The organism is Telluria sp. ZB4P34 (assembly GCF_059686055.1).
Map to the genome: position 1 here is coordinate 284758 of NZ_JCASIF010000004.1, position 57671 is coordinate 342428.

Sequence of the window (57671 nt, forward strand, 5' to 3'; positions counted from 1 at the left end):
GGAAGAACACCTGCGGGGCCGCGACTACCGCGTGCTCGTGACCGGCAAGAAGGTGGCGGCCGCCTCATGGCGCCGTCCGCCGCACGTGCTGGGCGACGGCCGCTCGACCATCCGCGAGCTGGTCGAGGTCGAGAACCGCAACCCGGCGCGCGGCGAAGGCCACACCAACATCCTCACCAGAATACCCATGGATGCGCTGGCCGCCGAGACCCTGGCAAGGCAGGGCTACGGTTTCGACACCGTGCTGCCCGCCGGCGTCCCGGCCGAGCTGCGCGGCAACGCCAACCTCTCGACCGGCGGCACCGCCGAGGACGTGACCGACCTGCTGCCGGAAGAGACCCGCGACATCTGCATCCGCGCGGCCCGCACCATCGGCCTGGACGTGGCCGGCATCGACATCGTCTGCCAGGATATCGCGCAGCCGCTGCGCGAGCAGCGCGGCGGCATCATCGAGGTCAACGCGGCGCCCGGCATCCGCATGCACCAGTATCCCAGCCGCGGCACGCCCGTCGACGCCGGGGCGGCGATCGTGGATGCGCTGTTCGGCGAATGCGACGGCCGCATCCCGACCGTGGCCATCACGGGCACCAACGGCAAGACCACCACCGCGCTCCTGGTCGCCCACGCCACCCGCATGGCGGGCCTGCGCACGGGCGTGACGACCACCGAAGGCGTCTTCGTCGACGGCATGCGGACCATGAAGGGCGACTGCACCGGCTACCATTCGGCGCGCAGCGTCCTGTCCGATCCTGGGGTCGACTTCGCCGTGCTGGAAACGGCGCGCGGCGGCATCCTCAAGCGCGGCCTGGCCTACGACCGGGTCGACGTGGCGGTGGTGCTGAACGTCTCCAGCGACCACCTCGGCCTGGACGGGGTCGAGACCCTGGACGACCTGGCCCGCGTGAAGGCCGTGGTGGCCCAGCGCGCCGCGCGCGTGGTGGTGCTTAACGCCGAGGACGACTATTGCGTGGCGATGGCCGACGACTTGCGCGACGGCGTCGAAGTGATCTACTTCTCGCTCGACGCCGACAACCCGACCCTGCTGCGCCACCTCGAGAACGGCGGCCGCGCGGTCTACCTGCAGGACACGCAGCAGAACATGAGCCTGGTGCTGGCCAACGGCGCGCGCCATGAGGCGCTGCTCGATGCACGCGAGATGCCGGTGTCGCTGGGCGGTGCGGCGCGCTACAACATCGCCAACGCGCTGGCGGCGGCGGCCGCCCTCACCGCCCACGGCTTCGGCAAGCTCGAGATCGTCGACGGCCTGCGCAGCTTCGTATCCGACGCCAGGCACAACCCGATGCGCTCGAACCTGTTCGACGTCGACGGCGTGACCGTGATCGTGGACTACGCCCACAATTGCGCCGCCTACGCCGCGCTGGCCGAGAGCGCACGCGCCATGACGGCGGGCCGGCTGGTGGGCGTGGTGGCGGCGCCCGGCGACCGCCGCGACGCCGACCTGGTCGACATCGGCCGCACCTGCGCCGCCGGCTTCGACGACCTGGTGGTGTTCGAGACCGACAAGCGCGGCCGCGCCGACGGCGAGACCGCCGCGCTGCTGGTGCGCGGCGCCAGGCTGGCCAAGGTGGCCGACGACGCGCTGACCGTGGTGCTGGAGTCGCACCAGGCAATCCGCCACGGCCTGTCGCTGTGCCAGCCGGGCGACGTGCTGGTATTCGGTTGCGGCAGCACGCTGTCGCAACTGCTGGATGCGATTCGCCCCGACAAACCGGAACTGGCGCGCCGGATCGAGGCCGAGGCGATCTGATCGACAGGCAGCGCCGCATGCGAAAGCGCGCCGATGGTCGCTTTCGCTTAAGTCTTCCTTAAATGGACGGCGCAGCGGGGGCTGAATCGGCTCATCTTTAGCATTTCGTTACAATTTGGCATTTTCATGCCTGTTCACTACTGTTACCTTGCTCATCCGTAACCCGGCCCGTTCTCCAAGACAGCGGACCGGCCCGAACATCGGAAGGAAGAGGTATGCAGAAAGTCGTCGCCGTTCTCCTCGCAGGCATGCTGGCCGCGGGCGCCGCCCGTGCCGAGCAGGTGCGCAGCGCCCCACAGGCCTATGCCGGCGTCGGCGTCTCCGGGGTCGACTACGTCGGCGCCGCGACCAAGGCCAGCCCCAAGCTGTTCGCCGGCTACCAGGTAAACCGGCAGCTCGCCCTGGAGGGCGGCGCGACCAGGCTGAAGAACGGCTACGGCATGTACATTGCGGTCAAGCCCAGCCTGCCCTTGAGCGAGAAGCTCTCCGTCTACGGCAAGGTCGGGGTCGCGCAGACCCGCCGCCCGGCCCTGCCCCCGCCCGTGCCGGCCGGGATCGGCAAGAAGTCGGCGACCGGCGCCTATGGGGCCTTCGGCCTGCAGTATTCGATCACTCCGAACACCGCCGTGACGGTCGAGTACGAACGCCTGCCGAGGGACAAGCCGGACGTGCTCAAGCCGAACGTCTGGACCCTTGCCCTGCAGTTCCTGTTCTGAAGCGAAAAAAAGCGGCCTACGGGCCGCTTGCTTTTTGCCGGCGCTGCCCTGCCTACACCTGCGCCGCCACCAGGTCCGCGCTCTCGGGATCGTTGACCCGCAAGGCATCCACGAAGACCTGCAGCGAGGAGCCGCAGGCAAACACCAGCACGTCGCCCGGCTGGCACAGGCTCAGTCCGTGGCGGATAGCGTCGCCGACCTCGATCACGCGGTGCAGCGTGTCGCTGACCCCGGTCGCCTCTTCGGCGCCCGACAGGATCAGGTCGACCGCTTCGCCGACCTCGCGGCCCCGGCTCTGCGATTCGTACACGACCAGCTCGTCGAAGCGCTCGCCGCACACGCGGCCGACCTCGACCAGGTCCTGGTCGCGGCGGTCGCCCGGCGCGGTGACGATACCCACCAGTTGGCCCGGCAGCAGTGCGCGCGCCATCTCGGCCATCGCCCTGTAGGCGGCCGGGTTGTGCGCGTAGTCGACGATCACGGTCACGCCGCGGATGTCGAACATGTTGGTGCGCAGCGGATTGGTGCGGCCGTTCGACACAAAGGTCGACAGGCCGGTGGCGATCTGCAGGTTGCTGAAGCCCGAGGCCATCAGGGCGGCCGCGGCCGCCAGGCTGTTGGCGATGTTGAAGCGCGCGCGGCCGCCGAAGGCCACCGGCATGCTCTCCACCCGCAACAGTTCCTGGTGCAGCTGGCCGTCGGCCACCACCACCGCATTGTCCTGCAGGTAGACGCCGCGCCCGCCGTCTTCCAGGTGCTGCAGCAGCACCGGGTTTTCCGGGTCCATCGAGAAGAACACGATTTCCGCCTCCGGCTTGGTGCGGCGCGCCATGGCCACGCACAGCGGGTCCTCGGCATTCAGCACCACGGCGCGCGAAGCGGAGGTCGCCACCACCGCCTTCACCTGGGCCAGGTCTTCCACCGTGTCGACGCCATCCAGGCCGAGGTGGTCGGCGGCGATGTTGAGCACCACGCCGACGTCGCAACGGTCGAAGGCCAGGCCGCGCTTGAGGATGCCGCCACGGGCCGTCTCGAGCACGGCGACTTCGACGTCGGGCGAACCGAGCACGGTGCGCGCCGACCAGTAGCCGGTGCAGTCGCCCCTGGCGATCTGCCTGCCGTCGATGAACACGCCCTCGGTGGTGGTGACCCCTGCCACCTTGCCGGCCAGGCGCACCGTATGCCCGACCAGCAGCGTGGTGGTGGTCTTGCCGTTGGTGCCGGTAATGACGATGGTCGGGATGCGCCCGTCGGATTCGCCCATCAGCCCCTGCACGATGGCGTCGCCGGCGTCAACCGCGGCGCCGCTGCTTGGGTACTGGTGCATGCGAATGCCAGGCGCCGCGTTCACTTCGATGACGGCGCCGCGCTGGGCGTCGAGCGGCAGGGCGATGTCGCGGCAGACGATGTCGATGCCGGCCACGTCGAGGCCGATCTTGGCGGCCGCGCGCACGCACAGCAGGCGCGTCGATTCGGGCAGCAGGTCGGTGACGTCTTCGGCGGTGCCGCCAGTGGACAGGTTGGCATTGCCGCGCAACTCCGCCGTCACGCCCACCGGCAGCACGGTCTCGAAGTCGAAGCCCTGCTTGCGCAGCATGTCGGCCGCGTGGTCGTCCAGCGCGATCCTGGTGAGGATGTTGGTATGGCCGGCGCCGCGCGCCGGGTTCTCGTTCTCGCGCTCGACCAGTTCGCGGATGGTGCCGATGCCATCGCCCACCACGTGGGCCGGACGGCGCATCGACGCCGCCGCCACCTTGCCGCCCGCCACCAGCACGCGAAAGTCGCGGCCCTCGACGAAACGCTCGACGATGATCCTGCGCCCGTACTGGCGCGCGAACTCGAAAGCGCGCGCCACCTGTTCGGGGTCGCGGCAGTCGACCGTGACGCCCTTGCCCTGGTTGCCGTCGAGCGGCTTGAGCGTCACCGGCGCATTCATGCGCGCGGCCACGCGCTGCGCCTCCTCTACCTTGCCGACCACCGAGCCTTCGGGCACCGGCACACCGGCTTCCTTCAGCAGGGTCTTGGTCAGCTGCTTGTCGCTGGCGATCTTCACGGCGATGAAGCTGGTGTCGCCGGTGGTCGTGGCCTGCAAGCGCTTCTGCTTGACGCCCCAGCCCAGCAGGAACAGGTTGGCGTCCTCGGTGATGCGCTGGGTCGGAATACCGCGCTCGTGGGCAGCCGCCAGGACCGCCGCGGTGCTGGTGCCGATCGCATGGCGCGTGGCGATCCGGCCCAGCTCTTCGAGGCGCGGCGCCAGGTCGAAGGACTCTCCGCGCCCCAGTGCGGTGACCAGTTCCACCGCCAGGTCGAACGCCGGCTGCACCAGCTTTTCCGACTGGTAGGCGCAAACGATGCGGAACACGCCCGGCCGCCCCGCGACCGGACGGGTGCGCCCGAAGCTGGCAGGCGAAGGGTGGGCGCCTGCGGCCTGGGTCTGCAGCTCGAGCGTGACCTGTTCGATCACGCGGCCGAGGTAGGTGCCTTCGCGCAGGCGCTGGGCGAAGCCGCCGCGCTGCCCGATCGGCAGCAGCTGGCCCTGCAGGGTCGGCAGCGCCGCCAGCAGGGCGTCGATGAAGCCGGGGATGTCTTTCGACGAGGCGCCGTACAGGTCCTGCAGGTCGATTACGCTCAGCAGGCAGGGGGAATCGGCGTGGACGTTCGGTCCGCGCAGGAAGCGTTGTTCCAGGATTTGCACGAATAGATCCTTGTCGTAGTTATAGGCATGCCGGGCGCCAGCCCGGCATGCGGAAGTCTGATGTGGCCGGCGCCGCGCCTGCGGCGCATGCCCGGCAACTCAAGCGTCGAACAGGCGCGTATACATGCGGGTGGCCATCAGGCCGACAGCCGTATGGTGGACCTCGGGCGACATCAGGCCGCCCAGCAGATCCATCGCCTCCTGCTTGCCGGCTGCGGCCGCGACCTGCTCTTCCAGCAGCCGGAGTTCGTTGTCCGGTGCTTCGAGGCGCGGATGGCGCCGGATCAGGCCGCGCTCCGGAAAGTGGGCGCTGCGCTCGCTATGCTCGCCGAGGTTGTCGAGCGTGCGCTGGCGCGCGCGCCAGGTCAGCGCGCGCGGACCTTCGACGCGCTTGCCGTCCGGCGTGGAGGTGATCCAGTCGCGCAGCACCTGCTGTTCGTAGGCGCTGAAGACGCCGAACATCTCGGCCTTCTCGCCGTGCACGAGGCGCCAGAAGCGGCTGTGCTCGACTTCTTCGCCACGCTTGATCCAGCCGGCCTTTTCCAGCGCGGCCAGGAAGTCCGGGATCTGGGCCGGGTTGCCCAGCCAGTCATTGACCGAGCGCCCGGCAACGCGGCAGTAATCCGAGTGCATGTTCTTGCCCACGCCGCTCTTGGCCGCCAGGATGTCCACCAGCTCGGCCTGCAGGTCGAACTCGGCGATGCACGAGGTGGTGCCGGCGCCGATGTCGTTGAGGCGGTAGCCGTCGAGGACGCGCCGGTAGAAGGCGTCGCGGTCGCCCACGCGCGGCATCAGGTTGGTCAAGGCCTGGACCGCCTTCTGGGCGTGGCCGCTGGCCGCGTTATCGACCGTGACGTGCAGGGTGAAGTAGTAGGGATCGATGCCGAATTCGTTCAGCTCGTACGAGGTGATGAGCAGGTGCAAGGGCAGCTGTTCGTATCCCAGGTTGTAGCCGATGATTTCGGGCAGGAAGTGCTCGCTGTGGTGGCCGAGCGCCAGCTGGATCGCGCCCTGCACGAAATGCTGCTCGCCCAGGCCTTCCCAGCCTTCGCAGCCGTGCGTGGCCAGCAGCTTGCGGTAGATCGTCACGTGGTTCTTGCTTGGCGCGCCCTCGCCCAGCTCTTCGAGGTAAGTCTTGATCAGCCCGTGGTAGGCCGGGTTGTCCCAGTGCTTCAGCAGGCCGTACAGCCAGGCGCCGTCCACCAGCTTGGTCGGTGCGACCGCCTTGATGAAGTACAGCGCGTGCGCGCGGCACGAGAAATAGCGGCGCGGCGCGCCGTTCTTGCGCGCCGCCAGGTAGTCGCGGTATTGCCGGCCGACGGCATCGGTGCGCTCCTCGACCCAGGCCGGCAGTTCGGCGAGCGAGGCCGGCAGGTCGCTGGGCAGGGCCTGCACGGCGGCGATCTGGTCGGCCAGGTAGGCGCGCGCCGCATCGGCCTGCGCGCGCGCGTCGTCGTAGAGCGAGAAGTACAGGTGCTTCGAGCGTTCCCGGGGTGCGGAAAGGCTGGGGGCGGCGGCGCTCGTGGCGTCGGCTAACAGCATCGAATTCATGGTCTCTCGGATCGTATTGTTGGTCTCATGGGACGATAGGTAACATTATCCGGCCTGGGCCACGTACGGAGAATCGGTAGCGGTGCTGTGAGTGTGTAAGAAAGGGATTACAAAATTACAAAGGTGGGACAGGTAGATTCTTACCAAATGGCCAAGAACTCGGACGGGAGCCTTGCGCCGAGCGCCCGTCCGCCACCAGCCGGCCGGCGGACGGGCGCACCGGCGCCGCGCCCTCGGCCAGCATGCGGGCAACGGCGCCCTCGCCGTCCCCGGGCGCCACCTCGACGGCGCGCGTTGCCTCCGCTCCAGCACGCCGGGACGCACGCCTGCGCCGCCAAACAAAACGCCCGGCCACCTTGCGGGGACCGGGCGCTTCGCATGCCGCGCAGGGGCGCGGCCGCAGGGATTACTGCTTGTTCAGCAGCGAACGCTGGCGGGCATACAGGAAGTACACCGCCAGGCCGATCAGCAGCCAGATGATGAAGGCGACCCAGGTGGTCCAGCTCAGGAAGGACATCAGCGTCAGGCAGAAGATCACGGCCAGCGCCGGGATCACCGGCACGGCCGGGCAGCGGAAGGCACGCGGCAGGTCAGGACGCTTCTTGCGCAGGATGATCACGGCCACCGACACCAGCGAGAACGCGGCCAGGGTGCCGATGTTGACCAGTTCGGCAAGCACGCCGAGCGGCACCACGGCGGCGATCAGGCCGAACACGATGCCGACCATCCAGGTGGCGAAGTACGGGGTGCCGTATTTCGGGTGCACTTCCGACAGCTTGGCCGGCAGCAGGCCGTCGCGCGACATCGCGAACAGGATGCGGGTCTGGCCGTAGGCCATCACCAGCATCACCGTGCTCATGCCCAGGATCGCGGCCAGGTCGACGAAACCGGCGACCCAGTTCTGGCCGGCGTACTGCAGGGCCAGCGAGACCGGGTGGTCGACGCCCTTGAAGTTCATGAACGGGACGATGCCGGTCATGATCGCCGCGACGATCACGTACAGCACGGTGCAGACGGCCAGCGAACCGAGGATGCCGATCGGCAGGTCCTTGGACGGATTCTTGACTTCTTCGGCGGCCGAGGTGACGGCGTCGAAACCGATGAAGGCGAAAAACACCAGTGCGGCGGCGCTCATCACGCTGCCGAAGCCGAAGGGCATGAACGGCTGCCAGTTTTCCGGCTTGACGTAGTTGATGCCGACCACGATGAACAGGATCACGACGCTGGTCTTGATGACCACCATGATGTTGTTGATGCGCGCCGATTCGCGCACGCCCATCGACAGGATCCAGGTCAGGAACAGCATGACCAGGAAAGCCGGCAGGTTGAACACGGTGTCCACGCCGGGCTGTGCACCAGGAGCCGCGCGCAGCGCTTCCGGCAGCACGACGCCGAAGCCCGAGAGCAGCGACTGGAAGTAGCCGGACCAGCCTACCGCAACGGTCGAGGTGGCCAGGCCGTATTCGAGCAGCAGGTCCCAGCCGATCATCCAGGCGACGATCTCGCCGAGGGTGAAGTAGCTGTAGGTATAGATCGAGCCGGCCACCGGCACGCTCGAGGCGAATTCCGCATAGCACAAAGCAGCAAAGCCGCAGGCCAGCGCGGCGACGATGAAGGAGAGCGTGAGGGCCGGGCCAGCCGTGACGGCGCCGGTTCCCGTGAGCACGAAGATACCGGTGCCGATGATGGCGCCGATGCCCATCAGGACCAGGTCGAACGGACCCAGCACTTTCTTGAGGCCGCCCGGCTTCTGGGCCGCCGCCACCATGGTGTCAAGATTCTTGGTTCTGAAAAGACTCACTACTTGTTCTCCAATCAAAAAATAGTTTGGTTCCGCGTCTTGGGGCGCGTCTTGTGGCGTCCGCCTGCTGCCGCGGTGGCGCGATCGTCATGCTGGCCGGTAAGCCGCATGCCTGACCCGGGAACCGTTTGTCGCCGTGCCTGTTGCGTGATGCCCGAGCTGTCGCACGTCTTGTTTTGCTGCAGGCATGACATTATCACCAGATTGTTGATTGGAATCAAAGTAAAGTCGCGAAAGTCGATGATTTCGATTATTTCATTCAAAAAACCACGTTCGCGCGGAAGCCACGGCGCAGCGCCAAAGCTTGATTTCCGCAGGACAACAGAACATAATCTGCGGGTTGCCGCATCCAGCGGCCTCGAGCTGCCGGCCTCCCGCCGGGCACAAGCACGCATCGCCCACCACCATGAAGACCCCCCTGCCATCCGGAACCGGGATGCGCACCTGGCGCAAGGCCGTGCCGGCCCTGTTGCTGGCGCTCGCGTCGGCGGCGTCGCCCGGTGCGCCTGCGGAAGGCGGCGCGGTGGCGGCCGAACTGCGCCTGCGCGAGCTGGCCCAGCTCGCCGAACGCAGCAATCCGGAAGCCCGTACCCGCCTGCTGGAGGACGCGGCGGCGTTCACCCGGGGCGTACCCTACCGGGTGCAGGTCGAGTACCTGCGCCTGCTGCGCCGCATCCACAGCGATGCCGGGCAGCTGGGCGAAGCCTACGCAGTCGACGAGCGCATCATCGCGCTGGCAGGCCGCGAGGGCGATGCCCTGCAGGTGGGGCTGGCCAGCCTCGGGCGGGTCCACAAACGCCTGAACGACAACGATCCCGCCGCGGCGATGGCGCTGCTGGAGACCCTGAACACGCAGTACCGCCCGCTTGCCAGCACCGAGTTCGAGGCCAGTGCGGAAGTCGCCTACGGGGCGATCTACAACACCACCGGCCAGCACGACCGCGCGCTCTCCCATTACCTGCGCGCCCTCGAGCTGGTCCAGCGCCATCCCGACCTGTGGAATCCGCGCGAATCGGACCTGCGCATCGCGCTGGCGCGCCTGTACGTGAACAGCGGCAATCCGGCCAAGGCGCTGGAGAGCTCGCGCGCGTACCTCGAGGGGCGCGACGCGATTCCCCCGCGGGTCGAGGCCTTCATGCACTTCCTCGACGGCCGCGCCTATGTCGCGCTGGACCAGCTGGAGCCGGCCCATGCCGCATTCGGCCGCGCACTGGCGCTGGCGCGCAGGAATGAGCTGCGCTGGCTCGAGGCGAACGTCCTGGGCAACGTGGCGGATGCCTGGCTCAAGGCCCACCGCTACCGCGAGGCCGAGCGCGCCGCGCGCGCCGCGGTAACGGTCTCGGAACAGGTGAAGGACCAGAACATCATCCAGATGGCCTATGCCAACCTGGGTTTCGCGCTGTTCGGCCAGGGCCGGATCGCCGAAGGCGTGGTCCATATCGACCGCACCGCGGAAGAGCTGCGCAAGGCCGGCGCCATGCTGGCGGTCTCGAACATCCTGGACGAGAAAAGCGCGGCGCTGGAAAAGGCCGGCCTGCACCGCCAGGCGCTGCAGACGGTGCGCGAACGCGAGAAGATCCAGGAAACACTGGCGGTCGAGCGCCGCAACAAGGCCTTCGCCGCACTGCAGGAACAGTTCAACGCCAAGCAGCGCGCCGCCCAGATCGAACACCTGCGCCAGGAGAATGCGGTCAAGGACGCCGAGCTGCGCAACCGCAACCTGCGCACCGCGCTGGCCACGCTGGGCGCCGTACTGGCCCTGGTGCTGTCTGGATTCGTCTACATGCTGTACCAGAAGTCGCAGGCCAGCGGCCGCCGCCTGGCCGAACTGAACGCCGAGCTGGCGCACCGCTCGGCGCACGATCCGCTCACCGGCCTGTTCAACCGCCGCTCCTTCGTCGAACGCATGCGCGACCGGCAGGAGGCGCCCGGCCTGCCTGCCGCCGCCGCGGCGAGCGGAGGCGACTGCTTCACCCTGCTCGACATCGACCATTTCAAGCGCATCAACGACCAGCACGGCCACGCCGCCGGCGACGCGGTGCTGGTCGAGGTGGGTCGGCGCCTGAACGAGGTGGTACGCGAGTCGGACATGGTGCTGCGCTGGGGCGGCGAGGAATTCCTCGTGTATTCGCAAGGCGTGAGCGAGGCGCAGCGCCCGCTGCTGGTGCGGCGCATCCTGAACGCGATCGCGGCCGCCCCGGTGGTGCTGGACGACGGCACCACGCTGGCCGTCAGCGCCACCGCCGGCGCCGTGTCGCTGCCCGCCGGATCGGGGGCCGCCTTCGGCTGGGAGCAGGCGATCGCGCTGGCGGACCGCGCCCTCTACAAGGGCAAGGAAGCGGGCCGCAACCGCGGCTTCATCGTCGAAAGCGTGGACGGCGCCATGCCGGACCAGGACAGCGACGAACCCGGGCTGCGACTGCACCTGGTGCTGCCGGACACGCAGTTGCAGCCGGCCCAATAGTCGTGAGGACCACCGGATGGCGAGGGCGCCCGCCCTTGCCATCCGGCCAGCTCAGGCACGGTTGACCGCCGCGCGTCCGGCCATCGCCACCACCGTCTGCAGCAGCGCCGCCGGGCGCAGCGGCTTGGCCATGTATTCGTCGAAGCCGGCCTCCAGCGCGCGCTGCTGGTCTTCGCGCCGCGAGAACGCGGTCAGCGCCACGGCAGGCATGCCGGCCAGCGTCTTGTCGGGCAGCGTGCGCACGCGCCGGATCAATTCGAAGCCATCCATCAGCGGCATGCCGATGTCGCTGATTAACAGGTCCGGCCGGTGGCGCTCGATGGCGCGCAGCGCATCGCCCGCGCTGGTGGCGGTGGCGATGCGCGCCCCGGTCTCGCACAGCACCTGCTGCACCAGTTCGAGCGAATCGGGCTCGTCGTCCACCACCAGTATGGTCAGCCCGGCCAGGCTGGCGTCCGGCTGCCCGGCGCCTGCGGCGGCGACGGCCACGGCCACGGCTGGCGCGGCCGCAGGCGCCGGCTCGGACGCGGCGCCGCGGTGGACCGGCAGGTGGATGGTGAAGGTGGCGCCGCGCCCTGCCCCGGCGCTGGCGACCGTGATCGTGCCGCCCTGCAGCTCGACCAGCTGGCGCGCAATGGCCAGGCCGAGCCCGAGGCCGCCGTGGCGCCGCGCGGACGACGAGTCGGCCTGGCGGAAACGGTCGAACACGTAGGGCAGGAATTCGGGGTCGATGCCGACGCCGGAGTCGGCCACGTCGATCGCCACTTCCTCGCCTTCGCAGCGCACGCTGACCGCCACGCGACCGCCAGGCTCGGTGAACTTGATCGCATTCGACACCAGGTTCGACATCACCTGCTGCATGCGCCCGGGGTCGCCCATCACCGGACCGGCGTCGTAGTCGATCGTGGCGGCCAGGTGGATCTGCTTGCCGATCGCCGCCGGACGCGCGGTCTCCAGCGCCGCGTTGACGAATTCCGCCGGCGGCACCAGGCGCGCCTCGACCCTGACCTTGCCGGCGATGAGGCGACTCATGTCGAGCATGTCCTCGATCAGCTGCGACTGGGCGCGTGCGTTGCGTTCGATCGTTTCCAGGCCCCGGCGCAGCATCGCCTCGTCGCGCGCGCCTTGCAGCAGCAGCTGCGACCAGCCCAGCATCGCGTTGAGCGGCGTGCGCAGCTCGTGGGACAGCGTGGCCAGGAACTCGTCCTTCAGCTGGCTCAGGTGCTCGGCCTCGACCCGCGCCTTCTGTTCGCGCAGGTACAGCTCCTGGCGCTCGGCCGCCGTTTCCAGCGATGCTGCGAGCGTGCGGTTGCGCGATTCGAGCCGGGTATCGAAGACGGCGGCCAGCAGCGCGATGCTGAGGATGGCAAAGGTGACCACGGCGACCAGGATCGCCAGGTGGTCCTGGTTCACGCCGTTGTCGGCCGCGCGGCACACGCTGGCCGCGTCGAAGTGGGCCGCGGCCATGCCGGTATAGTGCATGCCGACGATCGCGCCGCCCATGACGACGGCCGCGCCCAGCTGCACCAGGCGCGGGTGCCTGACGCTGTCGTTGAGCTTGAATCCGATCCAGAGCGCGCCGGCCGAGGCGCCGATGGCGATGGCGACCGAGGCCAGGAACAGCCAGGGATCGTAGGTAATGGCCGGGTCCATGCGCATGCCCGCCATGCCCGTGTAGTGCATGGCGTTGATGCCCAGGCCCATCAGGATCGCGCCCCAGGCCAGGTGGCGCCCGCCCAGCTCGCGGTGGCGCAGCTGCCACAGGGCCATGCCGGACACGATCACCGGCAGCAGCCAGGAGACGAAGGTGATCAGGGGATCGTAGGCGAGCGGCATCGGCAGGCGGAAGGCCAGCATGCCGATGAAGTGCATGGCCCAGATGCCGCTGCCCATGGCGAAGGCGCCGCCGGCCATCCAGGCGTGCGGGGCGATGCCCTGCGACTGCTTGACCCGCATGGCCATGCTCAAGGCGGTATAGGACGCGAAGATCGCGGCCAGGATCGAGAGAAGTACCAGCGTTGGTTGGTAATGACCGATCAGCATAGGCGTTTGAGACTCCCTTCGTGTCCGCGCCGGCACGGCGGTCCGGTGGCGATCCCTGCGTTCCGGGTGTACACGACGCACGCCGGGCCCGGCGCTATCGACACCGTGGCGCACCGTGGCGACGCCAGGTGCGCAGTCCACCTGCGCCGCAGCGCGTCGCGTTCCTTCAGAGCAATTCTACCGGAGGCGAGGCCGACTGGCGCACGCCGCCGGCCGGCGCCGCGGTTCACACCGGCGCCTGTGCAGGCACGGCCGGCTCGCCGTCGACCGCTACCCGGTCGCGGCCGCCGCGCTTGGCCGCATACAAGGCCTTGTCGGCGGCCTCGATCAGGCGCGCCGGCTCGTCCAGGCGCTGCGGGTCGAATGCGGCCACGCCGATGCTGAGCGTCACCCAGGGGCGCACGGCCGCGGGTGCATGGGGCAGGTTCAGCGCCGCCACGTGTGCGCGGATCGCGTTCGCGTGCGCGCGCGCCTGCTCGATCGTGGTATCGGGGAGGATCGCGGCGAACTCCTCGCCTCCGTAGCGCGCCGCCACGTCGGCCGGGCGCTTGAGCATGCCGGCCAGCGCCTGCGCGACCGTGCTCAGGCAGGCGTCGCCTTCCTGGTGGCCGAAGTGGTCGTTGTAGGCCTTGAATGAATCGATGTCCATCAGCAGCAGCGCCAGCGCGCCGCCGTTGCGCTGGACGCGGCGCAGCTCGCGCTCCAGGGCAAGGTCGAAGTATCGCCGGTTGGCTATTCCCGTGAGTCCGTCGACATACGAGCGGGCGCGCAGCGATTCGGCGTGGTCGAGCAGGCGCCGTTCGCGGTCGCTGGCGCCGCTGATGTCGCGGATCTCGATCAGGCAGAAGCGCTCGCCGCCCTCCACGAAGGGCGTCACGCTGACCGCCTGCTCGATGCGTGGGCCGTCGAAGCTGCCCGCCTCGCGCAGCGGGAAGGGCGAGCGGCCCGCCGATGCCGGGATGGTGGTCGCGATCTCTTCGGTGAGCGCCGCCAGCACCGCCGATTCGACGCGCGAACCGCGCAGTTCGGGGTACACGTCGAACAGGGAGCGCTCGCGCACCCGGTTGAAGGCGTAGCCCGAGCGCGGCACCATCCAGCCGTTCCACAGGACGATCCCGGCGCCGGCATCGAGCACGACCAGGCCGCAGTTGACGAGGTGAACGGCGCGGGCGCTGTAGGCGCCGGCCGCTTCGGTCTTGAAAGTCATTGCGCAGAATCCGGCACGAGCCAGATGTCAAAAAGAAACAAATCGATCATACCCGAGTTTGCCGCGCGATGGCCCCAGCCGGACAAGTCCACGACAGCAGCCTGTATCAAAAGGACTATTTACAAAATGTTCCCCGGCGTGATTTTTCGTGAGCCTTGGACCATCCCTTTCCGGCTACGATCAGGTCTGTGCTGCGGTCCGACGGACTGCAAGCGACACCTCACATGGCGAACGGAAGGAAGATGCAATGGCTGGAAAGATGATGGACGAGGAAATGGGCATGGAACTGGGCGTTGAAACCCCTCCCCAGAGTGCGCCATGGCCGGCCGCGCCGCACGACCTGCGCCGCCTGCGCATCCGCAAGCGCGAAAGCCAGGAGAAATTCTGGAGCCGCTTCGGCGTCACCCAGTCCAGCGGCAGCCGCTTCGAGACCGGCGTCGTGATTCCGCCCCCGGTCGCCATCCTGCTGCGCCTGTACGCCAACGGCACGCTCAAGGACGAAGACCTGCACGGCTGAGCTTCCCACCGCGGCCCTGGTGCTGGCCGGGCCCTGTTCGGCGCTCTCGCTCTCATTACTTCTGTTTTTATGAAGTAATGTTTCTGATTTCTTCGCTTTTCCCGGGCAAGCCGGGTGCCTTATCCTTATGCATGAGCAGGCGCGCCCAGTGGGCTGTGCCTGCCGCTATCGATCAATGCACACCGGAACCATGAAACGCACCGTCCTCCTCATCGCGACCAATCTCGCCATCATGCTGGTGCTGGGTATCTCGGCCAGCCTGCTGGGCGTCAACCGCTTCCTCACCGCCAACGGCCTGGACCTCGGCGCCCTGCTGGTCTTCGCCGGCCTGATGGGCTTCGGCGGCGCCTTCATCTCGCTCCTGATCAGCAAACCGATGGCCAAGTGGACGACCGGCGCACGCGTCATTGCGCAACCGTCGAACGCCACCGAAGCCTGGCTGCTCGACACCGTGGGCGCCCAGGCCCGCCGCGCCGGCATCGCCATGCCGGAAGTCGCCGTGTATGAAGGCGAGCCCAATGCATTCGCGACCGGCGCGTCGAAGAACGCTTCGCTGGTGGCCGTGTCCACCGGCCTGCTGGCCTCGATGTCGCAGGACGAAGTCGAGGCCGTGCTGGCGCACGAGGTCGCGCACATCGCCAATGGCGACATGGTGACGCTCACCCTGATCCAGGGCGTGGTAAACACCTTCGTGATCTTCCTGGCGCGCGTGGTGGCCTACGCGGTCGACAGCTTCCTGCGCAAGGACGAAGAAAACAGCGGCCCCGGCATCGCGTACACCGTCACTGCGATCGTGTGCGATATCCTGTTCGGCATCCTGGCCAGCGTCATCGTGGCCTGGTTCTCGCGCCAGCGCGAATTCCGTGCCGACCGCGGCGCCGCCGGCATCATGGGTACGCCGCGGCCGATGATCGATGCGCTGGCCCGCCTGGGCGGCCTCGCTCCCGGCGCGCTGCCGAAGACCATGGCGGCCGCGGGCATTGCCGGCGGCGGCGTCATGGCGCTGTTCAGCAGCCACCCGTCGTGCGAGGAGCGCATCGCCGCCCTCCAGCACGCCTGATCACGCAACACACGCTACAAGGGGTCCGGGCCAGGATGCGTTACTCGTCACTCGTGCTGCCGGCGCTGTTCGCCATCGCGCTGGCGCTCCTGCTGCAGCACTTCCTCGGCTCGCTGGCCTGGGCAGGCCTGCTTGCCGTTATCACCTGGCCCCTGCACCAACGCCTGCAAGCGCGCGGGCTGCCGCGCATGGCCAGCGCCAGCATCCTGCTCGGGCTGCTGGTGTTCTGCTTTGTCGGCCCCTCGCTCCTGCTGATCAAGGCGCTCGGCAACGAGCTGGTCGGCATCCAGCGCCTGCTGGCCGAGCTCAACGAAGTCGGTGTGCCGGCGCCGGCCTGGCTGAATGCGATCCCGGTGGTCGCGGAACGCATCCTCGCGTGGTGGAACGAACACCTGGCGGTGCCGGGCGGCCTGAACGCACTGATCCAGACCACGCTGGGGGACGTGATGCCGCACCTCACCGGCGCGGCGCGCTTCTGGGGCTCGGTGATCCTCGCCAACGCGCTCTACCTGTTCCTGACCCTGCTGACCCTGTTCATCCTCTACCTGCACGGCCCGGCGGTGGTGCGCTACGTCGACGGCGCCGGCGAGCGCCTGCTGCCGGAGCACTACCCCAATCTGCGCCGCATCCTGCCGCTGTCCGTGCGCGGCACGGCGCTCGGCCTGTGCTCGATCGCCGTGCTCGAAGGCATCGTGCTGGGCATCGCCTACTACATCGCCGGCGCACCGGCCCCGGCCCTGCTGGGCGTGATCACCGGCTACCTGGCCCTCATCCCGGGCGGCGCCCCGCTCTCCTTCACCATGGTGTCGCTGCTGCTGCTGGGTCAAGGCAATGCCGGCGCCGCGCTGGGCCTGTTCATCTGGGGCGCGGTGGAGCTGTTCATGGTCGACAAATTCATCCGGCCGAAGCTGATCGGCCACCGGGTCAACCTGCCCTTCCTCGCCGTGCTGTTCGGCCTGCTGGGCGGTGTGTCGACCATGGGCGTGATCGGCCTGTTCGTCGGGCCGTTCATGATGGCGGTGCTGTTCAGCTGGCTGCGCGAAGAACAGTCGACGGCCTAGCGATTCTGCATCGGGCGCGCCGCGTCCGATGCGGACCCGACATGCAAAAAGGCCCGCAACGTTTCCGCTGCGGGCCTTTTTCATGTTCTGGTGGGAAGTGCAAGTTTCGAACTTGCGACCCCTGCAGTGTGAATGCAGTGCTCTACCCCTGAGCTAACCTCCCGAGTGCGCGTATTATGCACTATCTATTGAGATTCATCAATATCCAGCCGATACGCCGCGTTCGGCGCTGCCGATACAGCTGTCGATCCGGTAGGCTCGCAACTATCGCCCTAGCCATCAGGAGCCCTCTTCGTGCCCGACCATCGTCCGTCTACGCGTCCCGAGTCCGCAAGCGGACCGGCCTCGCCCTTGCGCCGGCGCCTGGCACATGGTACCGCCGCGCTCGCCGGCCTTTCCATGGCGCCCGCGCTGATCCTGCCATCATCTGCCGCCGCTGTACGGCTACCGGTCGCGCCCTACGTGCCGACGCCGCCCGATGTGGTGCGGCGCATGCTGGCGCTGGGCCGCATCAAGCACGGCGACACGGTCTATGACCTCGGTTGCGGCGACGGCCGCATCGTGATCGAAGCGGCGCGGCGCCATGGGGCGCGCGGCGTCGGCATCGACCTCGACCCGAGACGCATCCGCGAAGCGCGCGACAACGCGCGGCGCGCGGGCGTCGAGCGGCGCGTACACTTTCGGCAGGCAGACCTGTTCGCGACCGATTTCAGTCCGGCCACCGTGGTCATGCTGTATCTGCTGTACGAGGTGAACCTGAAGCTGATGCCGCAGCTATGGCGCCAGCTGCGCCCTGGCAGCCGCGTCGTATCGCACGCCTTCCACATGGGCGGGCAGTGGCCGCCTGAACAAATCGTGCGGATCCGCGACACGACGCTGTACGCCTGGACCATCACGCCCGACCTCCGGGCATATGCTACGGGGCAGGCCTGAGGACAAAAAAAGACGTTGACCGCTCACGCAATCAACGTCTTTCTCGCTTGAATTCCTGGTGGGAAGTGCAAGTTTCGAACTTGCGACCCCTGCAGTGTGAATGCAGTGCTCTACCCCTGAGCTAACCTCCCGAAGCGAGGCGTATTATGCCACAGGATCACCCCGCCGTCACCTCTACGGGCGAATAATTCCGCCAGACGCAGCTGCCCTTCACGTTCTTGTCCAGGCCGGCGAGCACCTCGTCGTGCGCCGCGAGTTCGTCGGCGCTCGCTGCGAGCACGATGATCTCGCCCAGCGGACCCGCATCCACCAGCTCGCCGCCCGCGCTGGCTTCGGCCGCCACATCCATGGTCAGCGAGTTCTGGCCGCGCGTCATCGCCAGGTACACGTCCGCCAGCAGCTCCGAGTCGAGCAGTGCGCCGTGCAGCTTGCGGTGGGCGTTCGAGATTTCGTAGCGGTCGCACAGGGCATCGAGCGAGTTGCGCTTGCCCGGATGGAGTTCCTTGGCCTGCACCAGGGTGTCGATCACGCCGGCGCAATGCTCGGTGAACGACGGCAGTCCGAGACGCTGGAACTCGTGGTTCAGGAAGCCCAGGTCGAAGGGCGCGTTGTGGATGATGACTTCGGCGCCCGTTACGTAAGCCCGCAGGTCTTCCGCGATCTCGTGGAACTTCGGCTTGTCGCTGAGAAATTCGGTGGTGAGGCCATGGACCGCCAGCGCCGCTTCGTCCGAATCGCGCTCCGGGTTGATGTAGCGGTGAAAGTTATTACCGGTCAGCTTGCGGTTGACGATTTCGACGCAGCCGACCTCGATGACGCGGTCGCCCGTGCGGGGATTCAGGCCGGTGGTTTCGGTATCGAGGACTACTATCCTGTTATGCATCTTTTGTAAACGGAGAACCGCTTCCTCATCCAAAATTATCTAATCTTCCCTATGAGAGCATACCATAATCGGTAACCCAGCGGTGAACAGCGCTTGCAGAAAGTGTAAACAGACGATACGCTACTTAACAAGTAGAGGAAAGTGTAAACAGTTTTCCACGAGGCAAGTTATGAAACTACAGATTAAATCATTTATTGCCTCCGATGGCGAGCGCTTTTGTCAGATTTACGACACTGATGAGCCAGGATTTCCGCTTTTCTACCCCACCGCCTATATTTCCAGATCCATTCGTTTGGATGCCACTCACGGAACGCAACTGGTTTATCTCGAAGCCATTAAGCGCGTCATCGAATGGGAAGCTCGGCAGTCCTGCGACCTGGCGGTAAGATTTCTTCAGCGCGATTTTTTAAAGCCACATGAAATCGACAACCTCGCGCAGTACCTTCGCCAGAGACGTCGCGGCAAATCTGGAAATACGGTCAGCACGGAAAAAGGAAATACCTATATCAATTATGCATGCGCATATTTGACCTGGCTGGCGAATGAACTGATCACCGACGCGGACAACGTTGAAGTCGCGCACATGATTGACACTCAAAAACGTCGTTTGGACGATAAATCAAATAAAAAATCTGGCTCCAAAACTGCCGCCATGCAGAAGACTGTGGAGAAGCACCTTTCAACGAAAGCAAGAGATCAACTTGTATCGTTATGGCAATATCCGTTTGCCAAACTTGTCCGCGACACCGATAGAGGATCGCGCCTTCGCAATGTCGTCATGCTTCGCATACTTTATGAAACCGGAATGCGACGCGGCGAACTTCTTTCCTTGAAACTCAAACATCTCAAAGAATCGACGGGCGGTGCGATTGCGTGCCTGACAATAGAACGAAATCATAACGATATCTATGATAATCGCGTGAACCAACCTGTAGCCAAAACCGTTGGCCGAATCGTGCCAATCTCGCCAGAGCTGGAGCGACAACTATTCGATTACATTACCGAGTACCGCGCTACCCTACCCCGCGTTGGCTTTGACGACGAGGACTTCATTTTTGTAAATGATCGCCAAGGTCGAGGACAGGCAAAACCCCTGTCTATTTCGACTTTCGATCAGGCCGTACGGAGCTTCAAATCACTGTTTCCCGCTCTAGGATTGCTGCATCCTCACTTGTTAAGACACGATTGGAATTTCCGCTTCTCGTCACAAGCGGACAAAGCAAAAATGGACAAACTCGACCAGCGACAAGTCAGAGAAGAATTGATGGGGTGGCGGCCTGAATCAGACATGGGGGCGATATATAACAAGCGCTACATTCAAAATATGGCGTTGGAATTTGGTCTGCAAGTTGCGAAAGACACGCAAACGTGAGCTGGCCGTGTCTCCGGAGATACCCACAAGGTAACACCTTCCCGTTGCGCACTTAACACTCGGCAATCAGCGTTGAATCTTCGCAATATCGCGGGATCACGAAGCTCTCTTGCGAGTTTGCCATCCATATTGTACTGTATGTCCATACAGTTGTTTGCTTCTTGCTGCCGCGAAATTGCATTGCCCTAAAGCATAAATACAGTTGCGTACGTACTTGGCAACTTACTATCCTGTTGACAGGCAGCTTTAATTGTAGAGAGTAGACGATGACCGCATCCGTCAAACGCCCAGTAAAAGAAACACCGGAACTCGATCTTGATCTCGATAAGACGAAGCGTCCAGTCGTGCCGCCAAGTGATTTCCGATGGGAAGGAGATTGGTTAGCGCACGTGGGCCACTCAAGAGTTGAGTGTTCATGGTTTACCTACCTGCGTCCAGACCTGGCGCGTTCGCTACGAAAACACTTAATTAAATTCTCGGCTGAGGGTAAATACGCGTCGACCACCTTACTGCGCGGCGTAGACGTCCTGTGTATGTCGATTGCTCGGCATCAAGCTCGAGAATTCGACAAGGCATGGCTGATGCGTTCGCTATCGTCAAGTTCGTTTCAAGCAGTTCAAGGATTTTTGAGGGCGTTCTTTATATACTGGCAAGACCGTTATTCAAGAGCAATTTCGAACGAGGCGCTGCTACTTCTGGCAAAAAGGAGTGCTCACCCAAAATACCCCCGCAATGTCTTGTCCGACGACCCAGACGAGAGTTGGCTTACTGATCTGGAATTTGACGCGCTGCTCCACCAAATTTGGGCAAATTACGATCACGGAATTACTTGTACACAGGTCACTCTGTTGCGACTGCTTTCGATGCAGTACGCACGACGAACCGTACAGCTGGCCAATTTGAAATTCGGAGACTTCCGCGAGGACGATGCGGTTGAGGCCGGTGGGACAGGTCGATGGGTTCACTTCCCTGGTGCGAAAGACCGCCATGCTGAAGACAATTTTCGTGATAGTAAGGAAGAGGTCCATCCGATAGCTGATCATTTATGGGATCTCTACCAACTTCACAAATATGAAGTACAGCAGCTGATTGAGACCGTTTTCGGGTTTCCTGTAAACGAAAAGGAGTTGAACCTGCTGCCCGTATTCGTTGAACAGGCTCAGCTTTGCACAGCGATGCATGAGCTTACGAGCCACTATGGTATTGACTGGCGGGCGAACTTGGGGCATCGCATTTTCCACACGCCGGGACAGGTACTTGGCAAATACTTGACTTGGGCTAAAACCACCCCTGCGCATATCTTCGCTAGAGATGGCCAGAGCTGTTTACCAGTGCCGCCCTACAGTCACCGTACGGGTAGACCCATCCGCGTTACCTCTACTCGCATGCGGCATACAAGGGCGCGACAGCTTGCACGATTGGGAATGCCCAAGGAGGTACTGTCCTACTGGCTCGGTCATTCGGACGCTCGCGCTGTCGAGGCGTATTACAACGATCCTGCTGAAGAATCTCGGAAGATTAACGCCGCCATGAGTGGGGCGCTGTCACCGCTGGCCATGTCATTTACTGGAAAGCTGCTAGACGACAAATCTCAGGCAAGTCGCGCCGACGATCCCGAGAGTGCCATCGAATTCCCCAATGGAGAAAATTTGACCGGCGTCGGAAATTGTGGAAAGCATAGCTTTTGTGCAACTACGTCTGTTCCTGTCCCCTGCTACCGATGCAAGCACTTCGAGCCACTTGTTTTCGCGCCACATGATGAAGTTCTGAATGCGCTCCTCGTGAGGCAAGCGGAAGAGAACGCCATGATCAAAATCGGAGGCAATCGCAAGCTTCTAACTCCCATTGATCTGTCCCCCGATATTCGAGCAGTGCAGGCTTGCATCGCCCGCTGTGATGCTCGCAAGGCTGAACTAGGGGTTGGAGAATGAGTAATGTCATCACATTCATTCCAAAGAAGAGTCGGACCGCGCAGCACAACCTCGAGAAGTTCATTGAAATGGCGCGCGACGTTATTCCAACCTGGTCGGACATACCGGGTTTTAGTTGGGAAGAAATGAAATGGCGGACCACGTTCGCAACAATTCGTTTTATCAATGTGGAAAACGCGGCCTTACACTGGTCGGCGATTCCGAGCCCGGAACAGCTGATGCATCCGGAATTTGTGGAAGCAGCGAAAGCCTACCTTCGATATCGCCATCACACTAAGCCCCATCGCAATATCGGTCGCGAGATGGCGGCGCTGCGTTTGCTGGAGCAGGTGCTGCGCACGGACATGGACGTTCCCGACATAACGAAAGTGACCCAGAGGCACTTCGATGAGGCCGTTGCACTGTGTACGCGCTTCAAAGGTGCTGCGTTTATCGCAGGCGAGCTCCTGAATATTTTGCGACGGCTTGCCGACAACGGCATTGTGTCAAGCGCTGCGCACTTCTGGACCCATCGATATCACGGAGATCTCAGTTACGAGAACCAGAATGGCGCGTTTGCATCAAACGAAGCGAAAGATAAAAAGCTTCCCGATCAGGACGCTTTGCTGGCGATCGGTGCTGTTTTCAGTCGAGGTTACGATCAGTCACTTGAAGATGTTGACGTGATGGTGACAAGTATTACAGCGCTTCTGCTCTGCGCCCCGATGCGCATCAGTGAGATCCGTCGGTTCAGAACGGACTGCCTGGCCCACGATCTGGATAAGGATGGCAAAACCCAGTATTACCTCAAATATTGGGTGCCGAAGACTAAAGAGTTTTGTCGAAAACCTATTCCGGAAACCATGGCAGAGACTGCCATCGAAGCAGTGCGCCGCCTGACAGAACTGACAGAAGAAGCACGTCGCTTGGCACGCTACATGGAGACCAACCCAACCAAATTTTATCGACACAAAAACTGCCCAGATGTCCCTGACGACGTTCCGCTGACACGAGTGCAGACTGCCCAGGCATTGGGCTTCGACTCGTCCAAATCTGTAGAGGATTACATTAAAAGATGGACTGGGTCCAGACGGCTCATCGGTCATACATTGAATTCACTGTGGCAGATTGTGCTGCGCGACCATCAAAATCAGAATCCACACTTTCCATATCAAGAGCCCTTGAGCGGGGCCACGCGCCCTCCACTCAAGATGTCTGAGTCCCTGCTTTGCTCTCTTCGCTTTCAGTTCGCACCCAATCTGTTCACGAGCCCAGTCCTGTTAGCCCCATTCAACCGGGACTATTACGTGAAGCGCCTTGACGCGTCAGAGATGAAAGACCGGAAAAACAGCCGCCCTATATGTTTTTACACCCGCCATGGCTTCGAGCCCAAGAAGTTGAAATCACATGCGCCGCGCCACTTGCTTAACCGTTTGGCTCAGCAGAGTGGGCTCACGCTTGATGTCATCACTGCATGGAGCAGCCGCTCGACCTTTCGGCAGACATTGACCTATCTCGACAACGACCGGGGTGAAGCGGCGGCCACCGCTGCTTCGTTGATGCACATGGAATCCGAGCAGATCTCAAAGGACCCGGTCACGCTCAAAGAAGCTGAGATCTACAAGCAGGGGCCAATCCATCGTAGTCGGTATGGCCTCTGCAGGCGGAGCTGGAGAATCGGCCCTTGTAACAAGTTTGCCGATTGCCTGAACTGTTCCGAACTGTTGATGTGCAAGGGTGACAAGTTTGCAGTTGAGATCATTCGGAGCGAGCGCGCCACGATGGCGAAGACGTTCAACGCAGCGCAAGAAGCTGTTTCGAGAGGTGAGCGATCAGCGACGCGGTGGATCAAGGTGATGGGGCCTCAAATCAAAAAACTCGATGACCTTATTGCGGTACTCAACGACCCGCAAGTGCCAGACGGCAGTCCAGTCGAGATTGCCGGAACAAACTTCGCCCATGAGCAAACATTGATCAACGAGACTGCCCAGGTGATGGGCGTGAAACTTGTCGATCGAAGGGAATTGGCAATCGAATATGGCAATGATCTGTTGGAGTGCCTCGATGAATTGAAGGGACCACGAGGTGGCTAAAGCAATCACGGGTGCCGAGGTGAATCTGATTGTTGAAATGATCCGGCACTGGCCTAAGGGGGAAAAGCTCACGTGGAACAACATTTGCAAGGGTTCGCAAAGCATCATCGGATATTTGCCGACCCGACAGGGGCTGGCCAAGAAGACGGGAATCGCACAAGCCTACGACGTCAAGACGAAGAAAATCCGATTCGACGTCGACAAACTCAGCAATGTGGCTCGACCAAGGAGCATTCAAGATGCGATAGAACGGTTGGCCAAGCTTGAAGCCGAGAACGAGCAGTTAAAGGGTGAGATTCAAAAGATGGCGGAAGTAGCCCAAAGATTTATTCACAATGCGTCGGTAGAAGGTTTTACGCGCGAGCAGATCATGAAGCCGCTTCCTAAAAAGAAGTAGCGAACTTGAAACTGGAGGCAGTATGGGTAGCGGACGGAGCGGGCAGCAGGTTGCACTTGAAAACGTTGAGCGGTTCCGTGCCTGGATCAAGGAGCGCGACCGTACTAACGACTGGGCGGATTACGTACGTGGCGACAAATTAAGCCGTACGGATATTGCACATGAGTGTGGTTTTGCCGTGTCTGTGCTGCGCCAGAACCCTTCTGTAAAAGCCGAATTGGTTAAGCTCGAAGCGCGGTTGCGCACGGCTGGCTTACTCGATCCTGTCGATCCTGACATCGAAATCGGCAGCCGCTTGAAGACCCCCGAAGAGATAAAATCAGAAAAAGCTGCCAACCGGCGTGCGCAAATTGCAAAGGCAGGCGTCGAGCAACGGGTAAAAACGCTGGAAGAACAAAACGCCGCACTCAGGGCGCAAGTTGCTCTGCTCCAAGAGCTATTAAAGAAGTATAAGTTCTTGGCCGACCATCTGTTTAAAACCGGAAGGCTTGTACAATGAAGCGTCCGCTTACCGTTCAGTTGCGGGTAACCGGCATACGCAGTCGTGGCAAGTATGGAGGTGTCATTTTCAGCGGCGTATCAGATGCTCACGAGCGGTACATTGCCGTTTGCAAAAATGATGTCATCAACGACGCGTCCCTGGTCGACAAAGGACAGCGTTGGGTGATCAGCGGTTGCCTCGCCATGTGGAATGATGAGCAGCAGATCGAAGTGACAAATGCGCAACTTGTTCGCCCTTCAGGCAGCAACATTGTGGAATGGATAGCCAACTCAACAATGTGCGCTGGCATCGGGCACGTGAAAGCACAAAAACTCTACGACCGTTTCGGCCCTGCCTTGATCGAGCTCATCGACAGGAGAAACCTCGAGCTTCTCAGTGAAATTGTCAGCTTGGAGGCTGCTGACCTACTATGCCATGCCTTTGAAACCCATAGGGTAGCAGGGACCTTACTGTGGCTCGATCGACTGGGAATACATCGCCGTATTGGGCAAAAGATTGCTGATTTTTATGGAGAACAAGCCCAGGCAAAGCTAGAGGAAAATCCATACCGACTGGTGTCCTTCGCCGAAAAATGGAAAACGGTCGATCAGCTCGCGCAACGCCAGTTCGGCGTTACACAAGACGACCCCCGCCGCCTTAACGCCGCCACCGAGGAAGCCCTGTATAGCGGCTTGTCCGATGGCCATACCTGCCTGCCTTCTGCTGGGCTTAGATCACGACTGTACAAACTGCTTGGTCTTCATCCGCTCGTTACGAAGGCACTTGCGCTCGACAATGACGCGCGGTACCGACGTGTCGGCGACTTCTTTCAGCCTGCCGGTACGTACGTCATTGAGCAGTATGTGGCAACGCGGCTACGTGAGATTGCGTGCGGCGAAGCGACGGGGCAGCATTCCCTGTTAGGGAACACTGAGGTCGATGAAGCACAGGTGGCCCGTTCGATCGCGCATTACGAATCTGAAAATGGGTTCACGCTCACCGCTGAGCAACGCGTGGCCGTCATTGCCAGCGCTGCCAGCAATCTGTGCCTGATACTTGGAGGAGCAGGCACAGGAAAAACGACCGTGTTGAAGGCGTTGTATCGTGCACTCGAAGCGTCGCAACCATGTATCGCCATCCATCAGTTGGCCTTGGCCGGTCGCGCAGCGCAGCGCATGACTGAAGCGACTGGACGAGAGAGCATGACGATCGCTTCGTTCCTGAACAAGGTTGATTCACTGCCTCTCGGGCATGGCTCGGTAGTCGTGATCGACGAGATGAGCATGGTCGATGTCATCCTCATGTATCGCTTTTTGCTGCAGATTCCTCCAGGGACGCGAGTCGTTCTTGTTGGAGATCCTTCGCAGTTGCCGCCCATTGGTCCAGGTCTCGTGCTCCATGCGCTCGTGGGCAATCCATGGATCGTGCAGACTGAATTAAAAGTGACTAAACGGCAGAGTTCTGCGAGCGGCATTCCATCGGTCGCGGCTGCCATACGTAGGCACGAGCCGCCTCAATTTGCCCGCTACCTGGGAAAAGGGTCGGGCGTGTCGTTCGTTTCCTGTAGTGACGCCGAGCTGGATGCGACAGTTCTACGGGTATACGAGGAACTTGGCGGTCACGGCAGCGATTACGCTGTGCAAATTCTCTCCACCACACGCAGCAATGTTGGCGGCGTCCGAGAACTCAATTCCGCATTACACGCGAGGTATCGTCAGGAGCCTGAGCAGATTCAATGCTACGACCCCCAGTTTGGCGTCGTCGGTGCTCTCAGCCCCGAAAAGCTACCTATCTGCGTCGGCGACCTCGTCATTTTCACGGAAAACAACTACGAACTAGGGCTTCGCAACGGCTCACTTGGGATCATTGTTGAGGCACTGAAAGTAACGTATGGTGAAACCGTTTGTTGCAGAGCTCAGTTTGAAGGGATCGAGTACCGTTTTAATTCAACACAGCTTCAGGCACTGGTGCACGCCTACTCGATCACGGTACACAAGAGCCAAGGCAGTCAGTTCGAACGAGTGATCATACCAGTACGGAAATCACGACTGCTCGACCAGGCGCTGATCTATACCGCTGTTACGCGCGGTGTTCAGCAAGTCGTGTTGGTTGGCAATCTCACCGCTGCACAGAATGCCATTGCGGCACCACCCTCCTCCTCACGGCGGCATGTCTTGCTGCCTGCACTGCTAGAGAGTAGCAGGTTGTCGACACCGGGTGACAGGGATCAACTACCCTGCGATGCCGCACATCTGATCCTGGAAGATCTGGGGAGCTACATGTAAACGACTAGCGTTTCGCTACCATCTTAGGTTTCAGGATTGTGATAAACGCCAGGACATTACCTTCAAGGCGAGCGTAAAGCTCCAACGCACCGCTTTGATAAGTAAGCTTGTACAGCGCGTAGGATCCGTCGAAAGCACTTTCGACAAGCTGAGGAGATGCCAGCCGCTCAAGATCCGACCACAGCATCATTTGTTTGACAGTGTCACCGAAGGCACTCGCAAGTGCCTCGTGATGCAGAAACAACGCGTCAAGTTCTTTTTGGAATTCCGGATAGCTAGGATCAATACCGACAAAATACGGCACAACCATGCTTAGCGGCGTTTGAACAGAGAATCAAGCTCCGATTGGGAATGTGCACGAGGAGGATTGGCGTCGAAATAACGGTTCGCCGCCCTCACACGATCGATTGCTTCTGGTGAAACTTTGACCTCTTCACCAGGCAATTTTTTCGGCTCGTTCCGCACATTAAAATTGTTGACTTGAAGTCCACGGAGGCTCATAGCATTCTCCTATCACACCATGTTTGTTCATGTAGTATGAACTGATACCACAAATTATACACTGAGCAGGGAGCGACGGCGACCTAGACCATCATGCAACTCGAGAGTATGTCCAATAGCAGGTAAACGCTACCTATCGTAGTCTTACCGCAACGCTACGCGGTGATTGCAGTGCGCCAGTCGCGAAGAAAGTGACAACGAAGCCAGCACATCGCCCGCGTCCAGCTACATCCTGCGAGCGTAAGGTGTCAACTTCATCTGTCAAAGTCCAGATCAGACCAACACCAAGCCTCATCTACCACGATCACTTCTCGGTCACCCATGGTCCGTCAGTCTGAAGCCATCCAATTTGCTGAGCTACCCTCCGCATGATCCAACGCGCTTCATCCCTCGACGTCCAGCTTGTCTCGACCAGCCTTTCGTAATACTGGTGGAGAATTGCGCTCTCCGTCATATGTGAACGTTTCCCCGCTTTCGACGCCAACGATTTCGCAGCGAGTTGGGCGGCTAGATCCTCGCAAATGCACCATCGATCATACAGCTCAGGGGGCGTGCATCCACTCAAGTAGTAACGCCCTTTGTAGAGCGTAGCAAGATATTTAGGTTGAGCACCAGGTACTGCGCCACTGATGCGCTCACGAGGAAACTCATCGGGCACCATGAATTCCGTCTCTTCTGGATCACGCTTGGATTCGTCGCTGTTAGTCATTTTTCTCACCAGCAGTCGTTAGCCAGACAGGCCTTCCTTGCGTGCACTGCATGCAAGGCTTGATCACTGTACCGAGGATCCAGGCGATTCGCAGCCCAGCACACGCACGACGTTTCGAAAAATCCACTCAACTTCGCCAGGTACGCCACCCCAACCGAACCGTTGCGCAATCTCAAGATGCAGCTCAACAATTTCGATGGTCGGAATAAGTGGGTGTCGGAGCTGCTCTTTTCTTACCTCTTCCACAAGTTGGCGGACAAGATCCAAGCACAGCTCGTAGTTAGACAGCACGTCATCAATCAGGTTTGCCCTTGGGAAATCTGATGGAATTGACACAAACGTTCGCGACGTCCCCTTTGACATGCCGCCTCCCCAAACCAAATACTGTACAGGCATACAGTATCACCGTGTTGCGAAACGCGCAATCCAATCGACCCTGTGTGTGCGGCTAATAGATTTCTGAAGTTGTGTCACGACTGAGAGCTTCACGCACCAACTGCACGCGGTTCTGAGGCACAAGCTTCGCACCACAACTATTGGTGGAATTTGGCTACTACTTGTTCATCGAATTATTCTTTCGTTGCAACATTGCTCAGACTTCTTTACGCTAGTCATAACGGCAAGTAACTAGACAAGTCAGCAGGCACAAATGCAAATAATTCAGAAAATCGTTTCATGGGCCTCTGAGCAGCCAGCATGGATCGATGACGCGATCCGCAGGTTGCTAACCGGTAGCCTGACCCAGGATGATTTACAGGACCTAGCTGCCTTGGCCAAGTTGCATCACGGTCTGCCTGCTCGACAAGGACTAGTTGCTGTCCGCCTTGATCCATCTACCCTGCCCTCAGCTGCGCAAGTAGGCGAAGATGTTAGTCTTATTGCAATGCGTAGCCCAAAGAATCTCAATGCGATCGACAGCACGCAGGCGCTGACATTCCACCGGATGGGGCTTACTGTCGTCTACGGGCACAACGGTGCGGGCAAGTCTGGCTATGCGCGTGCGCTCAAAAAAGCCTGCCGTGCACGCAACGTGGAAACCATCCTTCCAGATGTCTACGCCGCAACGTCCGGATCAGTGACCGCCAGTGCGACATTTGAATGGAACGAGGGCGACGAGCTCCGTTTGCACAACTGGGTCGCAGACACCGTGCCGCCCGCACCGCTGTCGCAAATGTCGGTTTTCGATTCACACTGTGCTCGGGTGTTCGTCGACAGCCAGGCAAGGGTTCTTTTTGTTCCCTGCGGCATGGACGTGATTCACAGTCTCTCAGAGGCGTTAGGCACGGTTCAGCGATTGATTGAGGTCGACAGGAAGGCACACGCATTCGATCATGCCCACCTATTACCGCTGTCAGGCACAACCCTGGTCGGGCAAGCATACTCAAAACTTGGGCCGAAGAGTCATCCAGAAACCTTCACGAAGCTTGCCATTCTCTCGAAGGAAGAAGAAGCAGAGCGGCATGCGATCGCTAAACTCCTTCGGGACGAGGATCCAGTCAAGCTTGCGGCTCGCATACGACGCACTACGACACGGCTTCGCACGTTGCGCAGTGAACTCTCAGCACTTGAGCTCCCTTTAACCGATAGCACCCTCAGCCAGCTAGCGAACGCCTTTGTATCCATGACAGCGGCGGAGAATGCATCAAAGCTGGCAGCAGAAACGCTCCAGGCTGGCGGAGCCTATGTAGTTGGTACCGGCACTGAACCATGGGAGGTTTTGCTGAGGAGCGCCGCAAAATACGCAACAGAGGTAGCGTATCCGGCGCATGCGTTTCCGGGACCGGACGACGCGCACTGCGTCCTTTGCCAGCAACCTCTCACAAGCGACGCTATCGATCGACTGAGGTCCTTCTTCCAATTTATCGAAGCGGATGCACAGAAAAAGGCCACCGAGTCGCGAGAGGCCACGAAGAAATTGTACCGGGCAATCTCAACATTAAGCCTCGAGTCCTTCCCGTCTGATCGTGTGCTGCTGGGTGAGCTCGACGAGAGCGAGCCAGCGCTGGCCACTGCCATCCGGGACTACGTAACTGCGTTAGGTATGCGTCGCGCGAGTGTCCTTTCAACTGCAGCAAACCGCACACTCAATCCGCAGGAAGTGCTGCCCACGTCCCCGCTACCGGCACTCGACGAACTGATCGAAAGAGAGACCGCAGAGGCTGCGCGGCTTGAAGTGTCGTTGACGCCAGAGGAGCGCGAGCACAAGAGCAAAACACTTGTGGAATTGGAAGCCAGAGTACAACTTGCGCAGCTACTGCCGAAGGTGCTGGAAGCGATTGAATGGCACAAACGGGACCATGCATTCAGCGAGGCCATAAAGGGATGCAACACACGCCTTGTCACAACTTTCATTGGCGAATTGTACGAATCCCACGTGACAGAAGAACTGCGCTCTGCGTTCGCACAAGAGCTGGCCAATCTGGGCCTGAGCAAGCTGGACGTCGCCCTGGAGATGACGGGACAAAAAGGAGCCCGCATGCAACAGCTCAAGCTTCGCACCCAGCCACAGTATGCCCGCACCAAGGTGTCGGACGTTCTGAGCGAAGGTGAACAGCGGGTAATCGCAATGGCCCTGTTCCTTGCAGAGGTCGGCATTGAACCAGGTCGATCAGGTCTGATCTTCGACGACCCGGTTTCGTCGTTAGACCATGTGCGCCGCGAGAAGATTGCAAAGCGCCTCGTCCTCGAAGCAAAGAACAGGCAGATCATCGTTTTCACCCATGATCTGGCGTTCGCCTGGTCATTGAAGGATTTTGCAAAGGAACATGGGGTCGCCAACGAAAGTCGCCATATTTTTGCAGCGGGTACCAAAAAGGGAATCTGTAGCGACACCTTGCCGTTCGAGGCCAAGAAGTTGAGCGCACGGGTCAACGAGCTTCGAGAACAGGCCAAGCGCGCAAAGAAGGCCTTGGAGGAAGACAGCGACCACGAGCTCTACAATGATACGGTCCGCAACGGATACAGGCGAATGCGCGACACGTGGGAGCTACTCATCGAGGAACATCTGTTCGCTGGAACGATTAAACGCTTTAGACGATCGATCGAGACCTCGAAACTACGGTACGTTTCCGTCAGTGATCGGGAAGCAAGCGCAGTCTATAACGGCATGACCCGATGCTCGAACTTTACGCATGAGGGTGGTGGCGAAGCGCCGCCTGCCCTCCCCGAACCGGACGACTTCCTGGCTGACGTTGAAGAGCTTGCAGCTGCTCTTCAATTGATAGATGACAACAAAAAATCTACCGAAACGCGCCGCATTGAAGACGGGCTGGCGACGATCGCATGACAACCTGCTGCGAAGCGGCGAATGCGTCGCCAATGGCGGTGTCGATGTGCTACGAAAAGCGGACAAAAGAATTCGTGCGCCAGACGTAGCAACGACCATCATGCCTGCTTGCCCGATGCGCCGTATCGCACAGCCTCCAGCCGTACCGTCTGGTTCCAGCACAGCATCATGGTGCCAAGCAGCTCCTAACCTTATCCGCGTTCCCAGTACCGCCAGGTGTCAATCTTTTCACCTTCGTCATAGCAGCCTTCGGCGGCAAGCTCGCCGTTGTCATGGTAGTTCCGCCACACACCGTCCTCGAATCCATTAACATAGCTCCCTTCCGAAGCTAGCTCCCCGTTGCGGTGATACGAAGCGAACCGCCCGTGACGAATCGACTGAGAGCCATCGCCAGATAGGTAGCACGCGAACCTGCACTGCAGTTCGCCGGTTTGATAGAAGATCTCGGCTACGTTCATCTGCATAGTATCTCCAAGGCTCATGATTCCACAGGTATCCAGGCTAGCCCCAATGTGGACGGCGTAAACTCAGCGCACTACATCGACGACCTGCCCATGAACACCAAGCTTTGATGAGTCGATCGGCGTTTCCGAGCTCAAAGCATGAAGAATCTCGCACGAACCAGCACTGTCGGTTGTAACGCAACGTCTCCTGAGGTCCCTCAGTTGCGACTCCAAGGCTGAGAGTGACGCCAGACGTTCGACTACATGTCCGATATGCTTGTCGAGCAGCTCATTGACGCCGACGCAATCTTTGTCTGGCTGGTCACGAAATTCCAGCAGCACTCGGATCTCATCAAGAGTCATATCGAGCGCACGACAATGGCGAATGAATGACAGTCGTTCACTATGTTGCTCGTTGTATATGCGGTAGTTGTTCGATAACCGCTGTGGCGGCATGAGAATTCCGATGCGCTCATAGTAGCGAATCGTCTCCACCAGACAACCTGAACGCTCGGCCAGCTCGCCAATTTTCATATAAAACCCCAATCTGTACCCGGATGCTTGACCCTGTACCTACTACAGGGTGTTTAATAAGAATATACACAATTCTCGGGGTACCGTCATGTCCGAATGCCAAACCAAGTCATGTTGCGCAAAGTCCGTTCCTGTTGAGCCAACAGGAGCAATGCCGTCTGCCCAAGCAGGCTCGTTGACTGTTCGTATCGATGAGATGGATTGCCCGACTGAAGAAGGACTCTTGCGGCAGGCGCTCGGTCGCGTCGCAGGCGTTGGACAGCTTGAATTCAACCTTGTCCAGCGAAGGCTCAAGGTCGAACACCCCCTTGCAGAACCTGGCGAGATCCTTACCGCAATACGCAGCGTAGGGATGGTGCCAATCATCGAAAACGCAAGTGAGCAATCTGCGCCAGTTCAAGGGACGGTCTTTCGCATCGAGAACATGGATTGCCCTACCGAGGAAGCGCTTATCCGCAGCAAGCTATCCGGCCTTTCCCAGGTTGAGCAGCTTGACTTCAATCTGCTTCAACGTCGCCTGACGGTCAAACACACTGGGCCTGCATCAACAATCGGCGACGCCCTCCTCTCGATTGGCATGCAGGCTGTCCTCGTCAGCGCCCAAGAAGGCGCAGCACCCGTGACAGCTCTCGAACCTAAGCGAAAGTGGCAGCAAGCGAGCTTGGCTCTCGGACTTGCTGCGGCAGTCGGAGCTGAAATCATCGCATGGAACACGGGCAGTGAAAATTCGTGGCCAGTCATCCTGTTAGCTCTGCTAGCTATCGCAACCACGGGACTGGGTGTATACAAAAAAGGCTGGATTGCACTCAAGAACCGCAATCTAAATATCAACGCCTTGATGTCGATTGCCGTGACCGGTGCCGTGTTGATTGGCCAGTGGCCGGAAGCGGCAATGGTGATGGTACTGTTTGCCGTGGCCGAGCTGATCGAGGCACGCTCTCTCGACCGGGCAAGGAATGCCATTCAAGGCCTGATGGCCTTGACGCCTGACCGGATCAGCGTTCGAGCCGAGGACGGCACCTGGAGCGAACAGGAGGCCACCACAGTGGGCATCGGTGTGTTGGCCCGCGTTGGCCCTGGCGAGCGCATTGCCCTCGACGGCGAAGTGACTTCAGGCCAGTCGTCCGTGAATCAAGCTCCGATCACTGGCGAGAGTATGCCAGTAGCCAAAGGTGTCGGCGATAAGGTGTTCGCTGGCACGATCAACGAGACCGGATCGTTTGAGTACCGCGTCACTGCTGGACAGAGCAATTCAACACTGTCGCGTATCATTCGCGCCGTCGAGGAAGCGCAAGGTAGTCGTGCCCCGACACAGCGTTTCGTTGACCGATTCTCCAGCATTTACACGCCCATCATATTTGCCATCGCCCTTGCTGTTGCCATTGTGCCGCCCCTCATGCTGGGCGCTGAATGGATGCCGTGGATTTACAAGGCGCTTGTACTGCTTGTGATCGCCTGTCCTTGCGCCCTTGTGATATCCACCCCTGTCACCGTTGTCAGCGGCCTTGCTGCTGCAGCGCGCTCCGGCATTCTCATCAAAGGCGGTGTCTATCTGGAGCAAGGCGGAAAGCTTCGCTCGCTCGCGCTTGACAAGACCGGCACAATCACTCAGGGCAAGCCCGAAGTGACGGACGTATTGCGTCTACAAGGTGACGCGACGAGTCACCTGCAACTCGCTGCAGCGCTCGCTGACCGGTCGGACCATCCGGTGTCGACAGCCGTCAGCCGTCACTGGAAAAATGCTGACATGGGCCTAGAACTGGCGGCAGTGAGCACGTTCGAAGCGCTGACTGGGCGCGGCACAAAAGGACAAATCAATGGAAAGTGGTACTACCTCGGCAATCATCGTCTGGTCGAGGAGCTCGGCATCTGCAACGCCGATACAGAGAGTTTGCTTTCCAAGTTGGAAGGCGAAGGCAAGACTGCAGTCGTCCTGTGCGATGAGGCGTCGCCATTGTTGGTCATCGGTGTAGCAGACACCATTCGCGAAACCAGCCGTGAAGCTATCGCCCAGCTTCATCAACTGGGGATCCGCACAATCATGCTCACTGGCGACAACGACATCACAGCTGCAGCGATTGCACGACAAGTTGGCATCGACGAAGCGCGCGGTAACATGCTGCCGGAAGATAAACTGGCCGCAATCAATAACGAGATCGACCGGTACGGTACTGTCGGCATGGTCGGTGACGGCATCAATGATGCGCCCGCATTGGCCAAGGCCGATATCGGTTTTGCGATGGGTGCGGCGGGCACGGATACTGCCATCGAAACAGCCGATGTCGCCCTCATGGATGACGACCTCAGAAAAATCCCACAGTTCATCCTGCTGAGCCGGAAGGCAGCAGCAATTCTCGAACAGAACATTATTGCCGCCTTGTTGATCAAGGCAGTGTTCCTGGTCTTGGCGATCGGCGGCTCAGCGACCTTGTGGATGGCTGTGTTCGCCGACATGGGAGCGAGTCTGCTTGTCGTCTTCAACGGGCTCCGGCTACTTAAAATCGGCCAAGCACGCAGCTAGCTTAGAATGCCGCGTGTGAGCCGCGCTCGCGCCAAGGACAAGTCATCTAGGAATCCGATCATTCACTCATGACAGAAACAGATGGGACCCACCTACTCTGCAATAAAAACCGATAGGAAAGCATGATCGAATTTGTAAAACTTGCAGCCCTCTTCGCCGTTACCGCTGTCGCTGAAATTATTGGGTGCTACTTACCCTGGCTCGTGATGAAACAGGGTAAATCGGCCTGGCTCTTGCTGCCAGCAGGAGCGGCTCTGGCACTGTTTGCGTGGCTACTTACCCTTCACCCAACTGCAGCAGGCCGAACCTATGCAGCCTACGGCGGTATGTACATTGCGGTCGCGCTTTTATGGCTGCGGTTCGTCGACGGAATCCCCTTGACTCGTTGGGACGTGGCGGGCGCGGTCATAGCACTGGCTGGCATGGCCGTGATCGCTCTCCAGCCGCGATTGTGACGATCTCCTTAGTGGGCTTCTGGACGCCAGATCAACGATCTTCTCCCTCATGCTCTCGGTGTCCTGGATGCTCGCCATGTTCAGCATGGTCGTGCCCTGCAACCGGGCCAAATGTGTGCCCTTCCGTCGCCTGCTCACATGGCGTCGTCTCGACCTGAACGGTAGCGTGATGAATGTCGTATTTGGCTGCAATGAGCTGCCGGATCGCGGTAAGCAACGGCTGCGGATCGGTAACGCCCGCGTCCTGAACGACGTGCACCGTCAGACTGGCCTTGCCGCTTGTGATTGACCACACGTGCAGGTCATGCACGCTGGCGACTCCGGGAACGCCCAAAATCGCTTTATTGATTTCGTCGATGCCGAGTCCCTTTGGTACGCCTTCAAGCAAGACATGCATGCTTTCCTTGAGCAGCGTCCATGTGCGCGGCAATACCCATAGACCAATACCTACAGCAATGACTGAATCGACCCAGGTCCAGCCGGTGTAGCGGATCACCAAGGCACCGATGATCACCCCAATCGAACCAAGCATGTCGCTCCATACTTCGAGGTACGCACCTTTGATGTTCAGGCTAGAGTCCTTTCCGCCCGACAGCAACTTCATACTGATGAGGTTGACGACCAGGCCAATGGCTGCGACGATGAGCATCGTTCCTGACTGAATTTCGGGTGGATCGTCCAGTCGGAGATACGCTTCGTACAGGATGTACATGGCGACCATGAAAAGCAAAACTGCATTCAGTGCTGCCGCCAGGATCTCGAAGCGATAGTAACCAAAGGTACGCGCGCTGTCGGCAGGTCGCCTGCCGATACGTATCGCTACAAGTGAGATTGCGAGCGCCGCGCTGTCGGTGAACATGTGAGCCGCGTCCGAGATGAGTGCGAGGCTGTTCGTAAGAATGCCGCCGATAATTTCGGCCACGAGAAAAGCCGTCGTCAGTATCAATGCGATCCACAGTGGTCGCTCGCTTTGTCCGGGTAATGCCGCGTGAGAATGTCCTGAACCCATCGTCTTTCCTCTTTATCTTGTTATTGATCATGTCGCTCGAATGCTGAGCACAGTCTGAAGAGTGAGTTGTCCTGACGATTGATTCATCACCAATGCCAGGACTCGCCCTGTCAATGTTCGGCTAACGATCTGCCTCAGGACCTGGACGGTTTGCAGATTCGCTCTTGGTCGGTTCCTTCAATTTCCTGTACCGAAGCCAGCCTAGATAGACCATGAGTACGCCGAACACGACCAGTACAGCCACAACGATCACACCTGCTACGTGATCACGCAATAATTCAGGGACCTGCTGTTGTAGAGTCATGTATTCCTCCGATGTCACCTGGTAAACGGGGCGCAAGAATATCCTGCGCCCCCACGTGTCACTGCACGATGATCTTCTCCTTCTGCACCGGTACGTCGTTCCTGTCCTTGCGGTGCGTGAGCCGGTAGAGCAACGGCAGCACTAGCAAGGTCAGCGCCGTTGACGACAGGATGCCTCCGATCACCACTGTCGCCAGTGGGCGCTGCACCTCGGCACCAGTGCCTGTCGCGATTGCCATCGGCACGAAGCCCAGCGATGCGACCAACGCCGTCATGAGAACCGGACGCAACCGTGTTAACGCCCCATGTGTGATCGCCTGGTCCATCCCCATACCTCCTTCACGCAATGTGCGGATATACGAGATCATCACCAGACCATTCAGCACGGCCACGCCAGACAGCGCAATGAACCCGACTGCTGCCGATATCGACATCGGAATACCTCGTAATGCCAGGGCGATCACACCACCAGTGAGAGCAAACGGAATTCCCGTAAAGACGAGCAACCCGTCCTTCACATTGTTGAACATCATGAACAGCAGCGTGAAGACAATGAACAGAGCGAGCGGCACCACCACTTGCAGGCGCGCAGTCGCCGACTCCAACTGCTGGAACGTGCCGCCCCAGCTTGTCCAATACCCTGCCGGTACCTGAACTTCCTTGGCAATCGCCGCTGCGGCCTCAGGGACGAAACTGCCGATATCACGCCCACGGACATTCGCGCTGACCACAATGCGCCGCTTGCCATTTTCCCGGCTGATCTGATTCGGACCAGGGGTAAATTCGAGCGTGGCCACTTCGCCCAAGGGAATAAACGTAGCCGCACTACCTTCCTTGACCGGAAGCGCTATCGGAAGCTGCCTCAGCGCGTCCAGGTCTGCACGCTGCGTTTCTGGCAAGCGAACTACGATATCGAAGCGGCGGTCACCCTCGAACATCGTGCCAGCTTCGCGTCCGCCAGTTGCGATTGCGAGCGCTTCCTGTACAGCTCCGATATTCAAGCCATAGCGCGCCGTCTTCTCACGGTCAATGTTGATAGTTAGCATCGGAAGTCCGCCTGTCTGCTCCACTTTCACTTCCGCTGCCCCAGGGATACGCTGGAGTACCTCAGCGATTTCCTGCCCCGTCGATGCAAGCACATCCATGTCGTCGCCGAACACTTTGACCGCGACGTCACTACGAACCCCTGAAATAAGTTCGTTAAACCGCAACTGGATGGGCTGGGAAAATTCGTAGGCATTGCCCGCGAATTTCTCCGTCTCTTCTTCAATCGCTTCGAGCAGCTCTGCCCTGCTTTTCTTAGGCGCTGGCCACTCAGACTCAGGCTTGAGCATGATGTAGCCATCAGAAATATTCGGCGGCATTGGGTCGGAGGCGATCTCCGCCGTCCCAGTGCGGGCGAACACACGATCGATTTCCGGGAACTTCGCTTTCAGACCGGCCTCCACCCTCTTCTGCATTTCAACAGACTGGGTCAGGCTAGTGCCTGGAATCCTCAACGCTTGCAATGCGAGGTCACCCTCGTTCAGGCTCGGGATAAATTCACTACCAAGGCGCGTCAACAGCAAACCCGACAGAAGTACCAGGACGATTGCACTAGTCACGACCAGCGCGGCATTGCGGAAGACCTTCTCGAGCATCGGAGCATAGACCCGGCTAGCCATCGTCATAATCTTGTTTTCCTTCTCCGACACGCGCTTGCCAATGAACAGGGCGACAGCGGCTGGGATGAAAGTGATCGACAAGATCATTGCGCCTAGCAAGGCAGCAACAACAGCAAACGCCATTGGATGGAACATCTTTCCTTCGACGCCGGACAGGGCGAAGATCGGCAGGTACACCACCATGATGATCAACTGACCGAACAGCAATGGCCTTCTTGCTTCCTTCGCAGCTGCAAACACTTCGTGGAATCGTTCCGTTAAGGTCAAGTCTCGTTTATGGTGGTCCTGCGCATGCGCTAGCCGCCGTACACAGTTCTCAACGATAACAACCGCGCCGTCGATGATGATGCCGAAGTCCAGCGCACCAAGGCTCATCAGGTTTGCGCTCACGCCGTAGGTCACCATGCCCGTAAACGTGAATAGCATTGCCAAGGGGATGACCATGGCGGTAATGATCGCTGCCCGGATATTTCCAAGGAAAAGGAAGAGAACCACGATCACCAGGACCGCACCTTCAAGCAGGTTCTTCTTGACGGTATTGATCGCCTTGTCGACAAGTACGGTTCGGTCATAGACTGGGACCGCCTTGACACCCTTTGGCAGTGAACGATTGACGTCAACCATCTTGGCGGCAACGGCCTGCGACACCGCGCGGCTGTTCTCTCCGATCAGCATGAACACCGTACCGAGTACCACTTCGCGACCATTTTCAGTCGCCGCGCCAGTGCGCAGCTCCCGGCCAATGTCAACCGTTGCGACATCACGAATGCGGATCGGCACGCCATTCACATTCGTCAGGATGGTGTTGCGGACATCGTCAAGGTTACGCACCTGACCCGGTGCGCGGATTAGGAATTGTTCACCACGACGCTCAATGTAGCCAGCACCAACGTTATTGTTGTTCTGCTCCATTGCGCCTACGACGTCTGCGAGGGACAACCCATACGAACTGAGCTTCGCGGGATCGGGGGCAATCAGGTACTCCTTGGCGAAACCCCCAATGGAGTTGATTTCGGTGACGCCAGCTACTTGCCGCAATTGGGGCTTGATGATCCAATCCTGGATCTCGCGTAGATCGGTTGGCGTATAAGGCGTTCCGTCTGGCTTTTTGGCACCAGGCTCGCTTTCGACCGTCCACAAATAAATCTCCCCCAATCCAGTTGAGATTGGCCCCATCATCGGCACCACGCCATTCGGCAAGTTTTCCCTTGCCTCCTGGATTCGCTGATTCACAAGCTGCCGTGCAAAATAAATGTCTGTCTTGTCCTTGAAGATGACAGTCACTTGCGACAGTCCGTAGCGTGATAGCGAACGAGTTTCTTCAAGACCAGGCAGACCGGACATGACTGTCTCAATCGGGAAGGTCACGCGTTGCTCGACCTCCAACGGTGAGTAGCCAGCCGCCGACGTGTTGATCTGAACCTGGACATTGGTGATGTCAGGAACCGCATCAATTGGCAGCTTCTGGTAGTTGTAGATACCGACTGCAGCCATCGCTATTACGGCCAACATTACAAGCCATCGATGCTCGATGGCGAAGCGGATGATTCGTTCAAACATGGCAGGCTCCCCGATCAGTGTTCATGTTCGGCACTCCCCTTGCCCTGCTCGGCTTTTACAACAAAGCTTCCCGTTGCAACGTACTCCGCGCCTGCGTTGAGCCCCTGAATGATCTCGACCATCTTGCCGTCACCCGCACCGACGGTGACAGGCTGCACCTGGAAGCCGTCTGCGACTTTCACGAATACGACTGACTTGCCTTCGATCGTTTGCACAGCGTCAGCTTGCACAGTAACAGCAGCATCCTTCTTGCCACGAACTACCGAGACATTGACAAATAATCCCGGACGCCAAGCGAGACCTGGGTTATCGATCACAACGCGTGCCGTTGCAGTTCTAGTCTGCTCTCCTAGCAAACTGCCTACGTAGCTGACCTTGCCGTTGACCGATTCGCTACCGGTTGAAGACTTGATCGTCACGCCCTGACCGACACGGATGGTGTCCAAGTCCTTCGCGCTGACCACGATCTGCACCCATACCTTCGACAGATCCGACAGTACAAAGGCGTTTGCATCTTCCTTGACCGCCTCCCCCTGCGTCAGGTGCTTTTCAACGACCACCCCGTTGAAAGGCGCGCGTAAGACAAATCGGTTGAGTGCACCGGAGCTACGCTCGGCACCCAGCGCGGCAAGCTTCGACCTTGCTGATTGCACTTCGATTTGGGCCTCTCGGTATTGCTGCTCAGCTTCCAGGTAATCCTGCTTTGCCGATATCTTGTCCTCCCACAGCTGCTTTTCGCGCTCATACGTCACGCGCGCAAACCCCAGACGCTTCTCCGTCGCGAGTGCTGCGCTACGCAGGTCGGCAAGCTCGGCGCTGGCGATTTCGGCTAGCACCTCTCCCGTCTTGACCTGCTGACCTAACGAAGCGGACACTGACTCGACCACACCCGAGACTCGTGGAACCACGTGCGCGGTCCGGTCCTCATTGAAGTGGACTTCGCCCGGAAGCGTCACGGTGGTTTCGATACTGGCTGCACCTGCCTTGGCTGTGACGATGCCAGCGCCTTGGATTTGCTGGGGAGTCATTTTGATGCGGCCAGGGGCAGTGTCGGCATGTCGTTCTTCTTTGCCTTCACCGCGCCTTTCCTCCTTGGAAGACGCCATTTCTATCGTCTCCTCTGCGTGCTCGCCTTCGCCTTCTGTTGCAGGGGCGTCTTTCTTCCAGAACAGAATCGCAAGTGCGAGGACAATGCCTACGGCAATAACCGTCAGGATCGAAAATGCCGATTTTTTATCGATGTTGGACTTCATGGGGATATCCTGGTATTCGAGGTGGCATCATCAGCGACGACATAACGACTGAGATCTGCGACTGCGCTGTAGCGGTCGGAGAGCGCCTGGGTGTATTGGGTACGGATTTGGAGCAGCGTTCGCTGCGCGTCGAGGACATCGAGGAAACTGAATTTGCCTGCCTCAAACCCTGTAACGGTCGATTCGAAAACGCGCTGCGCCCTCGGCAAGATGTCTTCGCGCATGGTGCGAACCTGTTCGCGCGACAGTTCCGCGCGCTGGAACGCCATCGTTAGTGACTGCCGCAGCCGCAACCGCTCCGCCTCAACTTCCGTCCGCGCCTTCTCGGCCCGTGAAAGCGAAGCCTGCAAACTGCCTTGATTTCGGTTGAATAGTGGAATTGGCAGCGATACACCAATGACGGCCTGCGAACGCCCGATCTCGTCATCCTTCTGCCGACCCGCGATCAAAGTAACGTCAGGCATGCGCTGGGACCGGTCCAGACCAACCTGCGCCTCCTCGCGCTCCGCTTGCAGGCGCGAGCGACGCAACTGCGGCAAGGTATCGAGTTGCTGCTGTAGCTCGTGAAGTGCTGGAGTCGGTGTCAGGTCAATTTCAGGGATGACTAAACGCTGTGATGTCGCAGCGGTTTCACCCCAGTACGCGGACAATGCATGCATCGCGATAGCCAGTTCACTTTGCGCCTGTACGACATCGAGTCGCGCCGATCCCTGAGCAACACTGGCCCGGTCCTGTTCGACAGGCGAGATCCGGCCAGCGGCAACCCGCTTTGCTGCCACATTCAAAGCCTTGGTGGCGACGTCGAGCGATGCTTGAGCGAGCTCAAGACGCTCCTGCGCGCTCAAAGCATCGAAGTAGGCCGTGGTGACATCGGCTCGAAGGTCGGTGCGAGCTACGCCCAGGTTTCCTTGCGCCAGACTGCGCTCGCGCTCCGCCAACGTAATACGGGCCGCGCGTTTACCTCCCAGTTCGATCACTTGGCTGATCTGAACCGTTTGCGTGCGATTGCCTCGTTGCGTTCCCTCGCGGACGTAGGAGAGCTCCGGATTACGAAGCAGGCCAGCCTGGCGGCGCGCTCCTTCTGCGATTGCTACGTCCAACGCAGCCGCACGCAAAGTAGGGTTGGTGGCAAGCGCCTTGCTGACGGCCTGATCGAGCGTGAGCGGCGTACCTGCGACCGGCGACGTTTGCTGGGTTGTCCCAGTGGATTGCGCTTGCGCTGTCATCTGCGCCGCACTCGGTACCGCCTGTGCAAATAGCACAGCCGCCCCGAGGACGAAATAATTTGAATGCATGAATAACTCCGGTTGTTGGAAACGAAGGTTATTCAGCAGCGAGACGTACCGGGACGGCCTGTCGGCCCTCCCGCACAAGGATGAGTGAAGTTATACGATCTGCCGCCGAATCAAACGGCGGAGATCCAGTTTGGCTTCTCGGGAGGCGCGGAAGTTAAGGAGGAGTAGCGCAGCGAGGTGACTGGCGGTGCAAGGCGCACAGCGTCTAGGACTGCTATCGCAGCAGGAAGCGCATCGAAGGACAGAGAGATGTGGGCGCAAGACGAACAGTGCGAATGCACCGATGCCTTTTTTGCTAATCCCGAAGATGGGTCCTTCTCAGCGGAGGCCATCTCATGCCCGTCAGCGTCCGAGGAATGGTGCCCGAAATGCTGGGCAGCGCGACCCGATTCGTGTTCGCAATAGGCCGCGACCACGCTCCAGCTTAGCTGAAGAGTGAGGATCGTTAAAACGAGGTAGATGAAGCGTCGGGCAGCCATATGAAAAAGTATAGCATGGGGCCTCAGCGGGCCTTGATGCTCAACGTCAAGGCAGCGGCGAAAGTTATTTTCTTTGTCCAATACGTAGCAATTGGCTCCAATCGTACGCACCACGATCAAATCGCGAATAGGTTCATTGCGCGTCCCGTCTGTCGACGGAGAGGCAGGGATTCGCCATGGCCATCATCGAACTGAGCGAACTTTAACTGATCTGCAAGGCTGATCGACGTCAAAGAATGCATCTCACAAGACGACATGTAACTGCTATCGTGCCGGGAACAAGAGGAGTAGCACCCCCACATGTGAAGATGCTCAGGGTGCCTAGCCAGAAAAATTGAGGAAATTAGAAATGTTGTCCTCAACCAACTTGAGAAGAGTGCCTAACTACATCGGCAAGCTGATTGAAGCTAGGGCGCAGAACAAGACTGCCGAGCCAACTTAAAGGAGGCCCAGCAGAGAAGTTACAGGAGTGACACGCCAAAATATTGCTAAGTATGCAACTTTGGCAGGCGCGGTTAGATCGATTCAGTCGAGCTCATAGTTCCTCCGTATTGACAATAAACCACACTTAGCGCTTTGTGACGATGAGTGTAAATCCAGATCCTGGTAACAACAAGCTCTTCGACGGGGCTACTACCCACCGTAAGAAACCTTGTCCATCTGTAGGTATACTATCACGATTCACCCCGGTGCCTGACCGCATGTACGTAATCTGGTAGCCAGATGAGATTTTGACGCGTACCTCCAAGCCAAAGACATACTTTTCAATGAGCACTGTGATGAATGGCTCAGTCAGCAGATTTTGCTCCAGCTCGAACGTTCGTTCGACCTCAACAGTACGTTCCGCGTCGATGTGACCAGCCAGCGGATATTCAATAAATAAGCCGTCTTTAAGTGCGTTAGGTGCTGAAGGAATCGCCGTTCTTGTATCAATAATTGAATTGCCAATGCGCAAATAGGTAAGCCGCTTCGAACCATTTACAGTCAACCACTGCCTGAATTTAGGTGACTCTACGCCGACAGGAATTTTTAATGTAGTTTTGAGAGTATTTAAAATCTTCGCTGTTCCATCATTAGCCACCGAAATGTCATAGGTAACGCTAACATCGTGATATGTGTGTGACAGCTCCAGATCACTATTCAGAAAGGTTTCATATATCTTCTGGGTAACCTTCGATGCGTCACTGTCAAGCGTTCGATCGAGCATCGACTTAGTTAAGTTTGTCCAATTCTGCCGAGACTGCTCTGAAGTATGGATTTTACTAGGATGGTAAAGTGCGTCCATCAGATGCGCTTGAAATATTTCGGCGAACTGAGAAGATTTGACGATAGCAGTAAAAACACCACTAACTAATACTGCAGTTCCCGCAACACCAGACGCTTGTGCAATCGCGCTTAAGATTGGCGCATCAGTTTGAGAATAATACGCACTAATAAAGCTGCGAAGTAGCAATAACGCTAGCCCTAAGATTGTTCCTACGAGTAAGGGCCGACGTTGAAATGGATTCCAAAATGAATCCAGTAACAATTTTTTTACAGTCTCTAAAGACATAACAGGAACCCTAGTTTATATAATTCTAGAACTCATCTCCGACCCAGGCCTAATTGGTTTCATCCGATGGCGCGAATCGAAATTAGTAACAGTGCCACAATGTACGCGGGTTCCGCGTGCAATGCTTTGTAGCACGTCAGTATAATGGATTGTTGTCTTCATGGCAAGATAGTATTTCTAAAATCATATTCGCACGCTCAATTAGTGCGCAGCAAGGGCAGAAGTTGTAACTTGCGAACCACCCACAATCAGCCCGGTTTTGCTAGATCAGAAGTTACTGTACGAGACCTATGAGCTGGGCCATAATGACCGTGCTAACTTTCGCACCATGGAGGACGGGTTGAGCAACATCGCCTACTACAGAGTATCGACCAACGGTCAGTCCATCGAGGCGCAACGTGCCGCGCTGTCACACGGCATCACCCTCGACAAGGAATTCAGCGATGAAGGCGTATCGGGCGGCATTCCTGCCCTGCATCGCCCTGGGTTCCATCAACTCATGAGCTACGTCCGCGAAGGCGACACGCTACATGTGTACGCCGTGGACCGCCTGGGACGTGACGCAATCGACGTACAAATGACGATTAAGACCTTGCTAGCGCGGAAGGTAACGGTCCATGTCCGTGGCCTTGGACCAATCGCAGCGGGCGTTGGGGAACTCATCGTAGCGGTGCTCGCACAGGTTGCAGAGATGGAGAAGGCCCGGATTGCCGAGCGGACCTCGACCGGACGTATCCTTGCGAAAGAGTCATTGACCGCGACTGGTTTGACCCACCGTGGCAAGGCGAGTCTTGGTCGCCCTGCTAAAGCAGATGCGGCATCTGTCAGGATTTGGAAAGAGGATAACAAGATGTCGATCAGTGCAACCGCTAGACACTTTCAACTATCGGAGAGCACAGTCAAACGATACTGCGCCGCCTCCTCAACTATCTCTCCGTAGCAACATCTGGCAGCGAACACCTCTTCACTTGCGACGCTACCTACATCCTAGAGGTGCAATGGTCACTTGGATTTGTGGCAACTAAGTATGGACCTGCCATACAAGAAGTTATAAACTTGCACTTACGAAATGTGCGACCAGGTCTTAAATTTACACCCCGCCTAAAAAGGAAAAACATGCGGACAATGTTAATTCGTCTGACCGCAGCCGCTGCGATGTTGATAAGCATAGCAGCCTACGGTAATGAGATCGAAATTCCGAGAGCGCCCGGAGACAAAGGTAAGTATTTTCTGCTCGACCTGAAGCGTAAAGACGCCATCATTACCACGCTACACAAGCGAGTCGGCGTGTACGAGACAGGGTATTCAAAAACACAAATTAATTGTGGAACCCGGCAGTATCGCGACATGGCCTACAGCGAGGAAGGCCCGGACAGACTGAAGCCTGCGTCCGGTAGCAAGTGGACCGACTTGGTTCAGGGGTCAAGCAAGTCATATTTAGTAGCGTTCGCCTGCAGCCGCTAGCGAATAGCAGATGGATTACAAATGAGGCAAGGCAACGACCAGCTGGTTACGAGCTCTAGGGGGCGTGGTCGCGTAGCATCGTCGACCTCCTTGGATACCAACACCGAAAGATCCATCCCAGCTTGCCACGAGGCATGATAGTCTCCGAGCTGCCAATTTTTGGATACACCATGAAAGTTTTCTGGTCTTGTCGTTTCGCCCTGCTAATGCCCTTCCGTATAAGCTCTCTACTGCACCTTTTCTCAGAACAAAAAAAATCACCCTCAGGTGATTTTTTGTTTTAGCTTATTGATACTACCAGACCTGCTTCAAAGGAACTTCGGTAGAACCAAACTCGCCAAGCTGTGTTCGTCGAACAACTTCATCTTGGCTCATATGTCCGAATTTACCAGTCGCATCAGGTAGATTACTGACACTAACGTTCGCGCGGAGCCTCTGGAACTTGGATCGCATTTCTTCCGCCGTCATTGAACTATCAAACGCTAGCGACGGAATGTGAAACACCTGCTGCGCGCGACGACCAATCTCAACCTGGTACTGGACTAGCGAATCCATTTGAGCTTCGCCACCAATCGCCGTTTGAGAGCTGGTTTCGTCGCCTGGTTGGGAGGAAACGATGTGTGTTCTTAGCCTAGCCATGCTGCCCCTCTCCTCTATCGATACCTTATCAGTGTAGCACGGCAACACTTGCTTCCCTGCGTGGTAAGCTTTAAAGCTGTCAACTTTTGGATTACGCCATGAAAGTCTTTTGGTCGTGGCAGAGCGACACGCCTGCCAAGAATAATCACTACTTTGTCCGTGACGCGCTAGAAATAGCACTACAAAAGGTCGCTACCGAACTGGACCTTGACGAAGCCGATCGACCCGAAATTGATCACGACACCAAGGACGAACCTGGTCTTGTCTCGATCGTTGACACAATCTTCGAAAAAATTGAGCGCGCCAAGGTATTTGTCGGCGACGTGACGTATGTTGGTGCGACACCGAATGGCAAGTTGCTGCCTAATCCAAACGTCATGATCGAACTTGGACACGCGCTCACCTCGCTCGGCCACGAACGAATTATTCTTGTTGCGAACAAAGCGTATGGCGGGAAACCAGAGGACTTGCCTTTCGATCTGCGTCATCGACGGGCTCCCATCACCTATACGCTAGCGGAAGGTGCCACTACGTCTGAGCGCAACAAAGCTAAGGAAGCCTTAGCAAAGGCTCTTGCCGGAGCACTATCGCTCAGCCTAGGCAGAGTCATCGAGGATGCGGCCAAGGAGGCCAAGTTCCCGCTGATGGCAGCACGCGAAAACGACCGCTCAACATGGTTGAACGCTGGCGAAAAAATTGAGCACCACGATTATTTTCACGATGGAGCCACCGAAAGCTGGAATGTTCTAGAGGAGCCTCGGTTCTACATGCGAGTAATTCCGGCAAATTACGCTCGCAACAAAACGCCACGAGAAATTCACGATCTAGGAGCCAATGGCGCTCTACCAAAGTTGGGACCTTGGCGCAGTGGCGACGGGGGAGTGAACTCACGAGGCGTGGTCCATGTAGGAATAGCCCAGGACCGGACAGTGTCTGCGGCGACTCAATGGTTCAAGGAAACCAGTGAAATCTGGGCATTTAACTGCCACGCGTCTTTTCAAGAAGATGCGTCGTCTCCCCGTCTGCTAGCGGACGTTACGATACCGAAAAGTTGGAGCAAGCATCTGGACGCGACTTTGGGATTTCTGACAATCCTCGGCGTAACAGGACCTCTACATGTCGAGGCTGGCGTTACAGGCATTAAAGAAGCGAAATGGCTTGGCGACTTTGGAAGGCAATACGCAGGTCTAGCAGGGGAAATTCACTTGCAGCGCGCCGAAGCAAAATGGGATGAAAGCATCCGACGCCAATTTCTCACCGATGCGTACAACCTGCTACGTGATGCCTACAACCAGCCGCGCCTAAGTGTCGAGGAGTTCCTAGCACTACGATGACTTCAAGACAAAAGTGTAAACAGATAAAGGCCAACACCGCCCATCGTTTACACTTTTCGCATAATGCAAAAATGGAAAATTCCCGGACTAGCTCCGCACAGAGTGAATGCACTCACTCACTCGCCGTTTACACTGCTGTCTACTATATAGAAGAGGACAATCTGGCGCATGGGCATACAGGGTGGGTTGAAGCGAATTGCAGTATAGCAAACCGCGGCAGGCGCCGCGGCCTGCCGTTGCGCACGCGAGGCAAATTAACGACGCACCGAGGCCGCGCCGCGGTTGGCCAGCACGTCGGCGCGCTCGTTGCCCGGGTGGCCGTTGTGGCCGCGCACCCAGCGCCATTCGACCGCGTGCTGCTGCTGCGCCAGGTCGAGCGCCTTCCACAGGTCGTCGTTCTTCACCGGCTCTTTGGTCGAGGTCTTCCAGCCGCGCGCCTTCCAGCCGTGGATCCATTCCGAGATCCCCTTCTGCACGTACTGGCTGTCGGTGTGCAGGACGACCTGGCACGGACGGTTCAATACACCCAGCGCCTCGATGACGGCGCGCAGCTCCATGCGGTTGTTGGTGGTGTTCGGCTCGCCGCCGAAGATTTCCTTCTCGTGGCCGCCCGAGACCAGCAGCGCGCCCCAGCCGCCCGTGCCGGGATTGCCCTTGCAGGCGCCGTCGGTGAAGATGTCCACCTTGGTTGGATTCGTTTGTGCGTCGTTCATTCTCTGTTTGCCGCCGGCACCGCTGCCGGCCGCTTGCTCGTTTTCTTGTTCCATGCAGGTCCGATGATGTGCATGCCCTTGACCCGCTTGATGGCGTGGACGACGTACACGGCGCCCAGGTAGGGCCACCAGCGCCGGCCGGCCGTTTCCATCATCGAGAACCGGCTCAGCCAGTGGGCCGTCCGGCACGGCGGCGCGTAGCAGCCGAAGTGGCTACGCGTGGCGCCGAGATTCAGCAATTTTAACCAGTCCTTCAGGCGCGGCATAGAGATGAACTCGCCGGAAGCCGGCAGGTAGCCGCTGCGGGTGACCTTGCCGACGCCCTGGCGCATGCCCCACAGGCTGGCCGGGTTGAAGCCGCAGATGATCAGCTGCCCTTCCGGAATCAGGACGCGCTCGACTTCGCGCAGCACCTGGTGCGGCTCGGCAGCGAACTCGAGCACGTGCGGCAACACCACGAGGTCGATGCTGTGCGAGGCGAAGGGCAGATCTTCGAAATCGAGCGCGACGGCGATCTGCTTGCCTCCCGCGGCAAACGCCAGTTCGTCGGTGCTCGAGCTGCGGATCGCCGCCTGCCACTTGTTGGGCATGCGGTTGGCCGCCAGCGCGTCCAGCTGCGGCACGCCGATCTGCAGCGCATTGAAGCCGAAGATGTCGGCGGTGAGCTCGTCGAGGCAGGCCTGCTCGAAGGCGCGCACGTAGGCGCCCGCCGGCGATTGCAGCCAGTGGTCGAGCGCTATAATGGATTTTTCCGATGCTGCGCTGCCCATGCCATTCCTTCAGCCCGCTGTAGAGCCCAACGTCAACCATATGACCAAGCAAGCACGCCAGGACCTGTCGGTCCTTACCGTTCCAGCCTTTAACGACAATTACCTGTGGGTGATCCATGACGGCGTCCATGCGGCCGTGGTCGACCCGGGCGATGCCGGTCCGGTCCAGGACGCGCTGGACGCGCATCGCCTTACCCTCACTGCCATTCTACTCACCCATCACCATGCTGACCATATCGGCGGTGTATCAGTCCTGCTGGAAAGAAGTGCGGTGCCGGTGTTCGGACCGCGCAAGGACGGGATCGAGGGCATCACGCAGGCGCTCGGCGATGGAGACCGCATCACGGTGCCGGGGCTCGATCTGGAGCTCGGCGTGCTGGACGTGCCCGGCCATACCCTCGGCCACATTGCCTACGTGCGGCGTACGGCGGGCGCGCACTGGCTGTTCTGCGGCGACACCCTGTTCGCCGGCGGCTGCGGGCGCCTGTTCGAAGGCACGCCAGCCCAGATGGCGGACTCGCTCGCCAGGCTGGCCGCGCTTCCCGACGATACCCTGGTGTATTGCGCGCACGAGTACACGGTGTCGAACCTGAAGTTTGCACGGGCCGTCGAGCCCGGCAACCAGGGACTGGCGCTGCGCATGCAGGATGCGAGCCGCAGGCGCGGCACGCAGCTGCCGACCGTGCCTTCGACCATCGGTCTGGAACGGGGCACGAATCCCTTCCTGCGCTATACGGAACCGGAGATCGTGAAGAGCCTGGTGGACGCGGGCAGGCTGAAGGAAGGCGCTTCGCCGATCGAGGCATTTACGGCACTGCGCGAATGGAAGAATACGTTTTAGCGTAGGGTGGGCGGCTTGGCCGCCCACGCGTTCACATCACGCTTGTGTAGACGCACCGCTGCTCTGTCCTGTTCCTTGAACGCGTGGGCGGAAGACCCGCCCACCCTACGAATATCGTCCGGTAATGCTTTATATTTCTTCGTACAGCGGCAGCGTGAGGAACTCGGCGAAGGTATCCGAGGTCGACATCTGCTCGAAGATCTCGGCCGCGCGCGCATAGCTCGGGCTGTCTCCGTTGGGCGCCACCGCCTTCACCTTGGCCAGCTCTTCCGGGATCATCGCACGCACCATCTCCTGCGTCACCTTGCGCCCATCCTCCAGCACGCCCTTCGGCGTACGGATCCATTGCCACACCTGCGAGCGGCTGATCTCGGCCGTGGCCGCGTCTTCCATCAGGTTGTGGATCGGAACACAGCCGTTGCCGGCCAGCCAGGCGCCCAGGTAGTGGATGCCGACGTTGATGTTGTAGCGCAGGCCTTCTTCCGTGATCGGCGTCTCCGGCTTGAAGTCGAGCAGTTCGGCCGCCGTCACGTCAACGTCTGGACGCACCTTGTCGATCTGGTTGGGGCGGTCGCCCAGCACGTTCACGAATTCCGTCATCGCCAGGTCCACCAGCCCCGGGTGCGCCACCCAGCCGCCGTCGTAGCCATCAAGCGCATCGCGTGCCTTGTCCTTACGCACGCCCCCCATCGCGATCTCGTTCTTCGCCGGGTCGTTCTTGATCGGGATCAAGGCCGACATGCCGCCGATCGCCGGCGCGCCGCGCCGGTGGCAGGTCTTGAGCAGCAACAGCGCATAGGCGCGCATGAAGGGCGCCGTCATCGTCACCTTGGCGCGGTCGGCCAGGCAGAAGTCCTTGTCCAGCTTGAACTTCTTGATGCACGAGAAGATGTAGTCCCAGCGGCCCGCGTTCAGGCCGGCGCTGTGTTCGCGCAGTTCGTACAGGATCTCGTCCATCTCGAAGGCGGCCAGGATGGTCTCGATCAGCACGGTCGCCCGGATCGTGCCGCGCGGCAGGCCGAGCGCTTCCTGGGTCATCACGAAGATGTCGTTCCACAGCCGCGCTTCCAGGTGCGATTCCATCTTCGGCAGGTAGAAGTACGGCCCCGCGCCCCTGGCCAGTTGTTCCCTGGCGTTGTGGAACATGAACAGCGCGAAATCGAAGATGCCGCCCGCGACGCGCTTGCCGTCGACCAGCACGTGCTTCTCGTCGAGGTGCCAGCCGCGCGGGCGCACGACCAGGGTCGCCACCTTGTCGTTGAGCCGGTAGGTCTTGCCGTTCTGCTCGAGCGAAATCGTGCGGCGTACGGCATCGACCATGTTCAGCTGGCCCGTGATCTGGTTGTCCCAGTTCGGGGTATTCGAATCCTCGAAGTCGGTCATGTAGCTGTCGGCGCCCGAGTTCAGCGCATTGATGACCATCTTGCGCTCGACCGGCCCGGTGATCTCGACGCGGCGGCACTGCAGCGCCTGCGGAATCGGGGCGATCTTCCAGTCGCCCTCGCGGATATGCGCCGTCTCGGGCAGGAAGTCCGGACGCTCGCCCGCGTCCAGGCGGCGTGCGCGCTCGGCGCGGGCGGCCAGCAGTTCCTGGCGGCGCGGCTCGAAGGCGCGGGTGAGCTGGGCAACCAGCGCGAGCGCATCGGGTGTCAGGATCTGTTCGTAACCAGGCTTGATCTCGGCCGTGATCTGCATGCCTTCGGGGGTGGCGATCGTCATTGCGCTTGCTCCTGTAGATGAGAAACCGGTGCCGCCCGGCGCCGACTGCGCGCCGTGGCGTTTTGTCTAAGCATCAAGTATATTCACTTCCAGATAGCTAAACGATACAATTTCTCACTACATCTGTGCGTTTTTGTATCAAATCGATGGGGACCGGCGCGTGGACAAGTTCAGGCAGATATCGACCTTTGTGGAAGTAGTGGCGCGCGGCAGCCTGTCGGCGGCGGCGCGCGCCGAGGGCATCGCGCCGGCCATGATCGGCCGGCGCCTCGATGCGCTCGAGGCCAGGCTCGGCGTCAAGTTGCTGCAAAGAACCACGCGCCGCCTCGTGCTCACCGACGAGGGCGCTGCCTTCCTCGAGGATTGCCAGCGCATCCTGACCGAGCTCGAGGAAGCCGAGTCGGCGGCCGCCGAGCGCAGCGCGCGCGCCACCGGCCACCTGTTCGTGTCGGCGCCGGCCGGCTTCGGCCGCCAGCACGTGGCGCCGCTGCTGCCCTCCTTCCTTGCCGAGCACCGCGAAGTGACGGTGAACCTGAACCTGACCGACCGCCTGGTCGACGTCGTCGGCGAAGGCGTGGACGTGGCGATCCGCATCGCCAGCCTGAGCGATTCGAACCTGGTCGGCGCCAAGCTGGCGGACAACCACCGCGTGGTGGTCGGCACACCGGCCTACCTGAAGCGGCACGGCAGGCCGCGCAGCCTGGCCGACCTGGCCCGGCACAACTGCCTGGCGATCAGCAGCGAAGGGAGTCAGCGCGGCTGGACTTTCCTCGACAAGGGCAAACCGGTCACCTTGAAGGTGGGCGGAAACATGGAATGCAATGATGGCGCCGTGCTGCACGCCTGGGCGTTGGCCGGCAAGGGCCTGGCCTGGCGCTCGATGTGGGAAGTGGGCGCGCAGATCGCGGCGGGAGAACTGTGCACGGTACTGGACGAGTACGCCGCGCCCGGCAACGATATTCATGCTGTCTTTGCGCAGCGCCAGCATCTGCCCTTGCGGATACGCGCTTTCGTCGATTTTCTACGGCGAAGCTATTCCCAGCCGGAATATTGGCGAATTTGACGGCCGCGTGGCCTCTCCTCCCCATGCTGGAGTGATCGCGGCAAACTCATGGACAAAAAAAATCCCCGGCAATCCGGGGATTTTTTGCCATCGCTGGAGAGCGATTACAGCGGCTGAATGTTCGCGGCCTGCTTGCCCTTAGGGCCGGTGGTCACGTCGAACGAGACGCGCTGGTTCTCTTGCAGCGATTTGAAGCCGTTGCTCTGGATTGCCGAGAAGTGTGCGAACAGATCTTCGCCGCCTTCATCAGGAGTGATGAAGCCGAAACCCTTCGAGTCATTGAACCATTTAACGATGCCAGTTGCCATTACAATTTCCTATTTCAGTTAAGTGGGCTTGCGCCCGTTTAAGATCGTTTGAAGAAGCAAGAAAGGAATGACAGACTAACTGCACTACTACCTACAACCCAACGATCCCGCATTATACCGAATAAAAACGGTGGAACACGTACTTCGCAAAATAAAAAAGCCCACGTTCACAACATTTCCCATAAAAATTCCTAGGTTCAACTTTTATGGAGGCTGTTTTTTGATTCGGCACCAAGGAAAATATAGGCCATCGAGTGGACGTAAATTTGCGCGGCATCAAAGGATTCGAGAATGCTTTATTGCGCTCATGCATTATCGACCGGGCCGAATACGGCTAGCCGGACAGCATGGGGCCTACTTGGTGCCGAAGATGCGGTCGCCCGCATCGCCCAGGCCCGGGACGATATAGGCATCCTGGTTCAGGTGCGAGTCGAGCGAGGCGACATAGACTTTCACGTCCGGGTGCGCCTTCTGGAATACCTCGATGCCCTCGGGTGCGGCCACCAGGGCCAGGAACAGGATGTGCTCGCTCGGCACGCCGCGCTTCTTCAGCACGTCGACGGCGTGCACGGCCGAGTTGCCGGTCGCGACCATCGGGTCGCACAGGATGAAGGTGCGCTCGCTGGTATCCGGCAGACGCACCAGGTATTCGACCGGCTCATGGGTGTCCGGGTCGCGGAACACGCCGATGTGGCCGACGCGGGCCGACGGCACCAGTTCCAGCAGCCCGTCGCTCATGCCGATGCCGGCGCGCAGGATCGGCACGATCGCCAGCTTCTTGCCGGCGATGACCGGCGCTTCGATCGTCATCAGGGGCGTCTGCACGGTGCGGGTGGTCAGCGGCAGGTCGCGTGTGATCTCGTACCCCATCAAGAGCGTGATTTCCCGCAGCAGCTCGCGGAAGGTGCGCGTCGAGGTGTCGTGCTCGCGCATATGCGACAGCTTGTGCTGGATGAGCGGATGATTCAGGATAAAGAGATTGGGAAAGCGCGGATCTTGTTTCATGGTCGGTATCAAACGTGCGTTGGTGTGAAGCATCGAGCGGCATTATCCCAGCCGCGCGTTCATTTGTCCCTTTTTTCTGCGCATCTCGATAAGCGCCAAGCGTGCGCAGGGATAGTTCAGGCCGCGAGCGCCCGCTCGAGGATCCGCGCGCAGTCGCTCGCCGCGGGCAAGCGGCCGAAAGCACCGCCCGGCTCGACCGCAATGCGCGAAGCCACGAAGGCATCGGCCACGAAGGCCGGCGCATGGCGCAGCAGCAGCGCCCCCTGCACCGCCAGCACCAGGCGCTCGGCCAGGCGCCGCGCTCCACCCTCGTCCAGGGCCAGCGCTGGCAGCTCGTCCAGCAGGCGAGCGGCATATGCGGCGAAACGCGGGTCGAGCGCGGCGGCCGGTTCCAGTTCCGCGGCAAGCACCGCGCGCGCGTCCGGCAGCGACTTGCCGAGCGCGCGCAGCACGTCGAGGCACATCACGTTGCCCGAGCCCTCCCAGATCGAATTGACGGGGAATTCACGGTACAGGCGGGCCAGCGGGCCATCTTCGACATAGCCGTTGCCGCCCATGACCTCCATGGCTTCGGCGCCGAAGGCCGGGCCGCGCTTGCAGATCCAGTACTTGCCGGCCGGCGTCAGGATGCGCCCCAGCAGCGCCTGTTGCAGGTCCCCGCCCTCGTCGAAGCAGCGCGCCAGGCGCAGGGCGAACGCGGTGGCGGCCTCGGATTCGATGGCCAGGTCGGCCAGCACGTTCTGCATCAAGGGCTGTTCGCCGAGCAGCCGGCCAAAGGCGCTGCGTCCGCGCGCGTGGTGCAGCGCATGGCACAGGGCCGCGCGCATGATGGCGGCGCTGCCGAGCACACAGTCGAGGCGGGTATAGCCGCCCATTTCGAGGATGGTCGGGATGCCGCGCCCCGGGGCGCCAACCATCCAGCCGAGCGCGCCCTGGAACTCGACTTCGCACGAAGCGTTCGAGCGGTTGCCCAGCTTGTCCTTCACGCGCTGCACCCGGATCGCGTTGCGGCTGCCGTCGCCCAGGTAACGCGGCACGAAGAAGCAGCTCGGCCCGCCGCTGCCGCCCCCGTCGGTCTGGGCCAGGACCAGGTGGGCGTCCGACTGCGGCGCCGAAAAGAACCATTTGTGCCCGACGATGCGCCATGCCTCGCTGTCCGCGCCCGGCGGCAGCTCGCCCGCCGGGAACGGCTCGGCGCGCGTCGTGTTGGCGCGCACGTCGCTGCCGCCCTGCTTCTCCGTCATGCCCATGCCCACCAGCACGCCGCGCTTCTGCGCCACCGGCAGCGGGCGCGGGTCGTATTCGGTCGACAGCAGCTTGGGCAGCCATGCGGCGGCCCAGGCAGGCGCGCGGCGCAGCACCGGCACCGCGGCGAAGCTCATGGTCACGGGACACTGCACGCCGTTCTCCACCTGGCCGAACAGCAGGTACTGGGCCGCGCGCGCCACCTGGGCGCCGGGCCGCGGATCGCGCCAGGGGGCGCAATGTGCGCCGGCATGGACCAGCATCTCCATCAGCCGGTGCCAGGCCGGGTGGAACTCGATCTCGTCGACCCGCCGGCCGCTGCGGTCGAAGCTCACCAGGCGCGGGCCGTTGACGTTGGCAAGGCGCGCCAGGTCGAGCACTTCCGCGCGCCCGAGCTCGGCGCCCAGGTGGTCGAGGCTGTCGCGCGCCCATCCGCCACCCTCGCGTTCGAGCGCCTCGCACAATGCCGCATCGCAGCGAAACAGGTTCACATCCGCGAACGGAGGCGCCTGGTTCAGCACTTCATGGGTGTCGAACCGGTTCATCGTGCGGGTCTCCCATCGCGTATGTTGCAATCCAGCATCATTCCAGGCTCCGATGACCATACAATATTTGCTAAGCGGAAAGAATCGGCGACAATGGGCGTCGACCACCCTGGTCCGGGCAACACGACGCTAACCCAACGGCCGAATCAATGCAAGCCGCTGCGCCAGCGCAAGGATTGGGGAAACGAAGGCTGCGCTTGTGATTTCTAATGCTTGTAGGAATCTTTCGATGCTAGAGTCGAGTCTGGTTCGATAGGCTTGCATGATTCACACGCGCCGGTCAGCGTGCCCGCAACAAGAAGGCAGACAACCAAGAATGCACACCAGTTCCACCGCCGCCATCCTCGGGCCACGCCAGGGAATCCCGGCACTGCTCGACAGTCTGCTCGAAGCGGCCGGCGACATCGTGTTCCGCGTCACCCCGGGCGGGCAGATACGCGCCGCCAGCCGCCGCGCGCTGACGCTCGCCGGCGTGGAGATCGGCGGGCGCTCGGTGATCGCACTGGTCCATGACGTCGACCAGGAGGCGCTGCGCACCGCCCTGCTGGCCACCGGCGCACGGCGCGAACCGTCCCAGGTCGAGGCGCGCTTCCGCTGCGGCGAGCGCGACATCTGGTTCGACCTGCGCATTGCCAGCATCGCGACAGGGGACGACGCCTCGCTGCTCGTCATCGGCCGCGACATGTCGGCCCAACACGCCACCGAGGAGCGCCTGCGCCACATGGCGACCCACGATTCGCTCACCGAACTGCCGAACCGGGTGCTGCTGTCGGACCGGATCCGCATGGTGATCGCGAATGCGCGCCGCTCGGGCCAGGGCTTCGCCATCGCCACCATTGGCCTGGACGGCTTCAAGAAAGTCAATGACGGCCTTGGCCATGGCGTGGGCGATTCGGTGCTGCGCATGGCCGCCGGGCGCCTGCGCCGCACCCTGCGCGACAGCGACACCCTGGCCCGGGTCGGCGGCGACGAATTCGTGGCGGTGCTGCCGGGCTCAAACAACGAAGCGCAGATCAAGCTGGTCACCGGGCGCCTGATGGCCGCCCTGCAGTCGCCCTTCGAGATCGACGGCCATACGATCTACCTGGCCGGCTCGATCGGCGTGTCGGTCTATCCCGAGCACGGCGAGGACGAAGTGCGGCTGGTGACGCTGGCCGACACCGCCATGTCGCGCGCCAAGGAAACCGGCCGGGCCCGCACCGTCACCTACAGCCCGTCCGACCA

Annotated in this window: 46 protein-coding genes and 2 tRNA genes (2 of these 48 only partly in view); 22 read left to right on the plus strand and 26 right to left on the minus strand. The window is 60.3% G+C overall.

All coding sequences use genetic code 11. The annotated features are described in order from the left end of the window. Together cphA (AC56KL_RS10285) and AC56KL_RS10290 are read left to right on the plus strand one after the other, a co-directional pair. Positions 1–1768, plus strand: partial view of a cyanophycin synthetase gene (cphA, locus tag AC56KL_RS10285; RefSeq protein WP_497180053.1) — the 3' portion only. 875 nt of this gene lie to the left of the window's left edge; only the last 1768 of its 2643 coding nucleotides appear in the window; its start codon lies off the left edge, out of view; its stop codon occupies positions 1766–1768. A gap of 215 nt (positions 1769–1983) precedes the next feature. Further along, positions 1984–2484, plus strand: a complete 501-nt coding sequence (locus AC56KL_RS10290; protein ID WP_497180054.1) for an outer membrane beta-barrel protein — start codon at positions 1984–1986, stop codon at positions 2482–2484. 52 nt (positions 2485–2536) lie between these two features. Here the strand turns inward: AC56KL_RS10290 and cphA (AC56KL_RS10295) are convergent, their stop codons facing one another. From cphA (AC56KL_RS10295) to AC56KL_RS10310, 4 genes are all read right to left on the minus strand, one after another. Further along, the gene (cphA, locus tag AC56KL_RS10295; RefSeq protein WP_497180055.1) at positions 2537–5179 is read right to left on the minus strand and encodes a cyanophycin synthetase; all 2643 of its coding nucleotides are present in this window, start codon (positions 5177–5179) and stop codon (positions 2537–2539) included. 99 nt (positions 5180–5278) lie between these two features. Continuing rightward, on the minus strand, positions 5279–6730 hold the full coding sequence (locus AC56KL_RS10300; protein WP_497180056.1) for an iron-containing redox enzyme family protein: 1452 nt from the start codon (positions 6728–6730) through the stop codon (positions 5279–5281). A 406-nt stretch (positions 6731–7136) separates the two neighbouring features. Further along, positions 7137–8531, minus strand: coding sequence for a branched-chain amino acid transporter BcaP (gene bcaP, locus AC56KL_RS10305; RefSeq protein ID WP_497180057.1), 1395 nt, complete (start codon positions 8529–8531; stop codon positions 7137–7139). A gap of 14 nt (positions 8532–8545) precedes the next feature. Further along, on the minus strand, positions 8546–8926 hold the full coding sequence (locus AC56KL_RS10310) for a hypothetical protein (RefSeq protein WP_497180058.1): 381 nt from the start codon (positions 8924–8926) through the stop codon (positions 8546–8548). 11 nt (positions 8927–8937) lie between these two features. Here AC56KL_RS10310 and AC56KL_RS10315 point away from each other — a divergent pair, with 11 nt between their 5' ends. Next, positions 8938–10995 carry a tetratricopeptide repeat-containing diguanylate cyclase gene (locus AC56KL_RS10315; RefSeq protein ID WP_497180059.1) on the plus strand — a complete coding sequence of 686 codons (2058 nt, stop codon included), beginning with the start codon at positions 8938–8940 and terminating at the stop codon, positions 10993–10995. Between the two features lie 51 nt (positions 10996–11046). On the opposite strand, the gene AC56KL_RS10320 is transcribed toward AC56KL_RS10315, so the two are convergent. Beyond that, on the minus strand, positions 11047–13038 hold the full coding sequence (locus AC56KL_RS10320; RefSeq protein WP_497180060.1) for an MHYT domain-containing protein: 1992 nt from the start codon (positions 13036–13038) through the stop codon (positions 11047–11049). A gap of 226 nt (positions 13039–13264) precedes the next feature. Next, positions 13265–14245: a diguanylate cyclase gene (locus tag AC56KL_RS10325; protein WP_497180061.1), complete on the minus strand. Its 981-nt coding sequence runs from the start codon at positions 14243–14245 to the stop codon at positions 13265–13267. Positions 14246–14492: 247 nt separating this feature from the next. Between AC56KL_RS10325 and AC56KL_RS10330 the strand changes: the two genes are divergently transcribed. The 3 genes from AC56KL_RS10330 to AC56KL_RS10340 all read left to right on the plus strand — a co-directional run bounded on the left by AC56KL_RS10330 (position 14493) and on the right by AC56KL_RS10340 (position 16883). After that, positions 14493–14762: a helix-turn-helix domain-containing protein gene (locus tag AC56KL_RS10330; RefSeq protein WP_497180062.1), complete on the plus strand. Its 270-nt coding sequence runs from the start codon at positions 14493–14495 to the stop codon at positions 14760–14762. A gap of 190 nt (positions 14763–14952) precedes the next feature. Beyond that, positions 14953–15822 carry a protease HtpX gene (gene htpX / locus AC56KL_RS10335; protein ID WP_497180063.1) on the plus strand — a complete coding sequence of 290 codons (870 nt, stop codon included), beginning with the start codon at positions 14953–14955 and terminating at the stop codon, positions 15820–15822. A gap of 35 nt (positions 15823–15857) precedes the next feature. Beyond that, the gene (locus tag AC56KL_RS10340; protein ID WP_497180064.1) at positions 15858–16883 is read left to right on the plus strand and encodes an AI-2E family transporter; all 1026 of its coding nucleotides are present in this window, start codon (positions 15858–15860) and stop codon (positions 16881–16883) included. An 88-nt stretch (positions 16884–16971) separates the two neighbouring features. Here AC56KL_RS10340 and AC56KL_RS10345 read toward each other — a convergent pair. Continuing rightward, positions 16972–17046 (minus strand) — tRNA-Val (locus AC56KL_RS10345). A 131-nt stretch (positions 17047–17177) separates the two neighbouring features. On the opposite strand from AC56KL_RS10345, the gene AC56KL_RS10350 reads away from it, so the two are divergent. After that, positions 17178–17816: a methyltransferase domain-containing protein gene (locus AC56KL_RS10350; protein WP_497180065.1), complete on the plus strand. Its 639-nt coding sequence runs from the start codon at positions 17178–17180 to the stop codon at positions 17814–17816. Positions 17817–17872: 56 nt separating this feature from the next. Here AC56KL_RS10350 and AC56KL_RS10355 read toward each other — a convergent pair. Further along, a tRNA-Val gene (locus tag AC56KL_RS10355) sits at positions 17873–17947 on the minus strand. Positions 17948–17973: 26 nt separating this feature from the next. Further along, positions 17974–18699, minus strand: coding sequence for a DNA polymerase III subunit epsilon (dnaQ, locus tag AC56KL_RS10360; RefSeq protein WP_497180066.1), 726 nt, complete (start codon positions 18697–18699; stop codon positions 17974–17976). Between the two features lie 169 nt (positions 18700–18868). On the opposite strand from dnaQ, the gene AC56KL_RS10365 reads away from it, so the two are divergent. The 6 genes from AC56KL_RS10365 (at position 18869) to AC56KL_RS10390 (ending at position 27237) form a co-directional block, all read left to right on the plus strand. Further along, on the plus strand, positions 18869–20071 hold the full coding sequence (locus AC56KL_RS10365) for a tyrosine-type recombinase/integrase (RefSeq protein ID WP_497180067.1): 1203 nt from the start codon (positions 18869–18871) through the stop codon (positions 20069–20071). Positions 20072–20337: 266 nt separating this feature from the next. Continuing rightward, entirely contained in the window at positions 20338–22002 is a 1665-nt protein-coding gene (locus tag AC56KL_RS10370; RefSeq protein WP_497180068.1) for a hypothetical protein, read from the plus strand. Beyond that, a complete protein-coding gene (locus tag AC56KL_RS10375) occupies positions 21999–24074 on the plus strand; it encodes a hypothetical protein (protein WP_497180069.1) in 2076 nt (691 codons plus the stop codon). The genes AC56KL_RS10370 and AC56KL_RS10375 overlap by 4 nt, the downstream gene beginning before the upstream one ends. Further along, positions 24067–24471 carry a hypothetical protein gene (locus tag AC56KL_RS10380; protein WP_497180070.1) on the plus strand — a complete coding sequence of 135 codons (405 nt, stop codon included), beginning with the start codon at positions 24067–24069 and terminating at the stop codon, positions 24469–24471. Before AC56KL_RS10375 ends, AC56KL_RS10380 begins: the two co-directional genes overlap by 8 nt. A 22-nt stretch (positions 24472–24493) precedes the next feature. Beyond that, complete coding sequence (locus AC56KL_RS10385; protein ID WP_497180071.1) at positions 24494–24970, plus strand: VPA1267 family protein; 477 nt, start codon at positions 24494–24496, stop codon at positions 24968–24970. Beyond that, complete coding sequence (locus AC56KL_RS10390) at positions 24967–27237, plus strand: AAA family ATPase (RefSeq protein ID WP_497180072.1); 2271 nt, start codon at positions 24967–24969, stop codon at positions 27235–27237. The genes AC56KL_RS10385 and AC56KL_RS10390 overlap by 4 nt, the downstream gene beginning before the upstream one ends. A 4-nt stretch (positions 27238–27241) precedes the next feature. Here the strand turns inward: AC56KL_RS10390 and AC56KL_RS10395 are convergent, their stop codons facing one another. The 4 genes from AC56KL_RS10395 to AC56KL_RS10410 all read right to left on the minus strand — a co-directional run bounded on the left by AC56KL_RS10395 (position 27242) and on the right by AC56KL_RS10410 (position 28810). Beyond that, positions 27242–27547 (minus strand): hypothetical protein, encoded by a 306-nt coding sequence (locus tag AC56KL_RS10395; protein WP_497180073.1) that lies wholly within the window; start codon positions 27545–27547, stop codon positions 27242–27244. A gap of 2 nt (positions 27548–27549) precedes the next feature. Next, the gene (locus AC56KL_RS10400) at positions 27550–27738 is read right to left on the minus strand and encodes a hypothetical protein (protein WP_497180074.1); all 189 of its coding nucleotides are present in this window, start codon (positions 27736–27738) and stop codon (positions 27550–27552) included. A gap of 304 nt (positions 27739–28042) precedes the next feature. Next, the gene (locus tag AC56KL_RS10405) at positions 28043–28447 is read right to left on the minus strand and encodes a hypothetical protein (protein ID WP_497180075.1); all 405 of its coding nucleotides are present in this window, start codon (positions 28445–28447) and stop codon (positions 28043–28045) included. A 63-nt stretch (positions 28448–28510) separates the two neighbouring features. After that, positions 28511–28810, minus strand: coding sequence for a hypothetical protein (locus tag AC56KL_RS10410; protein WP_497180076.1), 300 nt, complete (start codon positions 28808–28810; stop codon positions 28511–28513). 286 nt (positions 28811–29096) lie between these two features. Here AC56KL_RS10410 and AC56KL_RS10415 point away from each other — a divergent pair, with 286 nt between their 5' ends. Further along, positions 29097–31733, plus strand: a complete 2637-nt coding sequence (locus AC56KL_RS10415) for an AAA family ATPase (protein WP_497180077.1) — start codon at positions 29097–29099, stop codon at positions 31731–31733. A gap of 191 nt (positions 31734–31924) precedes the next feature. Here the strand turns inward: AC56KL_RS10415 and AC56KL_RS10420 are convergent, their stop codons facing one another. Beyond that, a complete protein-coding gene (locus AC56KL_RS10420) occupies positions 31925–32197 on the minus strand; it encodes a toxin-antitoxin system YwqK family antitoxin (RefSeq protein WP_497180078.1) in 273 nt (90 codons plus the stop codon). Between the two features lie 63 nt (positions 32198–32260). Further along, positions 32261–32710: a Cd(II)/Pb(II)-responsive transcriptional regulator gene (cadR, locus tag AC56KL_RS10425; protein WP_497180079.1), complete on the minus strand. Its 450-nt coding sequence runs from the start codon at positions 32708–32710 to the stop codon at positions 32261–32263. 88 nt (positions 32711–32798) lie between these two features. On the opposite strand from cadR, the gene AC56KL_RS10430 reads away from it, so the two are divergent. Together AC56KL_RS10430 and AC56KL_RS10435 are read left to right on the plus strand one after the other, a co-directional pair. Continuing rightward, a complete protein-coding gene (locus AC56KL_RS10430; RefSeq protein WP_497180080.1) occupies positions 32799–35231 on the plus strand; it encodes a heavy metal translocating P-type ATPase in 2433 nt (810 codons plus the stop codon). Positions 35232–35353: 122 nt separating this feature from the next. Beyond that, complete coding sequence (locus AC56KL_RS10435; RefSeq protein WP_497180081.1) at positions 35354–35686, plus strand: YnfA family protein; 333 nt, start codon at positions 35354–35356, stop codon at positions 35684–35686. 31 nt (positions 35687–35717) lie between these two features. On the opposite strand, the gene AC56KL_RS10440 is transcribed toward AC56KL_RS10435, so the two are convergent. From AC56KL_RS10440 to AC56KL_RS10460, 5 genes are all read right to left on the minus strand, one after another. Next, complete coding sequence (locus AC56KL_RS10440) at positions 35718–36695, minus strand: cation diffusion facilitator family transporter (RefSeq protein WP_497180082.1); 978 nt, start codon at positions 36693–36695, stop codon at positions 35718–35720. Positions 36696–37057: 362 nt separating this feature from the next. Continuing rightward, positions 37058–40222, minus strand: coding sequence for a CusA/CzcA family heavy metal efflux RND transporter (locus AC56KL_RS10445; protein ID WP_497180083.1), 3165 nt, complete (start codon positions 40220–40222; stop codon positions 37058–37060). A 14-nt stretch (positions 40223–40236) separates the two neighbouring features. After that, positions 40237–41475 (minus strand): efflux RND transporter periplasmic adaptor subunit, encoded by a 1239-nt coding sequence (locus tag AC56KL_RS10450; protein WP_497180084.1) that lies wholly within the window; start codon positions 41473–41475, stop codon positions 40237–40239. Continuing rightward, complete coding sequence (locus tag AC56KL_RS10455; RefSeq protein WP_497180085.1) at positions 41472–42770, minus strand: TolC family protein; 1299 nt, start codon at positions 42768–42770, stop codon at positions 41472–41474. Before AC56KL_RS10455 ends, AC56KL_RS10450 begins: the two co-directional genes overlap by 4 nt. A gap of 1047 nt (positions 42771–43817) precedes the next feature. Next, positions 43818–44801, minus strand: a complete 984-nt coding sequence (locus AC56KL_RS10460) for a hypothetical protein (RefSeq protein WP_497180086.1) — start codon at positions 44799–44801, stop codon at positions 43818–43820. Positions 44802–45141: 340 nt separating this feature from the next. Here AC56KL_RS10460 and AC56KL_RS10465 point away from each other — a divergent pair, with 340 nt between their 5' ends. The 3 genes from AC56KL_RS10465 to AC56KL_RS10475 all read left to right on the plus strand — a co-directional run bounded on the left by AC56KL_RS10465 (position 45142) and on the right by AC56KL_RS10475 (position 48238). Next, the gene (locus tag AC56KL_RS10465; protein ID WP_497180087.1) at positions 45142–45741 is read left to right on the plus strand and encodes a recombinase family protein; all 600 of its coding nucleotides are present in this window, start codon (positions 45142–45144) and stop codon (positions 45739–45741) included. Positions 45742–45917: 176 nt separating this feature from the next. Beyond that, entirely contained in the window at positions 45918–46265 is a 348-nt protein-coding gene (locus tag AC56KL_RS10470; protein ID WP_497180088.1) for a hypothetical protein, read from the plus strand. A 737-nt stretch (positions 46266–47002) separates the two neighbouring features. Further along, on the plus strand, positions 47003–48238 hold the full coding sequence (locus AC56KL_RS10475) for a hypothetical protein (RefSeq protein WP_497180089.1): 1236 nt from the start codon (positions 47003–47005) through the stop codon (positions 48236–48238). A gap of 254 nt (positions 48239–48492) precedes the next feature. Here the strand turns inward: AC56KL_RS10475 and rnhA are convergent, their stop codons facing one another. Together rnhA and AC56KL_RS10485 are read right to left on the minus strand one after the other, a co-directional pair. After that, positions 48493–48951, minus strand: a complete 459-nt coding sequence (gene rnhA, locus AC56KL_RS10480) for a ribonuclease HI (RefSeq protein ID WP_497180090.1) — start codon at positions 48949–48951, stop codon at positions 48493–48495. After that, a complete protein-coding gene (locus AC56KL_RS10485) occupies positions 48948–49721 on the minus strand; it encodes a class I SAM-dependent methyltransferase (RefSeq protein WP_497180091.1) in 774 nt (257 codons plus the stop codon). The genes rnhA and AC56KL_RS10485 overlap by 4 nt, the downstream gene beginning before the upstream one ends. Positions 49722–49761: 40 nt before the next feature. Between AC56KL_RS10485 and gloB the strand changes: the two genes are divergently transcribed. Further along, entirely contained in the window at positions 49762–50562 is an 801-nt protein-coding gene (gene gloB / locus AC56KL_RS10490; protein ID WP_497180092.1) for a hydroxyacylglutathione hydrolase, read from the plus strand. Between the two features lie 129 nt (positions 50563–50691). Here gloB and aceB read toward each other — a convergent pair whose 3' ends face one another. Further along, entirely contained in the window at positions 50692–52281 is a 1590-nt protein-coding gene (aceB, locus tag AC56KL_RS10495; protein WP_497180093.1) for a malate synthase A, read from the minus strand. A gap of 160 nt (positions 52282–52441) precedes the next feature. On the opposite strand from aceB, the gene AC56KL_RS10500 reads away from it, so the two are divergent. Next, complete coding sequence (locus AC56KL_RS10500) at positions 52442–53344, plus strand: LysR family transcriptional regulator (RefSeq protein ID WP_497180094.1); 903 nt, start codon at positions 52442–52444, stop codon at positions 53342–53344. Between the two features lie 104 nt (positions 53345–53448). Here the strand turns inward: AC56KL_RS10500 and AC56KL_RS10505 are convergent, their stop codons facing one another. The 3 genes from AC56KL_RS10505 to AC56KL_RS10515 all read right to left on the minus strand — a co-directional run bounded on the left by AC56KL_RS10505 (position 53449) and on the right by AC56KL_RS10515 (position 56447). Continuing rightward, a complete protein-coding gene (locus AC56KL_RS10505) occupies positions 53449–53652 on the minus strand; it encodes a cold-shock protein (RefSeq protein ID WP_027867533.1) in 204 nt (67 codons plus the stop codon). A gap of 354 nt (positions 53653–54006) precedes the next feature. Continuing rightward, positions 54007–54657 carry a uracil phosphoribosyltransferase gene (gene upp / locus AC56KL_RS10510; protein WP_497180095.1) on the minus strand — a complete coding sequence of 217 codons (651 nt, stop codon included), beginning with the start codon at positions 54655–54657 and terminating at the stop codon, positions 54007–54009. A 116-nt stretch (positions 54658–54773) separates the two neighbouring features. Next, positions 54774–56447 carry an isovaleryl-CoA dehydrogenase gene (locus AC56KL_RS10515; protein ID WP_497180096.1) on the minus strand — a complete coding sequence of 558 codons (1674 nt, stop codon included), beginning with the start codon at positions 56445–56447 and terminating at the stop codon, positions 54774–54776. Positions 56448–56763: 316 nt separating this feature from the next. On the opposite strand from AC56KL_RS10515, the gene AC56KL_RS10520 reads away from it, so the two are divergent. Further along, positions 56764–57671, plus strand: partial view of a putative bifunctional diguanylate cyclase/phosphodiesterase gene (locus AC56KL_RS10520; RefSeq protein ID WP_497180097.1) — the 5' portion only. The gene runs 826 nt beyond the window's last position; 908 of the gene's 1734 nt are visible here — the first part of the coding sequence; it begins with the start codon at positions 56764–56766; the stop codon falls past the right edge of the window.

Coding starts and splice junctions, on each gene's coding strand:
- AC56KL_RS10290 (WP_497180054.1), top strand. CDS start 1,984: ATGCAGAAAGTCGTCGCCGTTCTCCTCGCAGGCATGCTGGCCGCGGGC.
- AC56KL_RS10300 (WP_497180056.1), bottom strand. CDS start 6,730: ATGAATTCGATGCTGTTAGCCGACGCCACGAGCGCCGCCGCCCCCAGC.
- AC56KL_RS10310 (WP_497180058.1), bottom strand. CDS start 8,926: ATGCGTGCTTGTGCCCGGCGGGAGGCCGGCAGCTCGAGGCCGCTGGAT.
- AC56KL_RS10315 (WP_497180059.1), top strand. CDS start 8,938: ATGAAGACCCCCCTGCCATCCGGAACCGGGATGCGCACCTGGCGCAAG.
- AC56KL_RS10320 (WP_497180060.1), bottom strand. CDS start 13,038: ATGCTGATCGGTCATTACCAACCAACGCTGGTACTTCTCTCGATCCTG.
- AC56KL_RS10325 (WP_497180061.1), bottom strand. CDS start 14,245: ATGACTTTCAAGACCGAAGCGGCCGGCGCCTACAGCGCCCGCGCCGTT.
- AC56KL_RS10330 (WP_497180062.1), top strand. CDS start 14,493: ATGGCTGGAAAGATGATGGACGAGGAAATGGGCATGGAACTGGGCGTT.
- htpX (WP_497180063.1), top strand. CDS start 14,953: ATGAAACGCACCGTCCTCCTCATCGCGACCAATCTCGCCATCATGCTG.
- AC56KL_RS10340 (WP_497180064.1), top strand. CDS start 15,858: ATGCGTTACTCGTCACTCGTGCTGCCGGCGCTGTTCGCCATCGCGCTG.
- dnaQ (WP_497180066.1), bottom strand. CDS start 18,699: ATGCATAACAGGATAGTAGTCCTCGATACCGAAACCACCGGCCTGAAT.
- AC56KL_RS10365 (WP_497180067.1), top strand. CDS start 18,869: ATGAAACTACAGATTAAATCATTTATTGCCTCCGATGGCGAGCGCTTT.
- AC56KL_RS10370 (WP_497180068.1), top strand. CDS start 20,338: ATGACCGCATCCGTCAAACGCCCAGTAAAAGAAACACCGGAACTCGAT.
- AC56KL_RS10375 (WP_497180069.1), top strand. CDS start 21,999: ATGAGTAATGTCATCACATTCATTCCAAAGAAGAGTCGGACCGCGCAG.
- AC56KL_RS10385 (WP_497180071.1), top strand. CDS start 24,494: ATGGGTAGCGGACGGAGCGGGCAGCAGGTTGCACTTGAAAACGTTGAG.
- AC56KL_RS10390 (WP_497180072.1), top strand. CDS start 24,967: ATGAAGCGTCCGCTTACCGTTCAGTTGCGGGTAACCGGCATACGCAGT.
- AC56KL_RS10395 (WP_497180073.1), bottom strand. CDS start 27,547: ATGGTTGTGCCGTATTTTGTCGGTATTGATCCTAGCTATCCGGAATTC.
- AC56KL_RS10400 (WP_497180074.1), bottom strand. CDS start 27,738: ATGAGCCTCCGTGGACTTCAAGTCAACAATTTTAATGTGCGGAACGAG.
- AC56KL_RS10405 (WP_497180075.1), bottom strand. CDS start 28,447: ATGACTAACAGCGACGAATCCAAGCGTGATCCAGAAGAGACGGAATTC.
- AC56KL_RS10410 (WP_497180076.1), bottom strand. CDS start 28,810: ATGTCAAAGGGGACGTCGCGAACGTTTGTGTCAATTCCATCAGATTTC.
- AC56KL_RS10415 (WP_497180077.1), top strand. CDS start 29,097: ATGCAAATAATTCAGAAAATCGTTTCATGGGCCTCTGAGCAGCCAGCA.
- AC56KL_RS10420 (WP_497180078.1), bottom strand. CDS start 32,197: ATGCAGATGAACGTAGCCGAGATCTTCTATCAAACCGGCGAACTGCAG.
- cadR (WP_497180079.1), bottom strand. CDS start 32,710: ATGAAAATTGGCGAGCTGGCCGAGCGTTCAGGTTGTCTGGTGGAGACG.
- AC56KL_RS10430 (WP_497180080.1), top strand. CDS start 32,799: ATGTCCGAATGCCAAACCAAGTCATGTTGCGCAAAGTCCGTTCCTGTT.
- AC56KL_RS10435 (WP_497180081.1), top strand. CDS start 35,354: ATGATCGAATTTGTAAAACTTGCAGCCCTCTTCGCCGTTACCGCTGTC.
- AC56KL_RS10440 (WP_497180082.1), bottom strand. CDS start 36,695: ATGGGTTCAGGACATTCTCACGCGGCATTACCCGGACAAAGCGAGCGA.
- AC56KL_RS10445 (WP_497180083.1), bottom strand. CDS start 40,222: ATGTTTGAACGAATCATCCGCTTCGCCATCGAGCATCGATGGCTTGTA.
- AC56KL_RS10450 (WP_497180084.1), bottom strand. CDS start 41,475: ATGAAGTCCAACATCGATAAAAAATCGGCATTTTCGATCCTGACGGTT.
- AC56KL_RS10455 (WP_497180085.1), bottom strand. CDS start 42,770: ATGCATTCAAATTATTTCGTCCTCGGGGCGGCTGTGCTATTTGCACAG.
- AC56KL_RS10460 (WP_497180086.1), bottom strand. CDS start 44,801: ATGTCTTTAGAGACTGTAAAAAAATTGTTACTGGATTCATTTTGGAAT.
- AC56KL_RS10470 (WP_497180088.1), top strand. CDS start 45,918: ATGCGGACAATGTTAATTCGTCTGACCGCAGCCGCTGCGATGTTGATA.
- AC56KL_RS10475 (WP_497180089.1), top strand. CDS start 47,003: ATGAAAGTCTTTTGGTCGTGGCAGAGCGACACGCCTGCCAAGAATAAT.
- rnhA (WP_497180090.1), bottom strand. CDS start 48,951: ATGAACGACGCACAAACGAATCCAACCAAGGTGGACATCTTCACCGAC.
- AC56KL_RS10485 (WP_497180091.1), bottom strand. CDS start 49,721: ATGGGCAGCGCAGCATCGGAAAAATCCATTATAGCGCTCGACCACTGG.
- gloB (WP_497180092.1), top strand. CDS start 49,762: ATGACCAAGCAAGCACGCCAGGACCTGTCGGTCCTTACCGTTCCAGCC.
- aceB (WP_497180093.1), bottom strand. CDS start 52,281: ATGACGATCGCCACCCCCGAAGGCATGCAGATCACGGCCGAGATCAAG.
- AC56KL_RS10505 (WP_027867533.1), bottom strand. CDS start 53,652: ATGGCAACTGGCATCGTTAAATGGTTCAATGACTCGAAGGGTTTCGGC.
- upp (WP_497180095.1), bottom strand. CDS start 54,657: ATGAAACAAGATCCGCGCTTTCCCAATCTCTTTATCCTGAATCATCCG.
- AC56KL_RS10515 (WP_497180096.1), bottom strand. CDS start 56,447: ATGAACCGGTTCGACACCCATGAAGTGCTGAACCAGGCGCCTCCGTTC.